Annotated in this window: 51 protein-coding genes (1 of these 51 cut by a window edge); 32 read left to right on the forward strand and 19 right to left on the reverse strand. The window is 68.2% G+C overall.

Going from position 1 to position 55,915, the window contains the following annotated elements; genetic code table 11:
• The 10 genes from kdpB to ACZLZY_RS02985 all read left to right on the forward strand — a co-directional run.
• The coding region (kdpB, locus tag ACZLZY_RS02940) for a potassium-transporting ATPase subunit KdpB (protein WP_472931954.1) at positions 1–1,336 on the forward strand (1,336 nt) is incomplete at its 5' end.
• A gap of 224 nt (positions 1,337–1,560) precedes the next feature.
• Positions 1,561–2,133 (forward strand): potassium-transporting ATPase subunit KdpC, encoded by a 573-nt coding sequence (kdpC, locus tag ACZLZY_RS02945; protein WP_472931955.1) that lies wholly within the window; start codon positions 1,561–1,563, stop codon positions 2,131–2,133.
• A gap of 9 nt (positions 2,134–2,142) precedes the next feature.
• A complete protein-coding gene (locus tag ACZLZY_RS02950) occupies positions 2,143–4,908 on the forward strand; it encodes a DUF4118 domain-containing protein (RefSeq protein WP_472931956.1) in 2,766 nt (921 codons plus the stop codon).
• The gene (locus ACZLZY_RS02955) at positions 4,905–5,591 is read left to right on the forward strand and encodes a response regulator (RefSeq protein WP_472931957.1); all 687 of its coding nucleotides are present in this window, start codon (positions 4,905–4,907) and stop codon (positions 5,589–5,591) included. The genes ACZLZY_RS02950 and ACZLZY_RS02955 overlap by 4 nt, the downstream gene beginning before the upstream one ends.
• 125 nt (positions 5,592–5,716) lie before the next feature.
• Positions 5,717–7,426: an HAD family hydrolase gene (locus tag ACZLZY_RS02960; RefSeq protein WP_472931958.1), complete on the forward strand. Its 1,710-nt coding sequence runs from the start codon at positions 5,717–5,719 to the stop codon at positions 7,424–7,426.
• Positions 7,427–7,472: 46 nt separating this feature from the next.
• Positions 7,473–8,129, forward strand: coding sequence for a CBS domain-containing protein (locus ACZLZY_RS02965; protein WP_472931959.1), 657 nt, complete (start codon positions 7,473–7,475; stop codon positions 8,127–8,129).
• Between the two features lie 152 nt (positions 8,130–8,281).
• Positions 8,282–8,470, forward strand: coding sequence for a hypothetical protein (locus tag ACZLZY_RS02970; protein WP_472931960.1), 189 nt, complete (start codon positions 8,282–8,284; stop codon positions 8,468–8,470).
• Positions 8,471–8,552: 82 nt separating this feature from the next.
• A complete protein-coding gene (locus ACZLZY_RS02975; protein ID WP_472931961.1) occupies positions 8,553–10,958 on the forward strand; it encodes a phosphoketolase family protein in 2,406 nt (801 codons plus the stop codon).
• A gap of 13 nt (positions 10,959–10,971) precedes the next feature.
• Positions 10,972–12,147, forward strand: a complete 1,176-nt coding sequence (locus ACZLZY_RS02980; RefSeq protein WP_472931962.1) for an acetate/propionate family kinase — start codon at positions 10,972–10,974, stop codon at positions 12,145–12,147.
• Positions 12,148–12,406: 259 nt separating this feature from the next.
• The gene (locus ACZLZY_RS02985; RefSeq protein WP_472931963.1) at positions 12,407–12,892 is read left to right on the forward strand and encodes a PRC-barrel domain-containing protein; all 486 of its coding nucleotides are present in this window, start codon (positions 12,407–12,409) and stop codon (positions 12,890–12,892) included.
• A gap of 77 nt (positions 12,893–12,969) precedes the next feature.
• On the opposite strand, the gene ACZLZY_RS02990 is transcribed toward ACZLZY_RS02985, so the two are convergent.
• The gene (locus ACZLZY_RS02990; protein ID WP_472931964.1) at positions 12,970–13,869 is read right to left on the reverse strand and encodes a universal stress protein; all 900 of its coding nucleotides are present in this window, start codon (positions 13,867–13,869) and stop codon (positions 12,970–12,972) included.
• Between the two features lie 436 nt (positions 13,870–14,305).
• On the opposite strand from ACZLZY_RS02990, the gene ACZLZY_RS02995 reads away from it, so the two are divergent.
• Entirely contained in the window at positions 14,306–14,908 is a 603-nt protein-coding gene (locus tag ACZLZY_RS02995; protein WP_472931965.1) for a Crp/Fnr family transcriptional regulator, read from the forward strand.
• Here the strand turns inward: ACZLZY_RS02995 and ACZLZY_RS03000 are convergent.
• Complete coding sequence (locus ACZLZY_RS03000) at positions 14,890–15,468, reverse strand: hemerythrin domain-containing protein (protein ID WP_472931966.1); 579 nt, start codon at positions 15,466–15,468, stop codon at positions 14,890–14,892. The two genes, ACZLZY_RS02995 and ACZLZY_RS03000, sit on opposite strands and share 19 nt — an antisense overlap.
• Positions 15,469–15,672: 204 nt before the next feature.
• A complete protein-coding gene (chrA, locus tag ACZLZY_RS03005) occupies positions 15,673–16,893 on the reverse strand; it encodes a chromate efflux transporter (RefSeq protein ID WP_472931967.1) in 1,221 nt (406 codons plus the stop codon).
• Positions 16,894–17,169: 276 nt separating this feature from the next.
• Between chrA and ACZLZY_RS03010 the strand changes: the two genes are divergently transcribed.
• From ACZLZY_RS03010 to ACZLZY_RS03020, 3 genes are all read left to right on the forward strand, one after another.
• Positions 17,170–17,502: a hypothetical protein gene (locus tag ACZLZY_RS03010; protein WP_472931968.1), complete on the forward strand. Its 333-nt coding sequence runs from the start codon at positions 17,170–17,172 to the stop codon at positions 17,500–17,502.
• 103 nt (positions 17,503–17,605) lie between these two features.
• Entirely contained in the window at positions 17,606–17,788 is a 183-nt protein-coding gene (locus ACZLZY_RS03015) for a hypothetical protein (protein WP_472931969.1), read from the forward strand.
• 152 nt (positions 17,789–17,940) lie between these two features.
• A complete protein-coding gene (locus ACZLZY_RS03020) occupies positions 17,941–18,177 on the forward strand; it encodes a helix-turn-helix domain-containing protein (protein ID WP_472931970.1) in 237 nt (78 codons plus the stop codon).
• Positions 18,178–18,276: 99 nt separating this feature from the next.
• On the opposite strand, the gene ACZLZY_RS03025 is transcribed toward ACZLZY_RS03020, so the two are convergent.
• Positions 18,277–19,503 (reverse strand): YeeE/YedE family protein, encoded by a 1,227-nt coding sequence (locus ACZLZY_RS03025; protein ID WP_472931971.1) that lies wholly within the window; start codon positions 19,501–19,503, stop codon positions 18,277–18,279.
• A gap of 240 nt (positions 19,504–19,743) precedes the next feature.
• Entirely contained in the window at positions 19,744–21,810 is a 2,067-nt protein-coding gene (gene treS, locus ACZLZY_RS03030; protein WP_472931972.1) for a maltose alpha-D-glucosyltransferase, read from the reverse strand.
• A gap of 204 nt (positions 21,811–22,014) precedes the next feature.
• On the opposite strand from treS, the gene ACZLZY_RS03035 reads away from it, so the two are divergent.
• Together ACZLZY_RS03035 and ACZLZY_RS03040 are read left to right on the forward strand one after the other, a co-directional pair.
• Positions 22,015–23,091 carry a DUF2218 domain-containing protein gene (locus ACZLZY_RS03035; RefSeq protein ID WP_472931973.1) on the forward strand — a complete coding sequence of 359 codons (1,077 nt, stop codon included), beginning with the start codon at positions 22,015–22,017 and terminating at the stop codon, positions 23,089–23,091.
• 135 nt (positions 23,092–23,226) lie between these two features.
• Positions 23,227–24,954, forward strand: coding sequence for an ABC transporter ATP-binding protein (locus tag ACZLZY_RS03040; protein ID WP_472931974.1), 1,728 nt, complete (start codon positions 23,227–23,229; stop codon positions 24,952–24,954).
• Positions 24,955–25,076: 122 nt separating this feature from the next.
• Here the strand turns inward: ACZLZY_RS03040 and ACZLZY_RS03045 are convergent, their stop codons facing one another.
• Positions 25,077–27,254: a TonB-dependent siderophore receptor gene (locus ACZLZY_RS03045; protein WP_472931975.1), complete on the reverse strand. Its 2,178-nt coding sequence runs from the start codon at positions 27,252–27,254 to the stop codon at positions 25,077–25,079.
• Between the two features lie 227 nt (positions 27,255–27,481).
• Complete coding sequence (locus ACZLZY_RS03050; RefSeq protein WP_472931976.1) at positions 27,482–27,907, reverse strand: DUF4174 domain-containing protein; 426 nt, start codon at positions 27,905–27,907, stop codon at positions 27,482–27,484.
• Between the two features lie 187 nt (positions 27,908–28,094).
• Here ACZLZY_RS03050 and ACZLZY_RS03055 point away from each other — a divergent pair, with 187 nt between their 5' ends.
• The 3 genes from ACZLZY_RS03055 to ACZLZY_RS03065 are packed head-to-tail and all read left to right on the forward strand — an operon-like array spanning position 28,095 to position 31,824.
• Positions 28,095–28,616 carry a 2Fe-2S iron-sulfur cluster-binding protein gene (locus tag ACZLZY_RS03055; RefSeq protein WP_472931977.1) on the forward strand — a complete coding sequence of 174 codons (522 nt, stop codon included), beginning with the start codon at positions 28,095–28,097 and terminating at the stop codon, positions 28,614–28,616.
• Positions 28,613–29,596: an FAD binding domain-containing protein gene (locus ACZLZY_RS03060; protein WP_472931978.1), complete on the forward strand. Its 984-nt coding sequence runs from the start codon at positions 28,613–28,615 to the stop codon at positions 29,594–29,596. The genes ACZLZY_RS03055 and ACZLZY_RS03060 overlap by 4 nt, the downstream gene beginning before the upstream one ends.
• On the forward strand, positions 29,593–31,824 hold the full coding sequence (locus tag ACZLZY_RS03065) for a xanthine dehydrogenase family protein molybdopterin-binding subunit (protein WP_472931979.1): 2,232 nt from the start codon (positions 29,593–29,595) through the stop codon (positions 31,822–31,824). Before ACZLZY_RS03060 ends, ACZLZY_RS03065 begins: the two co-directional genes overlap by 4 nt.
• A 75-nt stretch (positions 31,825–31,899) precedes the next feature.
• On the opposite strand, the gene ACZLZY_RS03070 is transcribed toward ACZLZY_RS03065, so the two are convergent.
• From ACZLZY_RS03070 to ACZLZY_RS03085, 4 genes are all read right to left on the reverse strand, one after another.
• Positions 31,900–33,183 (reverse strand): NAD(P)/FAD-dependent oxidoreductase, encoded by a 1,284-nt coding sequence (locus ACZLZY_RS03070; protein ID WP_472931980.1) that lies wholly within the window; start codon positions 33,181–33,183, stop codon positions 31,900–31,902.
• A gap of 114 nt (positions 33,184–33,297) precedes the next feature.
• Positions 33,298–33,438, reverse strand: a complete 141-nt coding sequence (locus ACZLZY_RS03075) for a DUF3096 domain-containing protein (RefSeq protein WP_472931981.1) — start codon at positions 33,436–33,438, stop codon at positions 33,298–33,300.
• 31 nt (positions 33,439–33,469) lie between these two features.
• The gene (locus tag ACZLZY_RS03080) at positions 33,470–34,249 is read right to left on the reverse strand and encodes a 3-hydroxybutyrate dehydrogenase (protein WP_472931982.1); all 780 of its coding nucleotides are present in this window, start codon (positions 34,247–34,249) and stop codon (positions 33,470–33,472) included.
• A 128-nt stretch (positions 34,250–34,377) separates the two neighbouring features.
• Entirely contained in the window at positions 34,378–36,264 is a 1,887-nt protein-coding gene (locus ACZLZY_RS03085) for a methyl-accepting chemotaxis protein (protein WP_472931983.1), read from the reverse strand.
• Between the two features lie 369 nt (positions 36,265–36,633).
• On the opposite strand from ACZLZY_RS03085, the gene ACZLZY_RS03090 reads away from it, so the two are divergent.
• Both ACZLZY_RS03090 and folD read left to right on the forward strand, forming a co-directional pair.
• A complete protein-coding gene (locus ACZLZY_RS03090) occupies positions 36,634–37,614 on the forward strand; it encodes a tripartite tricarboxylate transporter substrate binding protein (RefSeq protein ID WP_472931984.1) in 981 nt (326 codons plus the stop codon).
• A gap of 135 nt (positions 37,615–37,749) precedes the next feature.
• On the forward strand, positions 37,750–38,655 hold the full coding sequence (gene folD / locus ACZLZY_RS03095) for a bifunctional methylenetetrahydrofolate dehydrogenase/methenyltetrahydrofolate cyclohydrolase FolD (protein ID WP_472931985.1): 906 nt from the start codon (positions 37,750–37,752) through the stop codon (positions 38,653–38,655).
• A gap of 9 nt (positions 38,656–38,664) precedes the next feature.
• Here folD and vapC read toward each other — a convergent pair whose 3' ends face one another.
• The 4 genes from vapC to hrcA all read right to left on the reverse strand — a co-directional run bounded on the left by vapC (position 38,665) and on the right by hrcA (position 41,193).
• A complete protein-coding gene (vapC, locus tag ACZLZY_RS03100) occupies positions 38,665–39,054 on the reverse strand; it encodes a type II toxin-antitoxin system VapC family toxin (protein WP_472931986.1) in 390 nt (129 codons plus the stop codon).
• A complete protein-coding gene (locus ACZLZY_RS03105) occupies positions 39,051–39,263 on the reverse strand; it encodes a type II toxin-antitoxin system VapB family antitoxin (RefSeq protein WP_472931987.1) in 213 nt (70 codons plus the stop codon). Before ACZLZY_RS03105 ends, vapC begins: the two co-directional genes overlap by 4 nt.
• A gap of 69 nt (positions 39,264–39,332) precedes the next feature.
• Positions 39,333–39,986 carry a nucleotide exchange factor GrpE gene (grpE, locus tag ACZLZY_RS03110; protein WP_472931988.1) on the reverse strand — a complete coding sequence of 218 codons (654 nt, stop codon included), beginning with the start codon at positions 39,984–39,986 and terminating at the stop codon, positions 39,333–39,335.
• Between the two features lie 106 nt (positions 39,987–40,092).
• Entirely contained in the window at positions 40,093–41,193 is a 1,101-nt protein-coding gene (gene hrcA, locus ACZLZY_RS03115; RefSeq protein ID WP_472931989.1) for a heat-inducible transcriptional repressor HrcA, read from the reverse strand.
• A gap of 267 nt (positions 41,194–41,460) precedes the next feature.
• Here hrcA and rph point away from each other — a divergent pair, with 267 nt between their 5' ends.
• The 7 genes from rph (at position 41,461) to ACZLZY_RS03150 (ending at position 48,200) form a co-directional block, all read left to right on the forward strand.
• On the forward strand, positions 41,461–42,177 hold the full coding sequence (rph, locus tag ACZLZY_RS03120) for a ribonuclease PH (protein ID WP_472931990.1): 717 nt from the start codon (positions 41,461–41,463) through the stop codon (positions 42,175–42,177).
• 23 nt (positions 42,178–42,200) lie between these two features.
• Positions 42,201–42,878, forward strand: coding sequence for a non-canonical purine NTP pyrophosphatase (locus ACZLZY_RS03125; protein WP_472932377.1), 678 nt, complete (start codon positions 42,201–42,203; stop codon positions 42,876–42,878).
• Positions 42,875–44,068 (forward strand): radical SAM family heme chaperone HemW, encoded by a 1,194-nt coding sequence (gene hemW / locus ACZLZY_RS03130; RefSeq protein ID WP_472931991.1) that lies wholly within the window; start codon positions 42,875–42,877, stop codon positions 44,066–44,068. The genes ACZLZY_RS03125 and hemW overlap by 4 nt, the downstream gene beginning before the upstream one ends.
• Positions 44,069–44,077: 9 nt before the next feature.
• On the forward strand, positions 44,078–44,986 hold the full coding sequence (gene rsmI / locus ACZLZY_RS03135) for a 16S rRNA (cytidine(1402)-2'-O)-methyltransferase (protein ID WP_472931992.1): 909 nt from the start codon (positions 44,078–44,080) through the stop codon (positions 44,984–44,986).
• Positions 44,983–45,408: a YraN family protein gene (locus ACZLZY_RS03140; protein WP_472931993.1), complete on the forward strand. Its 426-nt coding sequence runs from the start codon at positions 44,983–44,985 to the stop codon at positions 45,406–45,408. The genes rsmI and ACZLZY_RS03140 overlap by 4 nt, the downstream gene beginning before the upstream one ends.
• A gap of 128 nt (positions 45,409–45,536) precedes the next feature.
• A complete protein-coding gene (gshB, locus tag ACZLZY_RS03145; protein ID WP_472931994.1) occupies positions 45,537–46,490 on the forward strand; it encodes a glutathione synthase in 954 nt (317 codons plus the stop codon).
• A gap of 177 nt (positions 46,491–46,667) precedes the next feature.
• Complete coding sequence (locus ACZLZY_RS03150) at positions 46,668–48,200, forward strand: YifB family Mg chelatase-like AAA ATPase (RefSeq protein WP_472931995.1); 1,533 nt, start codon at positions 46,668–46,670, stop codon at positions 48,198–48,200.
• Positions 48,201–48,325: 125 nt separating this feature from the next.
• Here the strand turns inward: ACZLZY_RS03150 and ACZLZY_RS03155 are convergent, their stop codons facing one another.
• The 3 genes from ACZLZY_RS03155 to ACZLZY_RS03165 all read right to left on the reverse strand — a co-directional run bounded on the left by ACZLZY_RS03155 (position 48,326) and on the right by ACZLZY_RS03165 (position 52,168).
• On the reverse strand, positions 48,326–49,702 hold the full coding sequence (locus ACZLZY_RS03155; RefSeq protein WP_472931996.1) for an HD-GYP domain-containing protein: 1,377 nt from the start codon (positions 49,700–49,702) through the stop codon (positions 48,326–48,328).
• Between the two features lie 222 nt (positions 49,703–49,924).
• On the reverse strand, positions 49,925–51,067 hold the full coding sequence (locus ACZLZY_RS03160; RefSeq protein ID WP_472931997.1) for a PQQ-dependent sugar dehydrogenase: 1,143 nt from the start codon (positions 51,065–51,067) through the stop codon (positions 49,925–49,927).
• An 87-nt stretch (positions 51,068–51,154) separates the two neighbouring features.
• On the reverse strand, positions 51,155–52,168 hold the full coding sequence (locus ACZLZY_RS03165; RefSeq protein ID WP_472931998.1) for an adenosine kinase: 1,014 nt from the start codon (positions 52,166–52,168) through the stop codon (positions 51,155–51,157).
• Positions 52,169–52,409: 241 nt separating this feature from the next.
• On the opposite strand from ACZLZY_RS03165, the gene ACZLZY_RS03170 reads away from it, so the two are divergent.
• On the forward strand, positions 52,410–53,165 hold the full coding sequence (locus ACZLZY_RS03170; RefSeq protein ID WP_472931999.1) for a sulfate transporter family protein: 756 nt from the start codon (positions 52,410–52,412) through the stop codon (positions 53,163–53,165).
• A gap of 68 nt (positions 53,166–53,233) precedes the next feature.
• Here ACZLZY_RS03170 and nth read toward each other — a convergent pair whose 3' ends face one another.
• On the reverse strand, positions 53,234–54,055 hold the full coding sequence (gene nth, locus ACZLZY_RS03175; RefSeq protein ID WP_472932378.1) for an endonuclease III: 822 nt from the start codon (positions 54,053–54,055) through the stop codon (positions 53,234–53,236).
• A 25-nt stretch (positions 54,056–54,080) separates the two neighbouring features.
• Here nth and ACZLZY_RS03180 point away from each other — a divergent pair, with 25 nt between their 5' ends.
• From ACZLZY_RS03180 to ACZLZY_RS03190, 3 genes are all read left to right on the forward strand, one after another.
• Positions 54,081–54,596 (forward strand): DUF2244 domain-containing protein, encoded by a 516-nt coding sequence (locus ACZLZY_RS03180; RefSeq protein ID WP_472932000.1) that lies wholly within the window; start codon positions 54,081–54,083, stop codon positions 54,594–54,596.
• A 110-nt stretch (positions 54,597–54,706) separates the two neighbouring features.
• Positions 54,707–55,627 (forward strand): methylated-DNA--[protein]-cysteine S-methyltransferase, encoded by a 921-nt coding sequence (locus tag ACZLZY_RS03185; RefSeq protein WP_472932001.1) that lies wholly within the window; start codon positions 54,707–54,709, stop codon positions 55,625–55,627.
• 77 nt (positions 55,628–55,704) lie between these two features.
• On the forward strand, positions 55,705–55,915 hold the 5' portion of the coding sequence (locus ACZLZY_RS03190) for an endonuclease III domain-containing protein (RefSeq protein ID WP_472932002.1). Its footprint extends 419 nt past the window's final position; 211 of the gene's 630 nt are visible here — the first part of the coding sequence; it begins with the start codon at positions 55,705–55,707; the stop codon falls past the right edge of the window.

Genomic DNA, 55,915 nt, shown 5'->3' on the forward strand with positions numbered 1-55,915 from the left:
GGGCCTCGGCCGCTATGCCGGCGCCATCGTGCCGGTGCCGATCCTCGTGGCGCTCCTCGTCACGCTGATCCCGACGACCATCGGCGGCCTGCTCTCGGCCATCGGCATTGCCGGCATGGACCGGTTGATGCGCCACAACGTGCTTGCCATGTCCGGCCGCGCGGTGGAGGCGGCGGGTGACGTCGACACGCTGCTGCTCGACAAGACCGGCACCATCACTTTCGGCAACCGCATGGCGTCCGAGATCGTCGCGGTGCCGGGCGTCGGCGATGCGGAGGCTGCGGCCGCCGCGGTGCAGGCGAGCCTTGCCGACGAGACCGCGGAGGGCCGCTCCATCCTGACGCTCGCCCGCGAAAAATACGGCGTCGACGTGCCCGCCACCCCGGAGGCGGGCGCCGCGTTCATCGAGTTCTCCGCCGCAACCCGTCTCTCCGGCGTCGACGTCGGCGGGCGGCAGCTTCGCAAGGGATCGATCGACGCGATCCGCAAGTTCGTAGCGGATGCCGGAAACCGGGGCGCCGAGCCTGCCGCCTTCACCCAGGCGGTCGAGCGCATCGCCCGCTCCGGCGGCACGCCGCTCGGCCTTTGCGAGGGCGCGCGCCTGCTCGGCGTCATCCACCTCAAGGACGTCGTCAAGCCTGGCATCAAGGAGCGTTTCGCCGAGCTCCGGCGCATGGGCATCCGCACCGTCATGGTGACGGGCGACAACCCAGTGACCGCCGCGGCGATCGCCTCGGAGGCCGGCGTCGACGACTTCATCGCCGAGGCGACGCCGCAGGACAAGCTGAACTACATCCGCAACGAGCAGCGGCAGGGCCGGCTCGTCGCCATGTGCGGCGACGGCACCAACGACGCCCCGGCGCTCGCGCAGGCCGATGTCGGCGTCGCCATGCAGACCGGAACGCAAGCCGCCCGCGAGGCCGGCAACATGGTCGACCTCGATAGCGACCCGACCAAGCTGATCGAGGTGGTCGGCATCGGCAAGCAATTGCTGATGACCCGCGGCGCGCTGACGACCTTCTCGATCGCCAACGACGTCGCGAAGTACTTCGCGATCATCCCGGCGCTGTTCATCGCGGCGATCCCCGAGCTCGGCCTCCTCAACGTCATGGGCCTCGCCTCGCCGGAAAGCGCGATCCTCTCGGCGGTGATTTTTAACGCGCTGGTCATCGTCGCGCTGATCCCGCTGGCGCTGAAGGGGGTGAAGTACACGCCCGGCGACGCCGGCTCGATCCTGCGCCGCAACCTCCTGATCTACGGCCTCGGCGGCATTCTCGTGCCGTTTGTGGGCATCAAGCTGATCGACATGGTCGTGGCGGGGCTGGGCCTGGTGTAGCGCAGCGGCGGCGCGTTTTCCGTCGAGGCCGCAGCGCGCCTTTTGCCAAGTTTGCGGCGCGCACCCCCCTCTGCCCTGCCGGGCATCTCCCCCTCAGGTGGGGAGATCAGCGGCTGCGGCCTCGGCGACTATCGATCTCCCCACCTGAGGGGGAGATGGGCGGCAGCCCAGAGGGGGGCGAACCGCACCAACCTCGCTTCAGTCCAAATCCCAAAGGAACTTCGATGCTCTCCCAACTTCGCCCCGCCTTGACGCTTCTCGTCCTCCTCGCCGCGCTCACCGGCATTGCCTATCCCGTCGCCATGACCGGGGCCGCCGGAGTCATCTTCCCCGATCAGGCGAACGGCAGCCTCGTCCTGCGCGACGGAAAAGTGGTCGGCTCCCGCCTGATCGGCCAGGCCTTCACCCGCCCGGAATATTTCAAGCCGCGCCCGTCCGCCGCCGGCACCGGCTATGACGCCAGCGCCTCCTCCGGCACCAATCTCGCGCCGACCTCCGCCAAGCTTGCCGAGCGCCTGAAGACCGACGCCGCCGCCCTCCGCGCGTCAGGGATCGCCGGCCCGATCCCGGCCGATGCGATCACCACCTCCGGCAGCGGCCTCGACCCCGACATCTCGCCGGCCTTCGCGATGGCGCAAGTTGCCGGTGTCGCCAGCGCCCGCGGCATGACGCCGGCAGCAGTCGAAACGCTGGTGGCCCAAAACACGACGGGGCGCACCCTCGGCATCCTCGGCGAGCCCCGCGTCAACGTGCTCGCCCTCAACCTCGCGCTCGACCGGGAAGTGCCAAAGCCGTAAGGCAGAGCCATGAGTGCCGACCAACCCTTGCGGGCCTCGCCCGATGCGCTGATTGCCGCCGCCGAGCGCGAGGGACGGGGAAGCTTGCGCATCTTCCTCGGGGCGGCACCGGGGGTCGGCAAGACCTATGCGATGCTGCAGGCGGCGAAGGCGGCGCGGGCCGATGGCGCCGACGTGGTGGTCGGTCTCGTCGAGACGCATGGCCGCGCGGAGACCGAGGCGATGGTCGCCGGGCTCGACGTCATCGCCAAGAAGGGCGTGCCCTATCGCGGCCGCCTGGTTCCCGAGTTCGACGTCGACGCCGCGCTGGCGCGGCGCCCGGCGCTGCTGCTGGTCGACGAATACGCGCATTCGAACGTTCCCGGCAGCCGGCACCCGAAGCGCTGGCAGGACGTGCGCGATCTCTTGGCCGCCGGGATCGACGTCTGGACGACGCTGAACATCCAGCACGTCGAGAGCCTCAACGACGTCGTCCAGCGCATCACCGGCGTCCGGGTGCGCGAGACCGTCCCGGACACCGCGCTGGAGAAGGCGGACGAGATCATCCTCGTCGACTTGCCCTCGGACGAGCTCCTGAAGCGCCTCGCGGACGGCAAGATCTACGTCGAGGACACCGCGCAGCGCGCCATCCAGAGCTTCTTCAAGCCTGGCAACCTGCGGGCGCTGCGCGAGCTGGCGCTGCGCCGCGTCGCCGCGCATGTCGACACCGACCTCCTGGAGCGGATGCAAGGCGGCGCGATCGAGGGTCCCTGGGCGGCCGGCGAGAAGATCCTCGTCTGCGTCGGGCCGAACAAGATGGCCGAGCGCGTGGTGCGCCAAGCCAAGCGCCTCGCCGACCTCCTCGACGCGCCGTTCATGGCGGTGACGATCGAGCGGCCGGGCGTCAGCGTCCCCGCCGAGGCGCGGCGGCTTCTGCAGGCGGGCATGCACCTTGCCGAGAGCCTCGGGGCGGAGACCCGGTCACTGGTCGCCGACGACCTGCCGGCCGAACTCCTGCGCACCGCGCGGTTCGAGAACGTCACCCAGATCGTCATCGGCCAGGCCCGCGGCGCCGGCGCCCTCGGCTGGTTCCGCCGCAACCTTGCCGACGCGCTGACCCACCAGGCGCGGGGCATCGCCATCCACATCGTCACCGCCGAGGCGGTGGACGGCACGCCGGCGGCGCGGTTCACCGTCCCGCCTTTCGGCGAGATCCGCGGCTACGGCGTCGCAGCCGTCGGCGTCGCGCTCGCCACCCTCGTCGGGCAAGGCCTGTCGCGGGTGATCGCGCTGCCGAACATGTCGATGTTCTACCTCATCGCCGTGGTCATCCCGGCCTTCCGCTTCGGCGTCTGGCCTGCGGTGTTCGCCTCGGGGCTCGCCTTTCTCGCCTACAACTTCTTCTTCATCGCCCCGACCTTCTCGTTCACCGTCGCCCGGCCGCACGAGGTGGTGACGCTGCTGATCTTCCTTGGCATCGCCGCCGCCATGTCGGCGATCGCCGGGCAGACGCGCGAGCAGGCGAAGGCGACCGTCCGGCTCACCCGCGCGACGCGGCGGCTCTACGAGTTCACCCGCCGGCTGTCGGCTTTGGCCGGCGAGCAGGCGGTGGCGGATGCGGCGGTGGCCGAGGTCCACGCCGCCACCAACCGGGCGACGGTGATCCTGCTCGTGCCGGCCGAAAGCGAAGGCGGCGCGCGCGGCCGGGTGCAGGTTGCCGGCGAGGCGGATGAAGGCGTCGGCGATCCGGCGGCGGACGCGCTGGCGATCGCCGCGGCTTGGCCGCCGGAGGACCGGCTGGACACCGCCTCGATGACCGCCGCGCACTGGGCGCTGCTGCACGACGAGAACGCCGGCGCCGATACCGGCACCTTGCCGAACGCGCCCTGGCTGTTCGTGCCGCTGCGGGTGCCCGGCCGCCGCGTCGGCGTGCTCGGCGTCGAGCGCGCCCCGGCCGACGCGGCGCTCGACGGCGAGGCGATGGTGCTGGTCGAGACGCTGGCCGAGCAGACCGCCGCCGCGCTCGCCCGCACCGCCCTGTCGACGGAGGTGGCGACGGCGCGCACGGCCGCCGAGACCGAGCGCGTGCGCAACATCCTCCTCGCCTCGATCAGCCATGATTTCCGCACGCCGCTCGCCTCGGTGCTGGGCGCGGCGACGAGCCTCATCGAATATGGTGGCCAGATCTCGCCGGAGGGGCAGAGGGACCTGCTCGTCCAGATGCGCGAGGAGGCCGAGCACCTCGACGGCATGGTCCGCAACCTCCTGTCGATGACCCGGCTGGAGGCCGGCGGCCTCGACATCCGGCGCGACTGGCTGGACGCGGAGGAGGCGGTGCACCGGGCGGTCGCGCTCGCCCGCAAACGCGGGGCGCCGCAGCACTTCACCGTCGCCATCGCCCCCGATTTGCCGCTGATCTTCGCCGACCAGAGCCTCATCGACCAAGTGCTGGCGAACGTCATCGGCAATGCCGTGCGCTATTCCGGGCCGGCGGCGACGATTGCGCTGTCGGTGCGCACGGCGTCGGACGCCCTGGAGATCGAGATCGCCGACGACGGCCCGGGCATTGCCGCCGAGGTCTTGCCGCATGTCTTCGAGAAATTCGTCCGGGCGGCATCGAGCGGCGCCGACGGCGGCGAGGGCTCCGGTCTGGGTCTTGCCATCACCAAGGGCATCGTCGAGGCGCATGGCGGCACGGTCGATGCCGCCAGCCCGCCGGCCGGCCAGCCCCGGGGCGCGTCCTTCCTCATCCGCTTACCCATCCGCCTGTCCCCCTCCGAAGGATCCATGCCGTGATCGGTGCCACCATTCTCGTCGTCGACGACGAACCCGCCATCCACCGCTTCCTGACCCCGGCGCTCGAGGCCAACGGCTTCGTGCCGCTGCGCGCCGATACCGCGGCGCAAGGGCTGGCCATGGTCGCCAGCCGCAAGCCCGCCGTCGTCGTCCTCGACCTCGGCCTGCCCGACATGGACGGGGCGGAGGTGATCCGGCGGCTGCGGGGGTGGACGGATGTGCCGATCATCGTCCTCTCCGCGCGCGACCGGGAGAGCACCAAGGTCGAGGCGCTGGATCTCGGCGCCGACGACTTCGTCAGCAAGCCCTTCGGCGTCGGCGAACTGATGGCACGGATCCGCGCGACGATCCGCAGCCAGATGCAGGCCAAGGGCGAAACCTCGGTCCTGAAGCACGGCGAGATCGAGATCGACCTCCCCCGCCACCGCGTGCTGAGGTCCGGCGCCGAGGTCAAGCTGACGCCGAAGGAGTTCGACCTCCTGTCGCTGCTGGTCCGCCATTCCGGCAAGGTGGTCACCCACCGCCACATCCTGCACGAGGTCTGGGGCGCCCCGCACGAGAACGACACGCCGTATCTCCGCGTCTATATCGGCCAGCTGCGCGCCAAGCTCGAAGCCGACCCGGCCAACCCGGTGCTGATCCTGACCGAGCCGGGCGTCGGCTATCGCGCGGGCGAGGCATAACGCCAAACCCCGGCCGTTCCGCTGGCGAAAAGCCGGACCGCTTGACCTGAATCAACATCCCCAACGCCGCTCTGCGGCAATAAGGAAGGGCGCTTCAGCAGTTCCGTTTCGGGAGCTCGAGACCCTTGTACTTCCTCGCACTGGCGGCAGACTTTGATGGAACCCTCGCCACCGACGGCGTGGTGGCGCCAGCGACGCTCGATGCCCTGCGGCGGCTGAAGGCCAGCGGGCGGCGCCTGATCCTGGTCACCGGCCGCGAGCTGCCACCGCTGCAGGCAGCGTTCGCCGGGATCGACCTCTTCGACCGCGTCGTCGCCGAGAACGGCGCGCTCATCTACGATCCCGCCACGGGACACGAGCGGCTGCTCGCCGAGCCGGCCTCGCCCGCCTTCCTCGACGCGTTGGCCGGGCGCAATGTCGGAAACGTCTCCGTCGGGCGCTGCATCGTCGCTGCCTGGGAGCCGCACCAAGGCGCCATCCTCGAGACCATCCACCGGCTCGGCCTCGAGCTGCAGGTGATCTTCAACAAGGGGGCGGTGATGGTCCTGCCGTCGGGGGTCAACAAGGCGAGCGGCCTTCGCGCCGCGCTGCAGGACCTTGCGCTGTCGTTCCACAATGTGGTGGCGGTCGGTGATGCCGAGAACGATCACGCCTTCCTGCGCGAATGCGGCTGCGCCGCCGTGGTCGCAAACGCCTTGCCGTCGGTGAAGGCGGAGGCCGACATCGTGCTGCAGGGCGATCATGGCGCCGGGGTGGCCGAGCTCATCGACCGGATGATCGACGACGAAGCCAGCCTCGTTACGCCGCAGAGGCAGGCGCTCCGGCTTGGGACGGACCGGGCGGGCGCGGACGTTCCGCTGTTCGCCGCGGGCGGCAGCCTGTTGATCGCGGGCGCCTCGGGCAGCGGCAAGTCGAAGCTGTCGAGCGCCCTCATCGAGCAGATGGTCGAGCGCCGCTTCGAGTTCTGCGTCGTCGATCCCGAGGGCGACTATGGCGGGATGGTGGGCGCCGTCGGCGTCGGCGACGTCACCACCCCGCCGGCGGCCGCAGAGGCAATCGCGATCTTGCACGACGGCAGCCTCAACCTCATCGTCAACACCCAAGCGCTCAGCCTCGCCCGGCGCTCGGCGCTGCTGCGCGATCTCCTGCGGCAGACCTCGGCGCTCCGGGCGCAAACGGGCCGGCCGCATTGGGTGCTGATCGACGAGGCCCATCAAGCCCTCTCTGGACCCGAGGCGAGCGGCGTCTGCGAGCCGCTCGAAACGCTGCCCGCGGCAATCCTCGTGACCCTCTTTCCGGACGCGCTCTGCCCGGCGGCGCTGGCGAGCGTCGCGGCGATTTTTGCGCTGGGACCCGATACCGTCGGCGCGCTCAAAGCCTTCGCCCGGCTGTCCGCAGCTGTGCCGCCCGAGGCCTGGCCCGACCTCGCACCGGGCGAGGGCCTTTACTGGGCACCAAGGTCCGGCGTGGCGCCGAAAGCGGTTCGCGCCGCCGTACCCCGCCACGACCACCGGCGGCATGCGGGCAAATACGCGCTTGGCGACGTGGGCCTCTGCCGAAGCTTCTACTTTCGGGGGCCCGACAAGCGCTACAATTTGCCGGCGCGCAACCTGCAGCAGTTCCTCGACATCGGCGATGCCGTCGACGATCGGACCTGGCTGCATCACTTGGCGTGCGGCGATTACGGGCGCTGGTTTCGCGACGTGATCAAGGACGACGGTCTCGCCGGTGAAGCGGAAGCGTTGCGTGGCGAGGGGCGGGCCGATGCGGCAAGGGCCCGCCGCCAGCTTCGCCGGGCGGTCTGCCGCCGCTACGCTTCGCCGATCACAGGGTAAGCCGACCGCCATGACCAGATCACCGAACCGACAAGGGAGCACAGCGATGAAGGCCAGCGATATCATGAGCCATAATCCGGTGACGGTGTCGCCCGACCATGCCGTCCGGCATGCGACGCAGATCATGCTCGAACACAAGATCAGCGGGCTTCCCGTGGTCGACGATGCCGGCCGGGTCGTCGGGATCCTCACCGAAGGGGACCTCCTCAGCCGCAGCGAACTCGGCATCGCCGCGCTCGCCGACGCCGATCGCAAGAGCGCCGCCGTGGCGCGGCACTATGTGAAGGCGAACGGCTGGCGGGTTGGCGACGTGATGCGCAAGGATCCGATCGTCGTCGACGTGGAGACGCCGGTCAGCCGCATCGCCGAGCTGATGGCGCTGCATGCGATCAAGCGCGTTCCAGTTCTCCTCGATGGGCGCCTCGTCGGCATCGTCAGCCGCGCGGATCTCCTGCCGCTCATCGCGGCGGCGGGGCTCGGCGACATGGCGCCCGGCGAGGCGGCCCTCCGCTGCGGTGTCCTCGCCCGGCTGCGCGAGACCGAATGTCTCGCCGGCGCCGACATCACGGCGACCCTCTCGAACGGCGTGGTGCATCTCTGGGGGGACGCGCCGTCGCGCGAGGCGGTCGAGGCGGCCCGCGTCGTCGTCGAGACCATTCGCGGCGTCGAGGGCGTGGCGAGCCATCTGGCGGTGAAGCCGTAGCGCCGGCTTCCATCATCGGGAACACCGCGTCTTTGCCCGCAGGCAGGCCTGGTGCCGTGGCAGCGGCCAAAAACGCGCGCGGCCTTGCGCTGGATCAAAGCCGCCGCCGGCCTTCTCAGGCCAAGTCGTGGCGAGAAGCGGAGGAGATCGCCATGTCAGCCGATGACAGAGCCAGCGACGCCCAAGACGTCGCCGAAGACATCCTCGATGCCGTCGAGGATGGGGAAGCCCGGTTGAAGTTCGGCATCGAGCGTCTCGGCCGCCGTCTGTGGTCCCGTCTGGCCGGGCTGGCGAGGGCCTTGCGCCGCAGCCCGAAGCGCCGGGCGCGGCGGCCTTTCTGAAAGATGCCCCGCCGGGCTTCGTCCGGCGCGGTCCCAGCGCTGCCGCCCGCGTGCTCCCATCCGATCGAAGGACATCCCCCGCATGATTGCCGAAACCTTTCCGGGCGCCGATGAGCTCGCGCTGCTCGACCGATACTGGCGGGCGGCCAACTACCTGTCCGTCGGCCAGATTTACCTTCTCGACAACCCGTTGCTGCTGGCGCCGCTGCGGCCCGAGCACATCAAGCCGCGGCTGCTTGGCCACTGGGGCACGACGCCCGGGCTGAACTTCGTCTATGCCCATCTCAACCGGGTCATCCGGGAGCGCGACGTCTCGGTGCTCTACGTCTGCGGCCCTGGCCATGGCGGCCCGGGAATGGTGGCGAACACCTATCTCGAGGGCAGCTACAGCGAGGTCTATCCCGACATCAGCCAGGATGCGGCGGGTCTGCAGCGTCTGTTTCGGCAGTTCTCGTTTCCCGGCGGCATTCCGAGCCATGTCGCGCCGGAGACGCCGGGGTCGATCCATGAGGGCGGCGAGCTCGGCTATGCGCTGCTGCATGCCTATGGTGCGGCCTTCGACAATCCCGGCCTCGTCGTCGCTTGCGTCGTCGGCGACGGGGAGGCCGAGACCGGGCCGACGGCCGCCTCCTGGCATTCCAACAAGTTCCTCAACCCGGCGCGGGACGGCGCGGTGCTGCCGATCCTGCACCTCAACGGCTACAAGATCGCCGGGCCGACCGTTCTCGGGCGGATGGCGGACGGGGAACTGACCGACCTCTTCCGCGGCTACGGGCACGAGCCGATCTTCGTCGAGGGGAGCGACCCCATGCCCATGCACGTCGCCATGGCCGCGGCGATGGACCGGTGCTTTGCCGAGATCGCCGCGATCCAGCGCGACTGGCGCGAGGGCGCCGCGCGCACCCGCCCGCGCTGGCCGATGATCATCCTGCGCAGCCCGAAAGGCTGGACCGGCCCGGCCGAGGTCGACGGCAAGCGGGTCGAGGGGTTCTGGCGGGCGCACCAGGTGCCGATCGCCGATCCGAGGACCAATCCGGCCCATCTGGAGCAGCTCGAGGCTTGGATGCGCAGCTATCAGCCAGAGACCTTGTTCGATCGCCAAGGGCGCCTCGATCCGGCGCTGGCAGCGCTCGCGCCGACCGGCGAACGGCGGATGGGGATGGTGCCGCAGGCCAATGGTGGAGTTCTCCGCCGCGCGCTCCTGCTGCCGGACATCGCCGACTTCGCCCTGGAGACCGGTCTGCCCGGCTCGACGACGGCCGGCGGGACGATGGCGCTCGGCCGCTACCTCCAGCGGACCATCGAGCTCAACGCGGAGACTGCCAACTTTCGCCTTTTCGGCCCCGACGAGACCGCCTCCAACCGGCTCGGCGCCGTGTTCGAGGCGACCGACCGGGCCTGGATGGAGGGTGTCGAGCTCTACGACGTCGCGCTGTCGGCGGACGGGCGGGTGATGGAGGTCCTCAGCGAACACCTCTGCCAGGGCTGGCTCGAAGGCTATCTCCTGACCGGACGGCACGGCCTGTTCTCGTGCTACGAGGCCTTCATCCACATCATCGACTCGATGTTCAACCAGCACGCCAAATGGCTGAAGGTTACGCGAAAACTGCCGTGGCGCCGCCCGATCGCGTCGCTCAACTACCTCCTGACCTCGCATGTCTGGCGGCAGGACCATAACGGCTTCAGCCACCAGGATCCGGGCTTCATCGACCTCGTCGCCAACAAGAAGGCGGACACGGTGCGGATCTACCTGCCGCCGGATGCCAACAGCCTGCTCTGGGTCGCCGACCACTGCCTGAAGACCTATGACCGGGTGAACGTCATCGTCGCCGGCAAGCAGCCGGCGCCGCAATACCTGTCGCTGGCCGAGACGCGAACGCATTGCGCGGCCGGCATCGGTCTTTGGCCCTGGGCAGGCACCGACGAGACCGGACTGGAGCCGGATCTCGTGATGGCCTGCGCCGGCGACGTGCCGACGCTCGAGGCGCTGGCCGCGACCGGCCTTCTCCGGCAGGCCTTGCCGAACTTGCGCATCCGCTTCGTCAACGTCGTCGACCTGCTGGCGCTGCAATCGCCCGACCAGCACCCGCACGGTCTTTCCGATGCCGATTTCGACGCGCTGTTCACCCGCGACAAGCCCGTCGTCTTCGCCTTCCACGGCTATCCGCAGCTGATCCACCGCCTGACCTACAAGCGCAGGAACCATGGCAACTTCCATGTCCGGGGCTTCATCGAGGAGGGCACGACGACCACGCCCTTCGACATGGTGGTGCTGAACGAGATTGACCGCTTCCACCTCGCCATCGAGGCGATCGAGCGGGTGCCGGGGCTGAACGAGAGTGCGGCGGCGGTGAAGCAAGGGTTCCGCGACCGGCTGGCCGAGCACAAGCGCTACATCGCCGAACACGGCGAGGACATGCCGGACATCCGCAACTGGGGCTGGTCCGCCCCGGCAGGCGCCGAGACGGGCGCGGCGGGAGGCGCCTGATGGCGGCCGGTCGATGACGGCGGGATGCGTCCTGGCGATCAACAGCGGCTCGTCGAGCATCAAGTTCGCGCTGTTCGAGAGCGGCATGCCGGAGGCGGTCCTCCTCGCCCGCGGGACGCTGCACGACGCTGCCCGCTGCGGCTTCACGGCAGTGGATGCGGCGGGCACGGTCCTCGTCAAGACCGAGAGCCCGGCGGAAACGGCGCCGGCGGCGCTGTTTGCCGGCTTGCTCGACTGGATCGACGCGTTCTGCGGGCCCGGCCGGCTGGTGGCCGTCGGCCACCGCATCGTCCATGGCGGGGCGGCGTTCTGCGACCCGGTGGTGCTGACCCCGGCCTGTCTGGAGCCGCTGGACCGCCTGACCCCGCTGGCGCCGCTGCACCAGCCGCGGTGCCTGCTGCCGGTCCGGCTGATCGCCGCGCTGCGGCCGGACCTCGTCCAGGTCGGCTGCTTCGACACCGCCTTCCACCGCACCATCGGCGCGACCGCCCGGCGCTACGCCTTGCCGTGGCGCTTCGAGGCGGAGGAGGGCATCCGCAAATACGGCTTCCACGGCCTCTCCTACGCGCACATCGCCGAGCGCCTGGCGGCGATGGGCGAGGGGGCATCGCGGACGGTCGTCGCCCATCTCGGCAGCGGGGCCAGCCTCTGCGCGCTCGCGAACGGCGAGAGCCAGGACACCAGCATGGGCTTCAGCGTGCTCGACGGGCTGCCGATGGCGACCCGCTGCGGCTCGGTCGACCCCGGCGCCATCCTCTATCTGCAGCGCCATCTCGGCCTGAGCGCCCAAGCGCTCGAGGATATCTTCTACCACCAGTCGGGGCTGCTCGGGGTTTCCGGCATCTCGGGCGACCTGCGGGACCTCGTGGACAGCGGGGATCCGCGGGCGATCGCCGCAATAGAGCTGTTCGTCCACCATGTGTCGGGGCAAGTGGCGCTGATGGCGAACACGCTCGGCGGCATAGACCAGCTGGTCTTCACCGGCGGGATCGGCGAGCACCAGGCGACGGTGCGCTCCGGCGTCTGCGCGCGGCTCTCCTGGCTCGGGATCGGGCTCGACGCCTCGGCGAACGAGCGCAGCGCGCCGTGCATTTCGGCCGGCGGCAGCCGCGTGAGCGTCCTCGTCATCCCGGCCGACGAGGAGCGGGTGATCGCGCGGCAGGCATTGGCCGTCCAGCAGGGTTCCTAAGGGCCTGCAAGGCTCGACCGCCGCGGCTCAAGGGCGAAAAGCGCCTGCGGCGCATGGCTTTGGGACTATCGATATGTCCCTAGGGAAGTTGCGGAAGGGATAGCTGGCGGCGATCCGGTGGCCATTGAAACAGCGGCCTTGCCATCGCCTTTCCGGCTGAAGAGATCGTCGTTTTCGAGGAACCGATGGCGGGCGAGATGCTTTGAGATGCCATGACAAGGTGTCGCACCCAGCGACGCCTCCTCACGAAAGGCATATCATGAAGACCCTCATCCTCGCCGCCGGTATCGCAACGCTTCTCGGTGGTGCCGCCATCGCGCAGACCGCCACCCCGGCTGCCCCTGCCACGACCAGCACGACCACGGCGACCACCACCACCGGCTCCGACACGCCCGTCACCGGCGCGTTCTACACCCTGCCGGCCCCCGCCGCTGCCGGCGCGATGCCGATGAGCCACCTCGCCAGCGACCTGATGGACCTCGACGTCTACGGCGCGAACAACGAGAAGATCGGCGAGATCGACGATCTCGTGGTCAACTCGGACGGCTCGGTCGCAGCGGCTGTCGTCGAAGTCGGCGGCTTCCTCGGCCTTGGCGAGAAGGACGTCCTCGTGAACTTCTCCGCCCTGCAGATGACCATGGACGGCGACAAGATGCGCGTCGCCGTGCCTGAGTTCACCAAGGAGACGCTGACCTCGGCGCCGGACGTCGATCTCGACACCGTGTTCCCCGACCACGACGACTGATCGCACGTCGGTTTCAGACGAAAGGCGTCGCTCCTCCGGGAGCGGCGCCTTTTTCGTATCAGCCGGAGGTGGCGGCGTCAGTGCGCCATCAGCACCGGCAGCGGGCTGGCGGTCAGGAGATCGCGGGTCATGCCGCCGAGGATGAACTCCCGCAGACGGGAGCGTCCATAGGCGCCGATGACGATCATGTCGGCGTCGACCACGACGGCCTCGTTGAGAAGGCCGGCCGAGGCATCGGGCCATTCCGGCAGATGCCGCACCTCCACCGTGATGCCGTGGCGCGAAAGGTGCCGCGCCATGTCGGCCGCAGGCTCGCGCAGGTTCTCGTCGCGGCTGTCTGACTCCGCCACCGACACCAGGTAGACCCGCTCGGCGCGCTGCAGCAGCGGCAAGGCTGCGGCGATGGCACGGGCGCATTCGCGCATGTCGCGCCAGCCGATCAGGATCGCCTTCATCTCGCCCGGCCGGGTTGCCGTCGGCGGTACCGCAAGGACCGGTGTCCCCGCGCTGAACAGGGCCGCCTCCAGAAGATCCGCCCAGCCCTCGCCCTCGCCATAGGGGCGCCCGACCACCACGAGGTCCACCGAGCGGGCGAGCGTCGTCATGCCGGCGTTCAGTTCGTGCCGCATGCCGTCGGTTCGGATGAAGTCGGTCGTGGCATCGATCCGGTCGAGGCGCTGGCGGGCCTGCTGCTCCGCCGCGTCCGCGGCCTTGCCGTCCGCCTCCCAGAAGTCGTAGGCGATGCCCTCGCCGCCGAGGCCGAGCGCCAGCATCGTGCTTGGGATCTCATGCGTGAAGACGCCGCGGACATGGGCGCCGAACGCCGTCGCCACCGTTTCGGCCAGCACGATGTTTCGCTCATCCTGGGCCGACCCGTCGAGATGCACGAGCAGGTCCATGATGGCGCCACTGGGCGCCGCGATCATCACGGCGTTGCCGGCAGGCTCGGCCGCCTTGGCCATGGCAGGAGCGTTCATGGGAAATCCTCCATCTGGCGGCACTCTGCCGCGATGAAGCCAGCATGCCCTTTTCCCGCCAGCCGGGATTGATCTCCGTCAACGCCGCGGTGGATTGGTCGAGGCGTCGGTCCCGACGGAAGCGGGAATTACTTACGAGGTTAACTACCGATATCGGGCATTCGGCTTTCACCGGTCGGCAAGCCGGACTAAGATGGCGTCTGCACCCACAGGAATTCCCGGCCCCGTCGAGCGGCCCCGTCGAGCGGATCGCCGCGCGTTGACGGAACGGTCCGCTGGAGCTCTTTTCCGCGAGGTTTGCCCAATGCCAACGACCCTATCTCCGGTAGCCCGAGCGGCGGGCGAAGACCTGCCTCTGGGCTGTGTCGGTTGTGAGTCCCGCACGCTCGGCATTTGCGGTGCGCTCGGGGGCAGCGAACTGTCCGAGCTGTCGCAGATGTCGCAGCGCCGCAGCATCCCGGCGGGCAGCCGGATCGGGCGGGGGAGTTCGCGGAGCGACACTTTCGGCGTCGTTCTCAGCGGCGCGGTCAGCCTGTCCAAGAGCTTGCCCGATGGTCGACACCAGATCGTCGCCTTGCAGTTCGCCCCGAGCTTCATCGGAAGGCCGTTCCGGGAAACCGAGGACACCGAGCTGAATGCCTCAGGCCAGGTGAGGATCTGCGCCTTCCCGCGCGGGCGGTTCGAAACCATGCTCTCGCACAACCGGGCGCTCGAGCACCGCGTCCTGACGGAAACCCTGAACCAGCTGGACGACAGCCGCGACTGGCTGATCGCGCTCGGCCGCAAGACCGCGATCGAACGCGTCGCGACCTATCTGGAAATGCTGGCCTCGCATGCCCGCCTGGCCCCGGCAGGCGGCTCGGCCGAGATCGCGATGCCGCTCTCGCGCGGCGAGATCGCCGATTTCCTCGGCCTGACGATCGAGACGGTCTCGCGCAAGATGACCGAGCTGCGCAAGATGGGCGTCATCGCCTTCCAGTCCGCGGCGTCGATCCGCATCCTGTCGGCATCAAGCCTGCGTCAGGTGTCCGGAAACTGAAACTGAAAGGGCGCGCCTGTGTCGGTCCCGGCCGGCCAGCCGGCGCCGGGGCCGCTGGTGAGCGCGGCCAAAAGGACTGCCTGGTCTTCCGCCGTGAACGCCTCCGCCGCCTGCGGGAACAGCACCTCGATCTCGCGGGCCTCGTGCCGGCGGATGGCCATGAAGAAGGCGCGCAACTGGTAGGAGACGAGGTCGATCTCCTGGCGCGAGCAGCCTTCCGCCAACCGCTTCAGGCTGACGACGAGATCGAGCGCTGCGTCCCTGTCCTCGACATGCTCGAAGCAGGAGGTGCCGATGCTGGTCGCGATCGTGGTCGAGGACCCCAGCCGGCGCCGGAGCAACGGGAAGAAGGCGGATTCCTCGAGCGCCTGGAGCGGACCGATGAGGGTGGTGATCGCCCAGGCCGCCTCGAGGCAGGCCTGCGGCCGGATCGCCGGCAAGGCGTCCGCCAGCGCCTCCAGGAGATCGCAGAGCCCCCGTTGTCGCCGGTGCAACAGACGGAGCCTGTCGAGCGGGGACGGCTCTCCGGCGAGACTGACGATGGCAAGGTCCGAATGCATCCGCGTCCCCATGGGTTCGACGCGGGGCTCATTGTCCCGGCAATGCCGGGCGATGGTGCGCACGGGCGTCCAGAGGGCGACGCTAGTCCCCGCGGCCGACGGCCGGGTTGATCGAGATCAAGCCGTGTCCGCAAATCGCAGCGCCGTGGCCGCGCGTGATCCGCCCGGGGTGGCTTCTGGGCAGGGCACGCCACGACGGCCTGCTCACAGCAACAGCCAGCCGGCCGCTCCGGCCCCGATCACCACCGCCCAGGCCGGCGCCTTCCACGCGGCCAGCGCCACGAAGGCGATGGCGGCGATCACCAAGGCTTCGCGCGAGGTGATGCCCTCGGTGAAGACGGGATCGTAGAGGGCGGCGGCGAGGATGCCGACGACGGCGGCATTCACCCCTGCCAGCGCTCGCACCGCCGCGGGCGTCGAGCGCAGGCGCTGCCAGAAGGGCAAGGCGCCGACGAGCAGTAGGACGGCGGGGGCGAAGATGGCGACGAGGGCGACGAGGGCGAGAAGCGGTCCCCCGGCGACGGCGCCGAGATAGGCCGCGAAGGCAAAGAGAGGCCCAGGCATGGCCTGCGTCGCGCCATAGCCGGCAAGGAAGGCGTCGCGGCTGACCAGCGCGGTATCGACGGTCGCCGACTGGAGCAAGGGCAGCACGACATGCCCGCCGCCGAACACCAGCGCCCCGGATCGGTAGAAGCTGTCGGCCAGCGCAAACAGGACGCTGCCCTCTGCAGCAGCCACCAGCGGCATGGCGAAGAGCAGCCCGGCGAAGATCGCCAGCGCCATCACCGCGGTCCTGCGGCCGACGGGCACCGAAAGGGCGGGCTCATTCGCCTCGGCTGCGGCCGTCGTCGGCGCGGGGGTGAGCCAGGTCGATCCCGCGGCAGCGCCGAGCGCGATCGCCGCGATCTGCGACCAGGCGGTGGGAAAGAGGGTGGTGATCGCCAGCCCTGCGACGGCGATGCTCGCGCGCTCCCGGCCGGCGGCGAGCGTCTGCGCCATGCCGAGGACGGCATGGGCGACGATGGCGACCGCCGCCGCCTTCAGCCCGTCGAGCCAGCCGCCGCCGAAAGCCGCGCGCAAGGGCGCCTCGGCATAGGCGAAGGCGACGAGCAGCAAGGCGGTTGGAAGCGTGAAGCCGATCCACGCCGCAGCCATCCCGGCATAGCCGGCGCGGTGCAGCCCGATCGCCATGCCGACCTGGCTGGAGGAGGGGCCGGGCAGGAACTGGCAGAGCGCGACGAGGTCGGCATAGGCCCGGTCGGACATCCAGCGGCGGCGCGTCACGAAGGCATCGCGGAAATAGCCGAGATGGGCGACCGGCCCGCCGAAGGATGTCAGGCCAAGCCCGAGGAAGATCGTGAAAACCTCCCGCGCCGAACCCGGTGCGGCAAGCCCCTCCGGCTGGGCTGATCGGTCTGTCGTCATCTCGGTCGGCTCCAGGGCTGATGCTGGCGGGACGGGCTGGCGCAGGCTCCCTACCTTCTGTCGATGCCTTTAGCATGAACCCCATCGCCGCGCCGGGCGCCGTCGTGCGACAGGGCGCCGGTTGCGGACCGGCCGTATCGTCCGCAGGCTCAAGCGGGCAGGCGACTGTCCAGCGGCGGATCGCACGGAAAAACAAAGGCTTGAACGTGGAATGGGCGACCCGCTCGGAACCGTCTGTTCGCCGCCGCCCTTCTCCCCTGAAACAGGGAGAGAGACATGAGCCGGATCCCCGACGATCGTACCGACGATGCCCCCCGCTTCGAGGGCGACCGCATCCACGACAACCACCAGCAGCCGGGCTCGTTGACCGAAGGAAGCGCTCCGGCGCGGCCTGTAGGGCGCGACGAGGCTGTGGTCGATGCCGAGTTCAGCGGCCTCGATAATGATCTGGTCGACATGGGCCAGTTCGGCGACGAGACCGATGAGGGGCTTGGCGACGCCGGCACCATCCAGCCGGACATGCCCCGGCAGCCCGACGTTCCCGGTGGCCAACAGCGCCCGCCGGGTGTCGGCGAGAAGAGGGACCCGTCGCGGGACGACGGCCTCTAAATTCTTCACCGCTTCCGCCGAGCCGTATCAACGGCGCGAACACTGACATCTTTCTTGCGGCCGCCCGCGATGCGGGCGGCGCAGGGAACCCAGGAGCACTTTCATGTCCGATACACATGCCAAGACCCCGAACAAAGGCGGTGCCGGTTCCGATCATCCGGACGCTGACGGCAAGCCGAAAGACACGGCCGAGGTTGGTGCAGACGCCGCCGTGCAAGAGGAGATCGAGGAAACCGATGGCGCCGAGGACGAGAAGCTCGACCACGCGGTCGAAGCACTCGACTGAGCGCGGTCGACCAGGACCCCGGCGCCGACGGAGGAGCGCATGCGAGCGGTAGCCACGACGCTTTCAAGGAAGGATCCGGCGCTGCAGGCGCAGAGGGATGGGACGGCTCCGAACCCATTCCTGGCGGAAACTTTGTGCAGGGAGGGGCGGAATTGAACGAGAAATTCGAAGTGCCGCTGGAGGCGGCGGCGGCGATAGAGGCAGGCGTATCGCCCCCTCTGGCTTTTCGCGAGGCGGGGGCGATAAGCCCGAGCGATCTCGGCCAATCGACGAATATCTCCGCCGAACGCCTTCTTCAGATCGAGGAAGGCGCCGTCGCGACCGAGAGCGAACTGCGCGACCTCAGCCAGGCGCTGGGGGTTCCGCTTCAGCATTTGGCCGTGCGCTGATACATGCGCCCCCTTTGTGCCGGGCCAGACGCGCGTCTTCTGCGGCAGCCAGGGCTCAACGGGAAGTGGATGGTACCGCGACGGTGCCGCGCTGCTTCTTCAAGCAGGGCCGGCAGCCGCAGCGGATGTCGCTGGCGTCGTGAAGAACAGAGGGCGAAGTTTGACGCCGAGCACATTGCCGGCGAAGGCGGCGACGGCCCAGAGCCAGCCGTGCAGGCTGCCGGAAGCGATGCCGGAGAAATAGGCGCCGATGTTGCAGCCATAGGCGATGCGCGCGCCGTAGCCGAGCATCAGTCCGCCGATCACGGCCGCGACGACGGAGCGAAGCGGGATGCGCAGGCTCGGGGCAAAGCGCCCCGCCAGCGCCGCCGCCAGCATCGCGCCGGCGATGATGCCGAAATCCATCACCGAGGTGACATCGGCAAAGACGGTCTGACTGAGGGCTTTCGCGTTGCCGGGGGTCTGCCAGTAGGCCCAGGCGGCGGGATTAAAGCCCATGAGCTCAGCGCCCTTGGCGCCCCAGAGGGCGAAGGCGGAGGTGATACCCCAAGGGCGTCCGGATAGCGCCAGCGTCGCAAAGTTCAGCAGCGCCAGAACGATCGCGCCTGCCACCATCGGCCAGGGACCGCGGAGATAGCGCGACAGGCCGTGGCGCGGCGAGGGTGGGGCCTCCTCCAGCGTGCCATTGCGGCGTTTTTCGATGACGATGGTCAGTCCTGCGATCGCGGCAAAGAGCGCCAGCGAGACGGCAATGCCGAGGGGCGCTCCAAGTGAGACCAGCGTCACCGGCTGGAAGGACGGTAGCGCGACCCACCAGTCGAAATGGACCGTGGCGAGCACCGAGCCGACGACAAAGAAGAACAGCGTCACCAGCATGCGGGCATTGCCGCCGCCGGCGGTGAAGAGCGTGCCGGACGCGCAGCCGCCGCCGAGCTGCATGCCGAGGCCGAACATGAAAGCGCCGATGACGACGGAGAGGCTGAGCGGCTGGACGAGGCCGGTGACCGGGTTGCCGAACAGCGTGCCGGCGCTGAGGGCCGGGAAGAACAGCACGACGGCGACGGCCAGGAGGACCATCTGCGCTCGCAATCCCCGTCCCCGGCCTTCCAGGATGAAGGCGCGCCATGCCGCGGTGAAGCCGAAGGAGGCGTGATAGAGCGCGATCCCGAGCCCGCCGCCGACCAGGAACAAGGCACCGTGGGACGGTCCGAAGGCGACGCCGAGCGCTAGCGTCCCCACGAGGAGGACAGCGAGCGAGGTGATACCCGCGGAACCAAGGGGAGAGGACACCGCGGTGCGCGGCGTGGCTATTGGCAGCGTAGACATGGCGACTCCTCGGCTGACCCGGAGATAGGCCGATGTCGTGGACCTCGCCAAGCATCAGGTTCCAAAGACTGGTGGGATCGGGGTATTCTGTTCGGGCGGAACCGAAGGCGTACCGGCGGGCAGGCTGGTGCGCACGCCCGCATTCTCAGCAGATGGCCCTTTTTGTGACCTGACAGCGCCCGGCAGGGCCGGGCTCGCTGGGCATTGCGGCGGCTTCCTTGGGAAGCCGCCGCTTATCACTTACAGGGTCGGAAGCGAGCCGACGATGCGCAGCGACAGGCCCTCATAGGGCTCCAGCGAGATGTGCAGCATGCCGTCTTCGCCGAGATCGCCTTCGACCGTCTCGGCGATCATGTCGACCACAGGTCCGGAACCGACATTGGCGAGGACAATGGTCTCTTCGATCGGCTCGGCGCTAAAGTTCAACGCGGTGATCTGCGTCCCGCGGCCGTTCGGCAGTTCGTGCACCATGATGAGGAGGCCCGGCGCGACGACGTCGGGGATCGACACCTGCTTGGCCGCGGCCAGTCCATAGGATTCGCGCACGGACAGGATGTGCTTCAGCTGCGAGGCAAACGAGTCCGGCCGCTGCAACTGGTCGGTCAGCGAACCGTAGAGCGAACGCGCCCTCGGCATGCCGCCGGACGAGACAGTCGCCTCCGGGTCAGCACCGACGAGATCGTAGCCGCCGCGCTCGATCCAGCGCGTATCGCCATCGCCCATCAGATGCTCCACCTCGCTCGCATCGAGCGGCAGCGCGCCGACGAGATCCCAGCCGGAGAGCGCGAAGACGCCCGGCTGGTAGGCGTTGTACATGGCCAGAAGAATATGGATCTTCTGGATCTGCGCCACCTGCTCGTCGGAGATCTCCGAGATATCGTCCATGCCTAGCGCCGCGGTGATGATGCTTGCCGTGGTGCAGGAGATGCCGTTGGTGACGAAGCGCAGATTGTAGGGCGCCGCCGGACCGCTGAGCTTCTGGTACATGGTCTCGCGCAGATGCGTGCGCAGCGTCCGTCCTTGCCAGGTCTGGCCCTGGAAGGTGTAGATGTCGTTGGCGTGCAGCGTCCAGAAGTGGACAAGCTCGGTCGTCAGCTCGTCATGGTTCTGCAGCGCGTGGATCAGCGAGGCGGGATCGATCCCGAACTCGTGCACCATGCGCAGCATCATCCGCAGGAACTCGGTATCCCCCGTCAGAAGCGCATGCTGGTAGGCGGGGCGGGTGATGAAGTCGTAGGAGAGATCCGCGCCGCCCTTCGACATCGAGGCGATGTCGTCGACGGTGAGGTTGAGTTCCTGGAACGAGAAGCCGCCGGCCTTGCGGATCATGCCGGCGAGCAGCTGATTGCCGACCATCGACAGCGGATGGCTCTCTGACCAGGCCGGGCCTTCCGCGCGGCGCTCGACGCCGAGGAAGCCGTTGGCGTCGAGGCGCAGGCCGCGGGCGCCCATCTGGTCGATCGAATGCAGCGCGTCGCCGATGATCATCTGCTGGGCGGCAAAGGACGGATCGAGCCAGTTGAGGCTCGGCTGGCCTTCCTTGAAATAATGCAGGTAGACCCAGCGGCGGACAGTGCCGTCGACGCCGGTAATCTGGCCGGTGGCGCTCCAGTCGGTTTCCTTGACGCCAGGCTCGAAGAAGATCACGCGCTGAAGCTGGCCGACAATGTAGCCCTTGTCGCGCAGGAGATCGACGGTCGCCGGGTCGAGATTGACCGCGTCGCGACCTTCCGGCAGCTCGGGCAGATGCTCCCAGTCGGCCTCTGAAATCTCGACCATGTGGTAGAGGCCGGGATAGGTGGTATGGCCCATTTCGGCGAGGCGGAAGTCGGCGCCTTTGCCGGTGTGGGCGGGAACGACGTCGTCGATGACGACCGAGTTGTGGGCTGCCGCCGTGCGGCCGATCGCCACGAACTCGTCATGCGTGCCATAGGCGGGGTCGAGGTCCCAGCCGATGCGGTCGAAATTGCCGTCGACGGTCGGCGTGTAGCGGCCGTTCTTCCAGCCGCCGGCGCGCTTCATCGGCCCGGTATGGATGCCGCGAACGCCGATCGAGGACAGCGCCGACCAGAGCTTCGCATCGCCCAGCGTCTTCAGAACGGAGTCGCCCTCGCGCGTAATGATCGCGCCGGGATAGGCGGTGAACCAGACCGGCGCGACCGCCGAGGCGATGCGGGGACGGGTCTCGGCATAGGGTCTCTGCCAGAACCGACCCTTGCCGCCATAGGTCTCGGCGCGGCTGCGCGCCTGATGCAGCATCGACATCTCGACGAGGGCGTCGACCGAGTCCGGGGATGGTTTCATCATGAAGAGGTTCCGTTTGCGGGAAATCCGGGGGGTAACGCGTGCGCCGCGGTATGTTTCCGAATTGCATCGCTTTTGCGCCCGCCAGGGCCGATTCCGGCGCCTAAAAGCGCAGCTTTCGCCTTCAAACTTGACAATAATAGTCATGAATTATAGCCGGAAGGGTCGGCGCCTCTGTCGCTCCGCCGGAACGGAAGGCTTTTCCGCATGCTGACTGCCTGCTCGTCGATCCCCCTCTACGACGGTGGCCATGTCCTCGACCTCTTCTGCGATCACATGCGCGGGCATGGCGAGGTCGAGCAGGCGCTGGGGACCGCGACGATCCGGCTCGACTACGGCCGCGCGGACCTTGCCATCTCCGGCGATGGTCTCGACGTCGTCGTCTCGGCGTCGGATGCGACCGGCCTTTCCTATATGAAGATGGGTGTCGTCCATCACGTCCGCGCCTTTGCCGCGCCGCAGACGCCCGACATCGGCTGGCGCGGCGACGGGACGAGCGAGACGGTGCCGGCCTTCTTTCGCGAGATGCGCGTCGTCGACGCCTTCTACGTTTCCCCGCACATGCGCCGCGTGGTGCTGGCAGGAGAGCGGCTCGAGCGGTTTGCCGAGGGCGGCCTGCACGTGCGGCTGATCTTTCCGCCGAAAGGCCGCGCGCTGGTCTGGCCACGCCTTGGGGCCGACGGCTGCCCGGTCTGGCCGGAGGGCGAGAATGCCGTGACCGCGCGGGTCTATACGCTCCGCCACGTCGATCTCGAGGCCGGCGAAGTCTCTATCGACATCTTCCGCCATGACGGCGACGCGACGCCGGGGTCGGACTTCGCGTTGACGGCGCGGGCGGGCGACCGTGTCGGCATGACCGGGCCAGGCGGCGGCAGCGTGCCGGATGCTTCCTCGCTGCTGCTCCTCGGCGACGAGACCGCGCTGCCGGCGATCGCCCGCATCCTCGCGGCGCTGCCGGCCAGCGCCACGGCGCGGGCGGTGATCGAGGTCGGCAGCGCGGAAGATCGGCAGCCGATGCCCTCGGCGGCATCGGTCAGGCTCGAATGGCTGTGCCGCGGGGTGGGCCAGCCGGGCGGCACCGGCCGTCTCGCCGACGTCCTCGACCGTCTTGCGCCGGAGGACCTTTTGCCGGACACCTTCGTCTGGGCCGGCTGCGAGTTCGAGGATTTCCGCCGAATGCGCCGCCGCCTGCGCTCGGACTGGAAACTGCCGCGTGACAGGCACCTCGTCGTCGCCTATTGGCGCAAGGGCGCAGCGGGCGACGCGGCCCGCGCCGACGCCTGAGGCGGGCGGCGCCGCCCACCGCACGCCCACCGCACGCGCGCCGCCCTTCCGCTCCGCCATCGCGAACGGCGCATGACCTGCCGCTTCGCCGAAACGAACCGTCCGTGCCAGCGGCCGGTCAGGACAGGATTTTCGATGCTCTCCCGCTTTTTCGCCTACTACGCCCCCTGGCGCGGCCTGTTCCTGCTCGACTTCGGCTGCGCCGTCGTCGCTGGCCTCCTGGAACTCGGCTTCCCCATCGCGGTGAAGCTGTTCGTCGACGATCTCCTGCCCAGCGGCGATCTGGCACTGATCCTCGTCGCCTCGGCGGGCCTCCTCCTCGTCTACATCCTCAATACCGGGCTGATGGCGGTGGTCGGATATTGGGGCCACATGCTCGGCATCAACATCGAGACGGAGATGCGTCGGCGCGCCTTCGACCATCTGCAGAAGCTTTCTTTCGGCTACTTCGACAACCAGAAGACCGGCCATCTTGTCGGCCGGCTGACCAAGGATCTCGAGGAGATCGGCGAGGTCGCCCATCACGGGCCGGAGGACCTGTTCATCGCGGTGATGACCTTCATCGGCGCCTTCGTCCTGATGGTCACGGTGCATGTGGAACTCGCGCTGATCACCGCCGTCATCGTGCCCTTCGGCACCTGGCTGACGACCCGCTATGGCGGGCGGATGACCAAGACCTGGCATGCGATCTACGGCTCCGTCGCCGACTTCAACGCCCGGATCGAGGAGAATGTCGGCGGCATCCGCGTGGTGAAATCCTTTGCCAACGAGGACCACGAGCGGGCGCTATTCGCCGTCAACAATGCAGGCTACCGCGCCCGCAAGCTCGACGCCTACCGCATCATCACCGCCAGCCAGTCGCTGAACTATTTGTCGATGCGGCTGACGCAGGTGATCGTCATGGTCGCCGGCACCTGGTTCGTCATCTCCGGTGATCTCAGCATCGGCGGCTTCATCGGCTTCCTGCTTCTCGTCAACGTCTTCTTCCGCCCGGTGGAGAAGATCGCCGCGGTGCTGGAGAGCTATCCGAAGGGCATTGCGGGCTTTCGCCGCTACACCGAATTCCTCGATACCGTGCCGGATATCGTCGACCGGCCGGGCGCCGTCGCGCCATCGGCGCTGCGCGGCGACATCGCCTTCCGCGGCGTGCATTTTGCCTATGCCAGGGGCCGTCCGGTGCTCGACGGCATCGACTTCCACGTCGCGCCCGGCGAGACCGTCGCCTTCGTCGGCCCGTCCGGCGCCGGCAAGACGACGATCTGCTCGCTGGTGCCGCGCTTCTACGACGTGACGGCAGGGACCATCCTCGTCGACGGCATCGACATCCGCGACATGCAGCTTGCCGCGTTGCGGCGTCATATCGGCGTCGTCCAGCAGGACGTCTTCCTGTTCGGCGGCACGGTGCGCGAGAACATCGCCTATGGCCGGCTCGACGCCAGCGAGGCGGAGATCGTCGCCGCCGTCGACAAGGCGCACCTCACCGCGACGCTCGCAGCGCTGCCGGACGGTCTCGACACCGTGATCGGCGAGCGCGGCGTAAAACTTTCAGGCGGGCAGAAGCAGCGGTTGTCGATCGCCCGCATGTTCCTGAAGGATCCGGAAGTGCTGATCCTCGACGAGGCGACCTCGGCGCTCGATACCGAGACCGAGCGGGCGATCCAGGCCTCGCTCGCCGAACTCGCGCGCGGCCGCACGACGCTGATCATCGCCCACCGCCTGTCCACCATCCGCCACGCCGACCGCATCGTCGTGATCGCCGACGGGCGGATCGTCGAGGAAGGCCCGCACGCCGCGCTGCTCGCCCGTGGCGGGGCCTATGCCCGGCTGATCGGGGCGCAGGACGGGATTCTCGCGGCGGAGTAGCGCGGCGCCGAGGACACAGAAAAGCAGCGGCTAGGGTTTCGCCCGCCGCTGCCGAAATGGATGGATGCGGGTCGGCACTGCGGGCTGCATCTCTACGGCGCGCAGTGCCGACCCAGTAAGTCCTACCAGGAGTATTTCAGGCTCGCCGTCACCTTGCGCGGCTCATTGTAGAAGCACGAGTTGGCGTCCTGGCACGAGGCGACGGCCTTCTTGTCGAAGAGGTTGGACGCGTTGATCTGGCCCTTCCAGTTGTTCTTCTCGTAGGAAATCGAGGCGTCGACGACGGTATAGTCAGGCACTTCCAGCGCGTTGGCCTTGTCGGCATAGCTCTCGCCGTTCCAGCGCACGCCGCCGCCGAGGCGCAGGCCCGTCAGCGCGTCGGACCGGAAGGCATAGTCGAGCCAGAGCGAGGCGAACTGTTCGGGGATGGCGACGGGTACCTTGCCGAGATCGACGTCGTTGGACTTCGTCACCTCCAGATCGAAGTGTGTGTAGGCCGCGATCAGGCTGAAGCCATTGCCGAGCCCGACATTGCCTTCGAACTCGAAACCCTTCGATGTGGTCTCGCCGGTCTGGACCTGCTGGAACGGGTTGCCGCCGGCGACATCATTGGTCAGCACGTTGCCGCGGGTGAGGTCGAAGATCGATGCGGTGAAGAAGCCGTCGAAGCCGGTCGGCTGGTACTTAACCCCCGCCTCATACTGGTCGCCGTCACCGGACTCGAACGGCGAGCCGTTCGCATCAAGACCCAGCACCGGGGTGAAGAAGCGGGAATAGCTGACATAGGGCGTGATGCCGTTGTCGAAGAGGTAGGCGAGGCCCGCCCGGCCGGAGAAGGCGCCCTCGTCGTCGTCGGCATCACTGCCGATGCGGTTGTCGAGCTCGGTGCTGAGGAAATCGTAGCGGGCGTTCGCCGTAACGACGAGCCTGTCGAGGGTCATCTGGTCCTGGACGTAGAGCCCCGTCTGGTTGAGCGTCTGGGTATTGTCGATATAGGGCGCGCCAAGCGGCGGCTGGCCGGTGCTGTAATCCGGGTTGACGAGGTCGAGCGGCGTGCCGATGCCGCCGGGCCCGTCGAACGCAGAGACCGCCTGCGACTGGTCGAGCCTGTAATAGCGGTAGTCGAGACCCGCGATCGCCTTGTGCTCGATGGCGCCGGTGGCGAACTTCGCCTCGACCTGGTTGTCGATGGTGAAGGTGTCGACCTTCGGATCCGTGCGGAAGTTGATGCGGGCGAGCTCCGAGCCGCCGGGGGTCACGTAGCCGTTGCCGTAGGCCAGCGCATAGGTCGACTCCAGATGCGCGTAGCGGGCGTTCTGGCGCACCGTGAAGGTCTCGTCGAACGAATGCTCGGCCTCGTAGCCGATCATCGTCTGGTCGCGGGTGAACTCGTCGATCGACGTGTCGCTGGTGAAGACGTCGCGGTCGATCTTGCCGAACGCGGCAGGCCGCACCGTGCCGACATAGGGCAGGAAGCCCGGCACGTTGTTGCTGTCGTCGCGCTGGTAGGAGCCGTAGACGGTGACGTTCGTCTGGGCGTCGGGTGCCCAGGTCAAGGTCGGGGCGATCAGGCCGCGGAACTCGTCGCCTTCATCGGCATAGTCGTTGCCACCGAATAGTTTTGCGTTCAGCCGGTAGGTCCAGACGCCCTCGTCGTCGAGCGGGCCGCTTGTGTCGAGCGCGGTGTAGCCTTGACCGTATTCGTTGACGCCGACCTCGACCGAGCCTTGCTTCGTCGTGGTCGGACGCTTCGAGATCAGGTTGATCAGGCCGCCTGGAGAGCTGCCGCCGTAGAGCACCGAGGCCGGGCCCTTCAGGACCTCGACGCGCTCGAGCAGAACGGGATCGACCTGGAAGGTCGCGAAGGCCGAGGAGAACAGCGCGAGGCCATCGAGGTAGAGGCCGTCCTCATTGGCCGGGAAGCCGCGGATGTTGAACCAGTCGAGCCGGTTGTTGTTGCCGAATTTCTGGCCCTGGACTCCCGAGGAGTAGCGGGTCGCCTCGTCGACGCTCTGGACGTTGCGCTCCTCGAGCTGATCCTGTCCGATGACGGAGACCGGCTGGGGGCTGGCCAGCCGGGAGCCGGCGCCCTTGGTGCCGCTGACGCTCTGGCGGGGGACGGTGCGATCGCTGTCGCTAGCAAGGCTGCTGTCGCCGGCCACCGTGCCGTTGCTGGCGCCGCCCTCGAGCGTGACGGCACCGAGCACGATCGCGTCCTGCGCGGCGGCCGCGCCCGCGAGCGCTCCGAGGGCGCAGGAAACGCGCAGCACAGTCTGGCAGGAACGGACGACAGATGGCATCGAGGGGACTCCATAAAGGGACCCATTCCGCCTAGGTGCGTTAAGCTGATAAATCGAGTCATATTTTAGGGCGTGCTGTAAGCCGTGTTCCGGTGTTGCCGTAATGTGACTTTAACGACCAACTGACGGTGTCGGCGAAGGTTCACACCAGCCGTTCCACCCCCCTCAGCCAGATTAGAAACATTTTAAACTGGCAGAGCGGAGTACCCGTTAGTGCCGAATACTAGTCAGCGGGCGCTTCGCCGCATCGGCATTGCATCGATCAGGCCGTTGAGGTCGGCCAGCGCGATGGGCTTGCTCCCGCGCCACTTGACCCCGCCATCCTTGCCGATCAGCAGCGCGGAGAAAGTGGTGTCGGCGGCAATGTCATAGCGGTTCCGCAGCCTGTCGGCGGTTTCCCCTCGGGGTGGTTCGCCGAAGATCGGCAGAATTTCTTCGCCCACCACGGCGAAGGCGACAAGATCACGGTCGGCAAGCGCCGCCTCGTCCGCCAGAAGGCCTTGTTGCTGGTCGGAGAGCAGCTTGCTCCGGTCGGCGGCGAAGACGATCACGATGCGCTTTTCCCAGCGCAGGCTGGCGACGGTCGCAGCGTCGACCGCACCGACGGAGCCGATGGCGGACAGGAGGGCGGCGGCGACGACGGTCTTCAGCATGAAACTTCTCCCTTGGCCCCCAGAACGGGCGCGAGCCGGTCGGTTTGTTCGAGACCCAGCGTTGGCATGATGGCCGCGGTGCTTCGGCTGCGGCCGATCGTCCCGCGCTAATGCGGCTTCTCATTTTTGACTGAACCCATTCGCCGCCGTCTGCGTTGCAGCCTGGAATCGTTATAAGGAGCAGCCCGTGCTGACACTGACCGTGAATGGAACCGAGCATTCGCTCGACATCGACGTGAGGACATCGCTGCTCGATGCTCTGCGCGACCATCTGGCCCTCACCGGCACCAAGAAGGGCTGCGACCACGGCCAGTGCGGCGCCTGTACGATCCTGGTCAACGGCCGGCGCGTCAATTCGTGCCTGACGCTCGCCGTCATGCACGACGGCGACGAGATCACGACCATCGAGGGCCTTGGCCAGCCCGGCAACCTCCACCCTATGCAGGAGAGCTTCCTGCACCATGACGGCTACCAGTGCGGCTATTGCACGCCGGGTCAGATCATGTCGGCGGTCGGGATGCTCGGCGAGGTCGAGGCGAAGTGGCCGAGCCATGTGACGGAAAACGTTGCGGGCGGCGCCGAGCTCTCCAATGCCGAAATCTCCGAGCGCATGTCGGGCAATCTCTGCCGCTGCTCGGCCTATCCGAACATCGTCGATGCCATCCGCGAGGTCGGCACCGCAGATACCCGCCGAAAGGACGCAGCATGAGGACGTTCGACTACGTCCGGGCGAGCGATGCCCGGCAGGCCGCGACCGAGGCAGCCGTCGTCGGCGCCAAGTTCATTGCGGGTGGCACCAATCTCCTCGACCTGATGAAGCTGCAGGTCGAACACCCCGACCGCCTCGTCGACATCAGCCGTCTGCCGCTGAAGGATATCGAGGAGACGGGTGACGGCCTGCGCATCGGTGCGCTCGTTACCAACAGCGACCTTGCCGCCAGCGACATCATCCGCGAGCGCTATCCCCTGCTCAGCCGTGCGCTTCTGGCCGGTGCCAGCGGGCAACTGCGCAACAAGGCAAGCACCGGTGGCAACTTCCTGCAGCGCACGCGCTGCGGCTACTTCTACGAGACCTCCGCCAACTGCAACAAGCGCGAGCCCGGTTCGGGCTGTGACGCGATCGGTGGCTTCAACCGGATCCACGCGATCCTTGGCGCCAGCGAGCACTGCATCGCCACCCACCCATCCGACATGGCGGTGGCCATGCGGGCGCTGGACGCCAAGATCGAGACGCTAAAGGCCGACGGATCGTCCCGCGTCCTCGCGCTTTCGGACTTCTACCGCCTGCCCGGCGACACGCCGGACCTCGACACCAATCTCGAGGCGGGGGAGCTCATCGCCGCGGTGCACCTGCCGAAGGCGCCGGGCGGCAAGCATGTCTACCGGAAGGTCCGCGACCGCGCATCCTACGCCTTCGCGCTGATCTCCGTCGCCGCCGTGGTGACGGTCGAGGACGGCAAGATGCAAGGCGTCAGCCTCGCTTTCGGTGGCGTCGCCCACATGCCGTGGCGGGATGCCGCGGTGGAGGCGGCGCTGAACGGCCAGGCGCCTTCGCAGGCGCTGTTCGAGAAGGCGGCCGACATGCTCCTCGCCGAGGCGAAGGGCCAAGGCGAAAACGATTTCAAGATCGAGCTGATGCGGCGGACTTTGCCCGCGGTTCTCAGCGAGGCGACGGGAGTGACGGCATGAGCAAGTCCTACGACTACCAGATGGACAAGCCGATCGGCGAGACGCGTCTCGACCGCGGCGTACAAGGCGTCATCGGCAAGGGCATCGACCGGTTCGAAGGTCCGTTGAAGGTGTCGGGCAAGGCGACCTACGCCTACGAGAACCTGCATGGGCGGGAGGTTGCTTTCGGCTATCTCGTCACCTCGACCATCGGCTCCGGCAAGATCGTCGAGATCGACACGATGCAGGCGCTGTCGACGGCGGGCGTCCTCACCGTCATCACCGACGAGAATGGCCCCCGCGCGGCGGCCGACCCGGGCGATCCCGCACCGACACCGATCGGCGGCGAGGTCACCCATTACGGCCAGCCGATCTGCCTTGTCATCGCTGAAAGCTTCGAGGTCGCGCGTGCGGCCGCCAAGCTGGTCGACGTGCGCTATGAGGCTTCCGAGGGCCACTACGACCTCGAGGAAGGCAAGGCGGACGCCTATGATCCGGGCGATGGCGTGATGCCGTCGACCGTCGTGAAGGGCGACTTTGACAAGGCTTTTGCCAAGGCCGAGGTGACGTTCGAGGCGACGTACACGACGCCGAGCCAGAGCCATTCCGCCATGGAGCCGCACGCGGCCGTGGCCGTCTGGGACGGCGACGACCTGACGATGTATGGCTGCTACCAGCTTGTCCAGACGAATGTCGGACAGCTTGCCAAGGCGCTCGGCATCAACAAGAAGCATGTCCGCCTCCTGAACCCGTTCATCGGCGGCGGCTTCGGCGGCAAGCTCGGCATTGGCCCGGAATCAGTGTTCGCCGCGATGGGGGCCAAGGAAACCGGCCGTCCGGTGAAGATCGCGCTGACCCGCCAGCAGGTGATGCAGACGACCTCGCGTCGCTCCGACACCATCCAGCGGGTGCGCATTGGCACGACGAAGGACGGCATCATCACCGCCATCGCGCACGACACCATCACCGGCAACACGCCCGGCGATGATTTCTTCGAGCCGGCCGGCATCTCGACGGTGTTCCTGTACGCCGGCGACCACCGGCAGGTGACCCATCGCAAAGTCGACGTGAACATCCTCCTGTCGTCCTCGATGCGGGCGCCTGGCGAGGCGGTTGGCATGCTGGCGCTCGAGAACGCCATGGACGAGATGGCCGAAAAGCTTGGCCTCGATCCGATCGAGTTCCGCAAGCGCAACGAGCCGGAGACCGATCCGCAGGAGGGCCTGCCGTTCTCCTCGCGCATGATGGTCGAGTGCATGGACGAGGGCGCCCGGCATTTTGGCTGGAACGATCGTGCGAAGGTCCCGGGTACCCGGCGCGAAGGCGAGTGGTTCATCGGCACGGGCATGTCGACCGCGTCGCGCAAGAACCTCCTGCAGAAGGCGTCGGCCCGAGTGTCGCTGCTCGCCGATGGGTCGGCGACGGTCGAGACGGATATGACCGACATCGGCACCGGCACCTACACCATCCTCCAGCAGATCGCGGCCGAGATGCTGGGCCTGCCGGTCGAGAAGGTATCGGTGAAGCTCGGTGACTCGTCGCTTCCGCCGGCACCCGGCTCGGGCGGCTCGTGGGGCGCCAGTTCCTCGGGCTCGTCGGTCTACACGGCCTGCGAGGGGATCATCGAGCAGCTCGCCGAGAAGCTCGGCGTCGCCGCCGACGATCTCACCCTCAAGGACGGCACCGCGATCGCCGGCAACAAGCAGACGCCGCTGACCGTCGTCCTCTCGGGCGAGCCGATCGTGATGCTCGGCAATTTTGCGCCGGGCAAGACGTTCAAGGAGACGCACCAGGCGAGCTATGGCGCGCACTTCTGCGAAGTGGCGGTCAACGCGGTGACGGGCGAGACCCGCATCCGCCGTCTGCTGACGGTGGCGGCGGCTGGCCGTATCCTCAACGAGAAGACCGCGACGTCGCAGTGCTATGGCGGCCAGATCTTCGGCATCGGCACGGCCCTGACCGAAGAACTGGTGGTCGATCCGCGCACCGGCCTGATGGTCAACCATGATCTCGCGGAATACCACGTGCCGGTGAATGCCGACGTGCCGCAGCTGGAGGTCGTCATGCTGCCCGAGCGGGACCATGCGGCGAGCCCGCTGGCCTCGAAGGGCATCGGCGAACTCGCAATCTCCGGCGTCGGCGCTGCGATCACCAACGCCATCTATAACGCCACCGGCGTTCGGGTGCGTGACTATCCGATGACGCTGGACAAGGTTCTGGCGGGCTGGACGAAGCCGAAGGCCGCCTGAGGCAACCGGTAACAGCACTAGCATTATCCAAAGGGCGGCGGAGCGAAGGCTTCGCCGCCTTTTTCGCGTCCGGCCTTAGCCGTGCAGCTTGAGGGCAGGGCCCTTGGTCGGTGAAATGACGTCGGCCAGGATCGCCACGGAACCGCGCAAGGTGCCGAGAACCGACCATTGGTGCTGCCTCTGCAGCGCGTGGTAGGCCGCCTTGGCGAATTGTCCGTCGATGAAGAAGTCGTCGCGCCGCGCAAAGCCCATCAAGCCGACGGTGCCGGCATTGCCGAGCGAGATCAGCTTGCCCTTGTCCTTGAAGGCGAATGGCTCGATGGGCTTTCCGGCAATGGCGGCCGGCAGTGCGCCGCAGAGGTAGCGCCCTTGCTGGCTCGCGATCTGCGCGGTCGGCGGCAGCGCCATCTCCGCACCCTCGGGGGTGAGGCTGGCCGCATCGCCCATGGCATAGATGGCGTGGTCGGCGGTCCTCAGATGGGCGTCGACGACGATCCGGCCCTTGCGGTCGGTCTCGAAGTCGCCGAGTTGCTTCAGCACCGGCAAGCCGACGAGGCCCGCGGCCCAGACGGTGATATCGGCCGGCCAGCTGTCGCCGGTCGCCGAGCCCACGGCATCGGCATGGACGGCGTTGATCTTGGCGTTCGTCACGACGGAGACGTCGAGGGCGGCCAGCCGCTTGAGGACGCCGGCGCGCAGGTCCGCGTCGGCGCCGGGCATCAGCACCGGCGCGCCCTCAAGGATGGTGAGGTCGAGGAGTTTTGCCTGCGGCTGTTTGGCCGGGCGCTCGAAGAAGGCCTGTTCAGAAACGCGCAAGTGCGCGGCAAGCTCGGTGCCGGTGGCGCCCGAGCCGACGATGACGACATGCGCCGGCCTGCCGCTTTCGCGCGCATTGATCATCAGGCCGATGAAGCGTTCGCGGAAGGCGTCGGCATCGGCCTTCGCGTCGAGCCGGACGGCATGCTCGAGCACGCCGGGTATGCCGAAATCCGCGGTGATGCCGCCGAGCGCGATGACGCAGGTGTCGTAGCCGACGCTCCGGCCCGGCGCCATCGTCTGCCCGCTCGCGGAGATGACGGGGGCGAGCCGGACGCATTTGGCCGCCCTGTCGATCGACACGACGCTGCCTTGCTCGAAGCGGAAGCCGCGCATGCGCGCCAGCATGTAGAAGCTGATTTCGGTCAGCGTCGAGTTCACCGTGCCGGCGGCGAACTCGTGCAGGCGGGGCTTCCAGATATGCGAGCTGACGCGGTCGACAAGAGCGATGTCGAGCGACCGATCCCGCGACAGGGCCGCGGCGAGCTCGAGCCCACCCGCCCCGCCACCGAGCACGAGGATGCGGTGTCTGGATTGTGCCATGCGATTAGCCTTGCCGGACGCTGCCGCCTTGCTTGCGGCGCACATCCCCTTTCCATCGCGCGCGATTCTGACGGGAGGGGCAGGGCCTCCTTCCCGTGTCGTCGCGCGGTTCGATCAGCCGTAGGTGCCCACCAGGCCTGTTATGCCGATGAAGATAAGGTAGAGCGCGACGATGTAGTTGAGCAAGCGCGGCATCAGGAGGATGAGCACGCCGGCGATCAGCGCGACGATCGGCTGGATCTGGAGAATCTGCATAAGGGCTTTTCCGATGTATTTGTCCGGGGAATCAGGACATGTGCCAGCCATGACTGACGGTGATCGACTGGCCGGTCAACGCATTCGAGCGAAAGCCTGCGAGGAATACGGCGACGTCGGCGACGTCCTCGATGGTCGTGAACTCCTGGTCGACGGTATTGCCGAGCATCACGCGGTTGACGACTTCGTCTTCCGAAATGCCGAGCCGCTCCGCCTGTTCGGGGATCTGACGGGCGACCAGCGGGGTCTTGACGAAACCGGGGCAGATCACGTTGGACCGCACGCCGTGCGGCGCGCCTTCCTTGGCCATCACCCGGCCGAGCCCCAGCAGCCCATGCTTGGCGGCGACATAGGCGCTCTTCAGGGGCGACGCCTCGTGGCTGTGCGCCGAGCCCATGTAGATCAGAGCGCCCGACTTCTGCGGGTACATCACCTTGATGCAGGCCTTGGTCAGGAGGAAGCCGCCGCCGAGGTGGACGTTCACCACCTTCTGGAAGTCGGCATAGGGAAAATCCTCGACCGGGTGGACGATCTGGATGCCGGCATTGGCGATCATGGTGTCGATCCGCCCGAAGCGCGCGGCGGCCGTTGCGACGCCGGCCTCGACCGCGGCCTCGTCCGAGACGTCCATCTCGATCGCCAGCGCTTCGCCGCCCGCGGCCTCGATCTCAGCGACGCTCGCCTCGGCGGCGGGTAAGTCGATGTCGCAGACGGCGATCCTCGCGCCCTCGCGCACGAAGGCCAGCGCGATCTCGCGGCCGATGCCGGAGCCCGCGCCGGTGATGACGGCGACGTTGTTCTGAAGTTTCACGGGCGGTGCTCCCATTGGCCGACGCGGCGGCAATCGGTGCCGACTATTCCGCAGCGGGGCGCTGAAACGCAACAGGCCGGCATTTGAGCCGGCCTGTTGCAGCGTGCTGATGGTTCAAGGAGCGGCGCTCAGAACTCCGACCAGCCGTCGGTCTCCGGCTTCATCGCCGCGCCGCCGCGCCCGGTGCTGCGCATCTGTACCACCGCGCGGCCCGCGGCAGGGCGGCTGGCGGCGTGCGGCGCCGGCTCGTCCGCGGTGCGGAAGCGGCCGACGAGCCCCGCCAGTTCCGCCGTCTCGGTCGACAGGGTCTGCGCTGCCGCCGTGGTTTCCTCCACCATCGCGGCGTTCTGCTGGGTGACCTTGTCCATCTGGTCGGCGGCGGCCGATACGCCCTTGAGGCTCGTCGCCTGTTCGCGGGCGCTGCTGGCGATCTTGCCGACGATGGCGCTCATGTCGGCGACCTGCGTGACGATCTCCTCCAGCGACTTGCCGGACGCCGTGACGAGCTCAACGCCCTCGCCGACCTGTGCCGACGAGGTCGAGATTAGCGCCTTGATCTCCTTGGCGGCCTCGGCCGAGCGCTGGGCGAGCCCGCGCACTTCCTGGGCGACGACGGCAAAGCCGCGACCAGCCTCGCCGGCCCGTGCCGCCTCGACGCCGGCGTTCAACGCCAAGAGGTTGGTCTGGAAGGCGATCTCGTCGATGACGCCGATGATCTTGCCGATCTTGTCCGAGGACTGCTCGATCGCCGCCATGGCCGTCACCGCCCGGCCGACGATCTCGCCGCCGCGCTCGGCATTGGTCTGGGCCGCGACCGCCGCGCGCTGGGCGTTGGCGGCGCCGTCGGCGGTTCTGGCGACAGCGGAGGTCACCTCGCCGAGCGCCGCGACGGTTTCCTCGAGGCTCGCGGCCTGCTGTTCGGTGCGCTGGGCAAGGTCCCCGGACGCGACCGCGATTTCGCTGAGGCCGGTCCGAAGCGCGCTGGTCGAGCGAACGACCTGCGCCATCGCCTCCTCGAGCCGCGCGACGCTCTGATTGAACAGCCCGCGGACGCCCTCGTACTCGGCCGCGAAAGGCTGCTCGAGCCGCACCGTCAGATCGCCATTCGCGAGCCGCTCGAAGCCCGCCTCCACCTCGGTGGCGAAGAAGGCCTGCGCCTCGGCGGTGTTCGCGCTGGTCTCGGCCTGCCGGCGGCGGCCAGCCTCCCTCTCCGCTGCCGCCTCGGCGGACTCGGATTTCAGGCGCTTCTGCTCGATCATCGCATGGCGCAGATGCTCGACCGAGCCGGCCATCCGGCCGATCTCGTCCTGCCGGTCGGTGCCGACCACCGTCCTGTCGGTCTTGCCGTCGGCGACTTCGGCGATGGTTTGCGTGAGCTCCCGCAGCGGGGCGAACATCCGCTTGGAGATCCAGAGGACGATGAGCCCGAGGACCGCAGCCGCCACGATCGACAGGATGCCGAGGCGGACCTGCAGGCTGTTGATCGAGGCGAAGAAGTCGGTCTTGGGCACGCCGACATAGAGGACGCCGATCGTCTTGCCGGCTTCGTCCTTGATCGGATCGTAGGCGGTGAAGAAGGGGGTGCCGAGAATATCGGCCTCGCCGCGGTAGGGCTTGCCGGCAAAGACCTCGGTATAGGCCGGGCCGGCGGCGAGTTTCGTCCCGACCGCACGGCTGCCGTCCGGTTTCTTGACGTTGGTGGCGATGCGCATGTCACCCATGAAGATCGTCGCCGTGCCGCCGACGAGGTCCTTGATGCGGTCGACCGGTTCGAAGAAGCCGTTCAGCTGCTGGCTGCCGGCGTAGAGGGCATCGCCATCGCGCCGCATCGGGCCAAGCCTGTCCAGCACTTCCCAGGCAACGCGCATGTTGCTCTCCTGCCTTTCGGCCGCGCGGAGGATTCCGTCCTCGCGCAGGACGATCTCGTTGGCGATACCGAACGACACCGTCAGCACGGCGAGGCTCGCCATCACCATCATCCAGACCTTGGCGTGCAGGGAAAACGTGCGAAACATGGGGGCACCTGTCTTTGTGCGATCGGTCCGGGGTCCGGCCGAGCGAGGGGAGATCTCCGAGAGAAAGGCTGGGCGGCAAACGACCGTCTCAGAAGATTAGCAACCTATCGTATGCCGTCCGAAGCTTAAGAAGCCCGTACCTTGGAGGGAAATTTTGCTGACTATGCAACCAAATGGGCTTTGGATCTCCGCGGCGCGTCGGTGACGTTCGACGTGCTGCGAGGCGCGGTCGATTTTCCCATGCGAGGGAATGTCGGCGAGGTCGTGCAACTGCCGCGACAGGTTTTCGACAGCCAGCGGGCAGTAGCTTCCCCTTTCGTTTGCCGTCGGGAGAATGGCAGGCGTCATCATGTTCGGGAGGAACACACCATGACCATCAACCGGCGCGACTTTTCCATGGCGCTCGCCGCGCTCGCAGGCGGCGCTGCGCTGCCGCTGCTGCGTCCGTCCGCCGCTCGGGCCGCCGCGCTCGAAGAGCTGACGATCATCGCGGCAGCCAGCACCGGCGGCGGCTACGACACCCTGGCGCGCACGGCACAGATGCTGCTGCAGAACGAGAAGCTGGTCGGCAATGTCGAGGTGATGAACGTTCCCGGGGCCGGCGGCACGATCGGCCTTGCCCAGCTGATCGGCGGCGGCAAGCGCTCGACGCTCCTCACCGCGGGCCTCGGCATGGTCGGCGCTGTCATCATCAACAAGTCGCCGGTCTCGCTGGCGCAGGCAAAGCCCGTCGCCCGCCTGCAAGGCGAATACCAGCCGCTGGTGGTCGCCGCTGAATCGCCGATCAAGTCGCTCGACGATCTGGTGAAGGCCTACAAGGCCGAGCCGGGCGCCGTCTCCTGGGCCGGCTTCGGCCTCGGCAGCCCCGACCATCTTCTCGCCGGGCAAGTGGTCAAGGCGACCGGCGGCGACGTCAAGGAGATGAACTACATCGTCGTCGGCGCCGGCTCGGAAATGCTGCCGATGGTGCTGTCGAACCAAGTGACGGTCGCGACCGGCGGCTACAACGAGTTCGCCGACATGATCACCACCGGCAAGCTCAGGGCGCTCGGCATCTCCTCGCCGGAGCGGCTGAAGGGCATCGACGTGCCGACCTTCCGCGAGCAAGGCGTCGACACCGAGCTGGTCAACTGGCGCGGCCTTGTCGGCACCGCGAAGCTGACCGACGAAGACCTCGCGGCGATGGACGAGGCCCTTGGCGCGATGGCCAAGAGCGACGAGTGGAACAAGATCTGCGAGAACCGCGGCTGGCAGAACCTCTATATGCCGTCAGCCGAGTTCGCGACCTTCCTCGCCGCGGAACAGACGCGCGTCTCCTCGCTCCTCAAGGAACTCGGCCTGGCCGCCTGACGGCTTTCGCCTCTCGCCATCCCCGCCGACAATTTCGTATAAGCGTCGCGCGGCTCGGGCAGATGCCTGACCACCCCTCCGTCCGGTCAACGCGACGGAGGGGCCAGAGGCCAGCTCAGATGTGCGGGAGATGAGATGAGCGACGCGATCAGGATCGACGGCAAGGCGGCGGCGGCCGACATCATCGGCGCGGTGAAGGCGGCGAGCGCGGCCTTGCGGGAGCAAGCGGGCATTGTGCCGGGGCTCGCGGTCGTGATCGTCGGCGAGGACCCGGCGAGCCAGGTTTACGTCGCCTCCAAGGCGCGGATGGCCGAAGAGTGCGGCTTCAAGTCGGTCAAACACGTGCTCGGTGCCGACGCGTCGCAGGCCGCGCTGCTCGACCTCATCCACGATCTCAATGCGGACGTCTCGGTCCACGGCATCCTGGTGCAGCTGCCGCTGCCTCCGCAAATCGACGCCAACCGGGTGATCCACGCGATCTCCGCCGACAAAGACGTCGACGGCTTCAACCTCCTCAATGTCGGCCGGCTCGGCACCGGCGCGGTGGACGAGGCTTTCGTGCCGTGCACCCCGGCCGGCTCGATGCTGCTGATCCGGAAGATTCTCGGCGACGACCTGTCGGGCAAGACCGCGGTGGTCGTCGGCCGCTCCAACATCGTCGGCAAGCCGATGGCGCAGCTGCTGCTCTCCGCCAACGCGACGGTGACCATCGCGCATTCGCGCACGGCAGATCTGTCGGCGGTATGCCGCACCGCCGACATCCTCGTGGCGGCGGTCGGACGGGCGGAAATGATCCGCGGCGACTGGGTGAAGCCCGGTGCCGTGGTCATCGACGTCGGCATCAACCGCATCGACGCACCGGAGAAGGGCGAGGGCAAGACGCGGCTCGTCGGCGACGTGGCCTATGAAGAGGTCGCAGCCGTCGCCGCCGCGGTCACGCCGGTGCCGGGCGGTGTCGGGCCGATGACAATCGCGCTGCTGATGGCGAACACGGCGGTTTCGGCGTATCGGCACGCGGGGCTGAAACCGCCGCGGTTCTAATCGGGCCGGTCAAGCCAGCCTGAGCCCGAAACGCTCGGCGATCGGCGTGAAGTCCCGGTCGCTTTGCAGGAGATGATGGTCGCCCATCAGGCAGAAGGTGGCGATGATGAGGTCGACGGTCTTGCCAATGGTGATGCCGTCGACGCGAAGGGTTCGGTAGATCCGGGCAGCTTCAACGGCGACCTCCCGACTCAACATCTCCACCGAGGTGAACTGCTGCAAAAGGGCTTCGATCCGACGGGCATCCCTATCGCCGCGGGCCCCTCGCAGCACTTCCAGCAGAACCACATCACCAACGACGATGCCTCGTTTTCGAGATACTGCCTTCAGCTGGCGAACTTGAGGACTATCCTCCTGACGGAGATGAGCAATCCAAACGGAGCTGTCGACGACGATCACCGCTTTTCGCTGTGTATTCGCCCCTCGCGCATGGCGTCGAGGTCGCCTTCCCAGCCGATCCCCGCCAGGTCCTCAATGGCCTTTCCCAACTCGTAGTCTTTCAGGAGGCGACGTAGCGCCTCCTCAACCGTGGCGGTAGGCGTTCCGAGACCAGCCGCGGCCATGGTCTCGTCGAGCAGCGCCTTGTCGACCTCAACATGCGTGCCCATGGCATCTCTCCCGCCGGGTAACCCGGCGATGACGATGCCACAGGCAGATTTGCAAATCGAGTTTCCCGATCAGCCCTCGCCGCCCTCAGTTTCCGCCGGTTTCGGCTCGGCCGCCACCTTCGGGCCGCCCTTGGAGACGCCGACCATGGCCGGGCGCAGCACGCGGTCGCCGATGGCGTAGCCATCCTGGACGACCTGGACGACGGTGTTGTTATTGACCTCGGTGTTCGGGACCTCGAACATCGCCTGATGGAAGTTCGGGTCGAAGCGCTGGCCCTCGGGCTCCAGCTTCTTCACGCCGAACTTCTCGAGCGTCGCCAGCATGCCGCGCTCGGTCAACTCGACGCCGTCGATCAGAGCGGCAAGGCCGGCATCGCCGTTCTCGCGGGCATCGGCGGGCACGGCCGCGACGGTGCGGCGCAGATTGTCCATCACCGACAGCATTTCACGGGCGAAGTTGGTCACGGCATAGGTGCGCGCGTCCTTTACCTCGCGCTCGGTCCGCCGGCGCAGGTTCTCCATGTCGGCGGCGAGCCGCATCATGCGGTCCTTGACCTCGGCAGACTCGGCCTCGAGATCGGCAATCCGCTCGGCGGCGGCACTGGCGATGAAGGCCTCAGCGTCGGCGTCGGAATAGTCCCCGCGGGTGAACGGAGAGGCCTCGGCCTCGTTCTCCAGGGCCTCGTCGATCTCGGCGTCGCGCTTGTCGGTGTCGCTCATCATTCCTCTTTCAATCCGCCGGCGCGCCGGTCGAACCGGGCCGAAGCCCGCCGGTCACCGGTGCGTGAATGTCGATGTCGCCCGCATATCGAATGCCGGGCCGTGAAAATCAAGATCGCCGGCCGACGGTGCCTTGCGTCAGAAGGCGCGAAACGAGCCGCGCGGTGTAGTCGACCATCGGCACGATGCGGCGATAGTTGAGCCGCGTCGGGCCGATGACGCCGACCGCGCCGATCACCTTCTGGTCGCCGTCGCTGTAGGGCGCGACCACGAGCGAAGAGCCCGACAGCGAGAACAGCTTGTTCTCCGAGCCGATGAAGATCCGCACGCCATTGCCGGTCTCAGCCAAATCGAGCAGCTCGATGATGCCGCTCTTGCTCTCGAGGTCGTCGAACAGCATGCGCAGCCGCTCGAGATCCTCGGACGCCGTGACGTTTTCGAGAAGGTTGGCGCGGCCGCGCACGATCAGCCGCGCCGGCTGGCCGATCGCCGCGCCCGACCAGACGGCGAGACCTTCCTCGACCAGCCCCTGGCTGAGGAGGTCGAGCGCCGTCGAAGTCTCGTCCTTCAGCGTCTGCACGCGCTCGCGCGCCTCGCTGAGGGTTCGGCCGACGATATGGGCGTTGAGGAAGTTCGAGGCCTCGACGATCTGCGCGGCGGTGACGCCGGAGGGCAGATCCACGACCCGGTTCTCGACGTCGCCATTCTCGCCGACCAGCACGGCCAAGGCCTTCGTCGCCTCCAGGCGAATGAACTCGATGTGCTTCAGCCGGAGGTCGGACTTCGCCGTCAGCACCAGCCCGGCGCCGCGCGACAGGCCGGAGAGCAGCTGGCTCGCCTCCGTCAGCAAGGTTCCCATCGGCCGGAGGTCGCCGGTCGCCTGCACCTTCGCCTCGATCGCCTCGCGCTCGCGCTGCGGCAGGTCGCCGACCTCGAGGAAGGCGTCGACGAAGAAGCGCAGGCCGAGCTCGGTCGGCATCCGGCCGGCCGAGATGTGCGGCGAATAGATCAGCCCGAGCGCTTCCAGGTCGCTCATCACGTTGCGCACCGAGGCTGGCGACAGCGAGGTGGTCAGAAGCTTTGAAAGGACGCGCGAGCCGACCGGCTCGCCGATGTCGAGATAGGATTCGACCAGCAGCTTGAAGATGTCGCGCGAGCGCTCGTCGAGCATGCCGGGAAATTCCGGCGCCGGCTGTCTGAAGTCGTTCATCACGCGTTCTCTCTGCATAGGTGGCAGACTATAAGGCCATGACGCATAAGGGCCAAGCGCCCCGTGCGCCCGAGCTTCGCCGAAAGCCGGCGCTGCCCTGTCGAGGTCGCACGCTGGGGCAAGGGCCATCGTCGGAGCGGCGATGGTCGGGGATCGCGGGGCCGTCCGCCGGAATTATTTTGCGCCCCGACCCCTCGCCGGTTAAAAGCCGGTTAACGCCAGCCGCGCTGCGGCGCTCTGCGACACATTCCATGACAGGATATCACCATGCGGCCTTCCAAACGCGCCAATGACCAGTTGCGCGCCGTCTCGCTCGAACGCGGCGTTTCCCTTCATGCGGAGGGCTCCTGCCTCGTCAAGTTCGGCAACACCCATGTGCTCTGCACCGCCAGCCTCGAGGAGCGAGTGCCACCCTTCCTGAAGAATTCCGGCAAGGGCTGGGTCACCGCCGAATACGGCATGCTGCCGCGCGCCACCGGCGACCGGATGCGGCGCGAGGCGGCCTCGGGCAAGCAGTCGGGCCGCACCCAGGAAATCCAGCGCCTGATCGGCCGCTCGATGCGCGCCATCGTCGACCTCGGCGCGCTCGGCGAGCGGCAGATCACCATCGACTGCGACGTCATCCAGGCCGATGGCGGCACCCGCACCGCCGGCATCACCGGCGCCTTCGTCGCGCTGAACGACTGCCTCGCATGGATGGAGGGCCGCGGCATGGTCGAGCGCTCCAAGGTCCTCAAGGACCACATCGCGGCGATCTCCTGCGGCATCTACAAGGGCGAGCCGGTGCTCGACCTCGACTATCTGGAGGATTCGGCCGCCGACACCGACGCCAACTTCGTCATGACCGGCCGCGGCGGCATCGTCGAGATCCAGGGCACGGCCGAAAAGGAGCCGTTCAGCGAGGCTGAGCTGGCGAGCCTCCTCGGCCTCGCCAAGTCCGGCATCGCGACGCTCGTCGAGCTGCAGCGCCAGGCGATCGCGTAAGGGAGGCGGCGATGAGCACGGGGATGCGCAGGATCGACGGCAGGCGCCTGCTCGTCGCCAGCCACAACAAGGGCAAGATCCGCGAGCTCGACTTCCTGCTCGGCGGCCTTTCGATCGAGCTGGTGACGGCCGGCGAACTCGGCCTGTCCGAGCCGGACGAGACCGGCACGACCTTCGTCGAGAACGCCCGGATCAAGGCAATCGCCTCGGCAACATCAGCCGGCGAGGTGGCGCTGGCCGATGATTCCGGCCTTTGCGTCGAGGCGCTGGACGGCGCGCCGGGCGTCTACACCGCCGACTGGTCCGGCCCGGACCGCGACTGGGACATGGCGATGCGCCTCGTCGAGGAGAAGCTGCAGCAGAACGGCGCGCTGGAGCCGGCGCAACGGCGGGCGAAGTTCGTCTCGCTGCTCTGCCTCGCCTGGCCGGACGGTCACACCCAGGAGTATCTCGGCGAGTGCGAGGGGACCCTCGTCTGGCCCGGCCGCCGCGGCGAGATCGCCTATGGCTATGATCCCGTCTTCATGCCGGACGGCGGCACGAAGACTTTCGGCGAGATGAGTGCCGAGGAGAAGCACGGCTCGATCTGGACGGCACCTGGCCCGCTCTCGCACCGCGCGCGCTCGGTGCAGAAGCTCGTCGCCGAGGCGTTTCCGGAAGGCACGCGGCCTGCCCGCGCCGCGGGAAGTGAGCCCGCATGACCGAATGGCTGGCGACAGGAAACGTCCGGACGTTTCCGCCGGTGGCGCGGGAGCCGGGCTTCGGCGTCTACGTGCACTGGCCGTTCTGCGCCGCCAAATGCCCCTATTGCGACTTCAACAGCCATGTCCGCCACCAGGCGATCGACCAGGAGCGCTATACCGCCGCCTTCGTCCGCGAGATCGCCGAGATGGCGAAGCGCTCGCCCGGTGAGCGCGTCACCTCGATCTTCCTCGGCGGCGGCACCCCCTCGCTGATGCGCCCGCAGACCGTCGGCGCGATCCTCGAGGCCATCGCGAAAGCCTGGCCGGTCGATGCGAACGCCGAGATCACCATCGAGGCCAACCCGTCGAGCGTCGAGGCCGAGCGGTTCCGCGGCTACCGTGCGGCCGGGGTCAACCGCGTCTCGCTCGGCGTCCAGGCGCTGAACGACCGCGACCTGAAGTTTTTGGGCCGGCTGCACAATGTCGACCAGGCCAAGGGGGCGATCGGCCTTGCCCGCGAGATTTTTCCGCGGCTGTCCTTCGATCTCATCTACGCCCGACCCGGCCAGACGGTCGAGGGCTGGGAAGCGGAGCTGACCGAGGCGATCGACCTCGCCGCCGACCATCTGTCGCTCTACCAGCTGACGATCGAGGAAGGCACGCCCTTCCACGCGCTGCGCAAGGCCGGCAAGCTGCCGGTGCCGGACGGCGAGCTGTCGGCCGCGCTCTACGAGGCGACCCAGCAGCTGACCACGGCGCGCGGCCTGCCGGCCTACGAGATTTCCAACCACGCGGTGCCCGGCGCCGAATCGCGGCACAACCTCACCTATTGGCGTTACGGCCTCTACGCCGGCGTCGGCCCGGGCGCGCACGGTCGGCTGATGGGCGAGGGTGGGCGCCATGCGGTGGCAACCGAGCGTCATCCCGAGACCTGGCTGAAGATGGTCGAGGACTGGGATTCGGGCGTTGTCACCGACGACCTCCTGACGCCCAGCGAGGAGGCGGACGAGCTCCTGCTGATGGGCCTGCGCCTTACCGAGGGCATCGACCTGAAACGCTGGCGTCGGCTCACCGGCCGCGACATCGACCCGGTCAGCGAGGCCGACCTGCGCGCCCACGGCATGGTCGAGCGGCTCGGTCCCGACCGGCTGCGCGCGACGCCGGCGGGCATGCTTGTGCTCGACGCCGTCGTCGCCGATCTCTGCTAGGCTGCAGCGATGAGCATTGACCCCGAAGAGACGGCGGAGGCCGGTTTCCGCATCCGCGACCAGGCTTTCGCCGGCCGAAAGCCCGAGCCCGGCCTCTATCTCGTGGCGACGCCGATCGGCAATCTCGGCGACATCACGCTGCGGGCGCTGGAGATCATCGCCGGCGCCGACCGGCTGGCCTGCGAGGACACGCGCGTCACGGCGACGCTCTTGTCCCGCTACGGCATCAAGCGGCGGATGTTCGCCTATCACGAGCACAATGCCGAGGAGTCCGGCGCGGCCTTGCTCGCCGACCTCCAGGCCGGGCTCAGTGTTGCGCTGGTCTCCGATGCCGGCACGCCGCTGGTCTCCGATCCCGGCTTTCGGCTGGTCGGCCAGGCGATTGAGGCCGGCATTCCGGTGATCCCGATCCCCGGCGCCTCCGCCGTGCTGTCGGCGCTGCTCGCCTCGGGCCTGCCGTCGGACGCCTTCTTCTTCGCCGGCTTCCCGCCGCAGAAGCAAGGCGCGCGCCGGTCGCGGCTGGAGGAGCTGACGCGCATTCCCGGCACGATCGTCCTCTTCGAGGCGCCGCACCGCATCGCCGACAGCCTTGCGGACATGGCCGAGGTCTTCGGCGCAGGGCGCCAGGCGGCGGTCTGCCGCGAGCTGACGAAAACCTTCGAGACGATCTACCGCGGGCCGCTGTCGCAGCTCGCCGCCGACTTCGCTGATATGGAGCGGGTGCGCGGCGAGATCGTCGTCTGCATCGCCCCGCCGGCCGAGGAGGCGGCCGCGAGCGAGGCCGACGCCGACACCATCCTCACCGGGCTGATGGCGGAGATGAAGCCGGCGAAAGCGGCACAGGAGGCGGCCCGCCTCACCGGCCTTTCCCGCCGCGACCTCTACGCCCGCGCCTTGCAGCTGAAGACGCCGGGATGAAGCCCGCCCCGCCTGCCGGACCGCGGCCCGCCCGCCCGTCGCCCGCGCCTGCGTCGCCCGGCGAGGGCGAGCGGCGGCAGCGGTTCCGCAAGGGCCATCGCGGCGAATGGCTGGCGGCCTGGGCGCTCCGGCTCAAGGGTTTCCGCATCCTCGCCGTCCGCCACCGCACCCCGCTCGGCGAGATCGACCTGATCGCCCGCCGCGGCGACCTCGTGGCCATCGTCGAGGTGAAGGCGCGCGCGACGCTGAACGCCGCGATGGACTCGGTCGGCCCCGCCGCCCAGCGCCGCATCGAGGCCGCCGCCGACCTCTGGCTCGCCCGCCAGCGCGACCACGCCCGCCTCAGCCTCCGCTTCGACATCGTCGCCGTCCTGCCGCGGCGCTGGCCGGTGCACGTGAAGGATGCCTGGCGGGGACGGTGAGGGTCAGCCCGACACTGCCGGAAGCCGCTCGCAACAGGACTCGATGCGCACCGTTCACCGTCGTCCCGATTGCCAGCGGGCCGCATCCCCGCTACCTCCCCTGCGAACCATGCCCGAAGGAGTGCCCCATGGCCCTTACCGTCGCGGTCCAGATGGACCATGTCTCGTCGATCTCGATCAAGGGCGACAGCACTTTCGCGCTGTCCTTGGAAGCGCAGCGGCGCGGCCATAGCCTCTATCACTACACGCCCGAGCGCCTGTCGATGCGCGACGGGCGGGCGACGGCGCGGGCCGAGCGGATGGAACTGCGCGAGGAAGAGGGCAACCACTTCACCCTCGGGCCGATCGAGCGCATCGACTTGGCCGACACCGACGTGGTGCTGCTGCGCCAGGACCCGCCCTTCGACATGTCCTACATCACCTCGACGCATATCCTCGAGCGGGTGCACCCGAAGACGCTGGTGGTCAACGACCCCGCCTCGGTGCGCAATGCGCCGGAGAAGATCTTCGTCACCGAGTTCCCGGACCTGATGCCGGACACGCTGATCACCAAGGATCCGCTGGAGGTCGCCGCCTTCCGCGCCGAGTTCGGCGAGATCATCATGAAGCCGCTCTACGGCAATGGCGGCGCCGGCGTCTTCCACATCACCAAGGAAGACCGCAACCTCACCTCCTTCCTCGAAACCTTCGGCCTCCTCTTCCGCGAGCCGTTCATCGTCCAGCGCTACCTCCAGGACGTGCGCAAGGGCGACAAGCGCATTATCCTCGTCGACGGCGAGTTCGCCGGCGCGATCAACCGCGTGCCGTCGGAGAGCGATGCCCGCTCCAACATGCATGTCGGCGGAAGAGCGGAGGCGACCGAGCTGACCGAGCGCGAGCGCGAGATCTGCGCGCGGATCGGGCCGGCGCTGAAGGAGCGGGGCCTGCTCTTCGTCGGCATCGACGTGATCGGCGACTACCTCACCGAGATCAACGTCACCTCGCCGACCGGCATCCGGGAGGTGAAGCGTTTCGGCGGGGCGGATATCGCCAGCCTCCTCTGGGATGCGATCGAGACGAAGGTTTCCGCTTCCCGGAGCTGAGTGCAGGATCAAGGAGGGCGACTGGCGTACCACTGAGGAGCCGCGGGATCTCGGTGGCTGCCCACCGTCTTTGTTCCCTGCCTGTTCTTGTCGCGATATGGGATCTCGGCTAGCGTCCGGTTGTGGTGATCGCAGCGGGGTGCAACCCCGCTGCGCGCCTTTCGGGTGGGGCGCGGCATGGTCTCTCGGGTCAGGACGGTGGCATTCCAGGGCGTCGACGCCATCCCGATCGACGTGCAGGTGATGATCGCGCCCGGCAAGGTCGGCATCCAGATCGTCGGGCTCGCGGACAAGGCGGTGGCCGAGAGCCGCGAGCGGGTGCAGGCGGCGCTGCACGCTTCCGGCCTCTCGATGCCGCCGAAGAAGGTCACCGTCAATCTTGCGCCGGCGGACCTTCCCAAGGAGGGCTCGCACTACGATCTGCCGATCGCGCTCGGGCTGATGGCGGCGCTCGGCGCGATCCCCTCCGATGCGCTGGCGGAGTTCATGGTGCTGGGCGAGCTCTCGCTCGACGGCATGATCGCCTCGGTCGCCGGCGTACTGCCGGCGGCGATGGGGGCGAACGCCCTCGGCCTCGGGCTTATCTGCCCGGCGGCCTGCGGCTCGGAGGCGGCCTGGGCCAGCGCCGACATGCCGATCATCGCCCCGCGCAGCCTGATCCAGCTCGCCAACCATTTCCGCGGCACCCAGGTTCTGTCGCGGCCGGCGCCGGCAATCCGCGCCGCGCCCGACAATCTCGCCGACCTCTCTGAGATCAAGGGCCAGATCGTCGCCAAGCGAGCGCTGGAGATCGCCGCCGCCGGTGGCCACAACCTCCTGATGATAGGGCCGCCGGGCTCTGGCAAGTCGATGCTGGCGCAGCGCCTGCCGTCGATCCTGCCGGCGCTGATGCCGCGGGAACTCTTGGAAGTCTCGATGATCGCCTCGATCGCCGGCGAGCTTGCCGGCGGCAAGCTGTCGGACCGTCGGCCGTTCCGCGCGCCGCATCATTCCGCCTCGATGGCCGCGATGGTCGGCGGCGGGCTGCGGGCGCGGCCGGGCGAGGTGTCGCTGGCGCACCGTGGCGTGCTCTTCCTCGACGAGTTGCCGGAGTTCTCGCCGGTGGTGCTCGATTCGCTGCGCCAGCCGCTCGAGGGCGGCGAGAGCGTCATCGCCCGGGCCAACCACCGCGTCACCTATCCCGCCCATTTCCAGCTGGTCGCGGCGATGAACCCGTGCCGCTGCGGCATGGCGGGGGAGCCGGGGCACTCCTGCGCCCGCGGCCCGCGCTGCGCGGCGGATTACCAAGCGCGCCTCTCCGGGCCGCTGCTCGACCGGATCGACCTGCGGGTCGACGTGCCTGCGGTCACCGCCTTCGATCTGATCCGCCCGGTGGCGGCGGAAGCGTCGGCGACCGTGAAGGCGCGCGTCGAGGCCGCCCGCCTGATCCAGAGGGAGCGGTACGAGGGGCTGGGAATGGCCGCCGCCACGGTGAACGCCACCTGTTCGGCCGCGCTTATCGAGACCGTCGCCGCGCCGGACGAGCCGGGTGCCCGCCTGTTGCGCGATGCGGCCGAGCAGATGAAGTTCTCGGCCCGCGCCTATCACCGCATCCTGAAAGTCGCCCGGACGCTTGCCGATCTCGAGGGCGACGATACCGTACGCCGCGTGCATCTGGCCGAGGCGATCTCCTACCGCGTTGCCGGCGAACGGCTGAGGGCGGCAGCGTGAGGGGCGGTGCATCCCGCCTATGCGCCCGGAGCGACGTCGCATGTATCAAGAACGGCCGCGCGGCAGCCCTTACCGCATGGATCGCCAGAAGTGCTTCCACGAGCGCGGCAGCGATTGCCCGCAGTTTAGGCGGCGCGGGCCAGATCGTTCTCGATGCCGGCGAGAGCGCGTTCGAGCGAAGCGAAGCAGGCCGGATCGAAGGCGGTGCCGACGTCGCGCCGCATCAGCGAGAGCGCGGCGTCGATTGTCATCGCCGCGCGGTAGGGGCGATGGGCCGTCAGGGCATCGAAGACGTCGGCGACGCTGACGATCCGGGTCTCGAAATCGATCTCGGCGCCGGCGAGGCCGCGGGGATAACCCTTGCCGTCGAGTCGCTCGTGATGAGCGCCGCCGATCCGCGCCATGGCGGCGAAGGCGGGAACCCGCTGCAGGATGTTCTCGGACATGGCGGCATGGTCGCGCATCGACCGCCACTCGGCTTCGTCGAGCGGGCCCTTCTTGTCGAGGATCGCGTTGGAGACGCCGAGCTTGCCGATGTCGTGCAGAAGCGCCGCACGCTTGAGCCAGCGCCGCTCGCCCGCAGGCTTGCCCATCTCGGTGGCAATCATGTCGGCATAGACGGCGACGCGCTCGGAATGCCCCGACGTGAAGGGGCTTTTGGCGTCGATCACCTGCGCGAAAGCGCGGGCGATGTCGTCGAGATAGTCCTCGTCGACGACGATCACCGCCCGGCGCGGTTCCAGTCGGCGAACCGCTGCATCGACGTCGGGCGCGTCCAGCATGGCCCAGAAGTCCTCCGAAAGGGAGACCCGGGCAAAGGCGGCGGCCACCGCGGGATCGAACCAGGTCCCGGTGCGGCCCGTGACTTCGGCGATGGCCGCCGCGCGGCTGTCGGAGCGGTGGAAGACGTCGACGACCTGCGCGAGGAGGGCGATACGCGCATAGACCGGGATTGCATCGCCGGCCAGATGATCGGGACGGCCCGCGCCGTTCCAGTGTTCGTCGAGCGAGTGGATCGCCCGGCACACGGCGTCGGGAAAGCGCAGCTGCGCCGCGATCTCGGCACCGCGCTGGCAGCGGGTCTCGATCAGGCGGTTGGCGATCTCGCCGCCCCCCTTCATGATCCTCAGGATGGTCCGGAGCCTTTCTGTCAGACCGGCATTCGGGCCCGTATGCGAAAAGACGAAGCCAAGGACCTTTGGCAGGCTGTCGCTGACCGTCTTGAAGTCGCGTTTGAAGCCGATATCGTCGGCGAGATAGAGTTCGCAGATGCGCGCCGCGTTCGACGAGCATCCGAGGTCCTTCAGCATGACGGCGTAGTAGAGCTCCCAGAGCTCGGCCTCCGACAAACCCATCTCGCGCCCGACATTCATGCCGATCCACGTCGCGCGAACGCAGTGGCCTACCGGCTGACCCTCCGTCAGGTCGAGCGCGTGGCTGAGGGCACCGAGGAGGTCGGAGGGGCTGAGATCCGCAACGGCGGCATCGATCGGGGAGGGCATGGGTCCGGAGTCCTGAAGGGCGATCCCGCCCTTTCTGCCCTCCGAGGATTAAGGCAGCGTATCGCGCTGCCGCCGTCTTGCCACAATGGTGAAAGCCTTACGAATACAGAGCTTTTTATCGATCGGCCGGCGAGAACATCGGCGCCGACTATGGCTTGGCGCCGATGTGGAGATGGTGGGTCACCCTCCCGCCGACATCCCAGGCCATGGTCCGCGGCCCGCCTAGCCAGCGGTCTCCGGCGCAATGCGCAGGATTTCGCCGCTGTCCTCGGCCAGTACGTAAAGCGCGCCGTCCGGACCTTGCTTAACATCACGAATGCGCAGGCCGAGTTCCTTCAAAAGGCGCTCTTCGCCCGTTACCTTCGTGCCGTCGAGACCAAGGCGGACGAGGTCGGTGCTCGCGAGACCGCCGAAGAAGGCGCTGCCTTTCCACGCCGGAACCGTGTCGGCGGTGTAGAACTCCATGCCGGACGCGCCGATCACCGGCGTCCACTGGTGGATGGGCGGGGTGAAGCCTTCGCCGGTCGCCTGGCCGGAGCCGACGGGCGTGCCGTTATAGTTGACGCCGTAGGAGACGACCGGCCAGCCGTAGTTCCGGCCCGGCTCCACGACGTTCACCTCGTCGCCGCCCTTGGGGCCGTGCTCGGAAAACCAGATGGCCCCGGTCTCGGGGTGACGGGCGCCGCCCTGGATGTTGCGTTGCCCATAGGACCAGATTTCGGGCAAGGCGCCCTCGGTGCCGACGAACGGGTTGTCTTTCGGCACCGTGCCGTCGCGGTTGATCCGCACGACCTTGCCGAGATGGTTGTCGAGCCTCTGTGCCCCCTCGCGGATCGGCGTGTCGGAACGTTCGCCGAGGCCGAGAAAGAGATGGCCCTCGGGACCGAAGACGATGCGCGAGCCAAAATGCTTGCTGCCCTCGTATTTCGGCAGCTGGGTGAAGATCTTCTGGAAGTTCTCGATCTTGCTGCCATCAGCAGACAGCGTGCCACGGCCGGCCGCCGTCGAGTTGCCGCCATCGCCCGCTTCGGAATAGCTGAGATAGACCAGGCGGTTCTCGGAAAAATCCGGGTCGAGCGCGACATCGAGAAGCCCGCCTTGGCCGCCCGCATCGATCTCCGGCAAGCCGTCGATCGGCTCGCTGACGGTTCCCTCTGTGGAGACAAGACGCAGCGTGCCGCCCTTCTCGGTCACGAGAAGCGTGCCACCGGGCAGAAACTCCATGCCCCAGGGCGACTTCAGGCCCTCAGCCAGCGTGGTCACCCGCAGGGCCCCTGCCTCGCTGTCGACGGAACGGTCGACGGCAACGGCCGGTACAGCGGACAGCGCGGTGGCACCGAAAGCGAGGAGAAGGAACCGGGTCATCGAGGTCTCCTGAAAGGGGCTGGTCCTTCCTACCTCTGTCCGGCCTCGACCGATGCCAAGCGTTCTGGCGCTATCGTGATCCCGGCTTTATGCCGCGGCGATGGTGTCGAGGATCGCGCGGGCCGCCGGCAGGCGCTGCAACTGCTGCTGCGGGCGGGGGCCGATCTGCTCGATGATGTGGCTGGCGGCGATCGTCCCGAGGATCGCGCTCTGCTGGTGCTGCAGTCCGGCGGTGTAGCCGCGCAGGAAGCCAGCGGCGAAGAGGTCGCCGGCACCAGTGGTGTCGAGCAGCCGCGCCAGCGGCGCTGCCGCGACCTCCGTCGTCTTGCCGCCCTCGACGATCACGCAGCCCTTCTCGCTGCGGGTAACCGCGGCCAAGCGCTTGGAATCTTCGCCGATCCGCTGCAAGGCCAGGGCGAAGTCGTCGGTTTCGTAGAGCGCCAGCGCCTCGCCTTCATTGGCAAAGACGATATCGACCGTGCCCGAGCGCATCAGATCGAGAAACTCGGCGCGGTAGCGGTGGACGCAGAAGGCATCCGACAGCGTCATCGCCACCTCGCGGCCATTGGCGTGGGCGATCGTGGCCGCCTTGCGGATCGCGTCCTTGGCCCGCGGCGGATCCCAGAGATAGCCCTCGAAATACGTCACCTTGGCCGCGGCGACGAGCGCCTCATCGATGTCGTCGGGGCCGAGCTCGACGCAGGCGCCGAGGAAGGTCGACATCGAACGCTCGCCATCCGGCGTGACGAGGATCATCGAGCGCGCGGTCGGGGGCTCGCCGGAGAGCGGCGCGGTGTCGTAGCGCACCTTCTGGGCGCGGATGTCGTGGGTGAAGATGGTGCCGAGCGCGTCGCGCGAGACCTTGCCGATGTAGGCGCCGGTGCCGCCGAGGCTGACGACGCCGGCCACCGTGTTGGCCGCCGAGCCGCCGGAGGTTTCCACCGCCGGGCCCATCGCGCCGTAGAGCGCCTCCGCCCGCGTGGCGTCGATCAGCGTCATGCCGCCTTTCTGCACGGCGTGCGCGACGAGAAACGCGTCGTCGCTCTGGGCGATGATGTCGACGATGGCATTGCCGATCGTCAGCACGTCGTATTCGGTCATGGTGCGATCCTCATCTCGTTGCCGCATGCCTTAGCGGGAATGGGACGGCATGGCGAGACGCCGGCACGTGGCGGTGCCGGCTTGGTTGCAAAGCCGTTGCGAGACCGGTCGCTGGATCGTCGCGCAGGTGGGGCCGGTCGCCGGGTGTCGCGGCCGGGCAAGGGACGCGGCATTGCCGCCACACGCGGCTCCGCCTATCTCAAGGCAGACCGGTTCCCGCCGGACCTTCCTGGAGTGTCTGATGATCTTCGCTTCGGCCATGGCAGCGCTCGGCGCCCTTTTCTCCGCGCCGTTCCGCGCCGCGCTCTGGAAGTCGCTCGGCTTGGCCGTCGTGGTGCTGGTCGCCCTCTGGTTCGGCATCGAGGCGCTGTTCCAGTCGGCGATCCTGCCGATGCTCGCGCGGGTGATGCCGGACATGCCGGCCTGGATCGACGAGATGTCGACGGCGGCGGGCTGGGTTGCCGGGCTGATGCTTGCCGTGCTCCTCGCCTTCCTGATCGGGCCGATCTCCGCGCTGATCGCCTCACTCTTCCTCGACGACGTCGCCGAAGTGGTGGAGCGCGACGACTATCCCGCGGTCGCCCCCGGCACGGCGATGGCCTTCCTGCCCGGCCTCGTAATGTCGACGAAGTTCTTCGGCGTGGTAATCCTCGGCAATCTCCTCGCCCTGTTCCTGCTGCTTATTCCGGGCGTGAACCTTGCGGCCTTCTTCGTGGTGAACGGCTATCTTCTCGGGCGGGAATACTTCGAATTCGCGGCCTTGCGCTACCGCGGCGAAGGCGAGGCGAAGGCCTTGCGGGGTCGCCATGCCGGCACGGTGTTCGCGGCGGGCCTGCTGATCGCCGGCTTCATGGCGGTGCCTTTCCTCAATCTCCTGACGCCGCTCTTTGCCGCCGCGATGATGGTCCATCTCCACCAGCGGGTCTCCGCGCGGGAGGGCGGGGTTCCCGCGCGCGTCACCTCGGGCGTCGCCGATGCTGCTCGGCTTGGCCATTGAAGCATCCGGCAGCGGGGAACCCGGCCCGTTCAGAAAGCGCGCTCCAGATTCTGGAAGCGCACGCGCCGTCAGCGCGTAATGTTGGACGCAAGATCCTCCGGCGGCGCGGGAAGGAGTGGCGGGATCGGCACCAGCAGCGCCGGCACCTCCGAGGTCTTCTCCGCCGCCTTGCAGAGATCGGCGATGACGCAGATTGCGCATTCGGGCTTGCGCGCCTTGCAGACGTAGCGCCCGTGCAGGATCAGCCAATGATGGGCGTGGCGCAGGTACTGCGGCGGGATGATGCGGAGAAAATTCTGTTCGACCTCTTCCACCGTCTTGCCCGGCGCGAGGCGCAGCCGGTTGCCCAGCCGGAAGATGTGCGTATCGACCGCCAGCGTGTGCTCGCCGAAGGCGGTGTTGAGGACGACGTTTGCGGTCTTCCGGCCGACGCCGGGGAGCGCCTCCAGCGCGGCGCGGTCGACCGGCACCGCGCCGCCATGCTCCTCGACCAGCCGGCGGCAGAGGCCGATGACGTTCTTCGCCTTGGTCTTGTAGAGGCCGATCGACTGGATGAAGGTGCGCACCCTGTCCTCGCCGAGCGCCAGCATGGCGCCAGGATTGTCGGCGGTATCGAACAAAGCGCGGGTCGCCTTGTTGACCCCGACATCGGTCGCCTGGGCCGAGAGCACGACGGCGACGAGCAAGGTGAAGGCGTTGCGGTATTCGAGTTCGGGCTTTGGCTCAGGCCGCTGGATCTCGAACCGGCGGAACATCTCGGCAATCTCCGCCTTCGCATAGGGCAGTCGGGGCGCCCGCTTCTGTGCGGTCTTCACTGCAGCGGGGCGAGACGAGATGTCGCTGGCGCGGGGCGGCCGGGGCGGTTTGGCGAGAGGCGGTTTTTCTGGCATGGTCCGGATATAGCGAGCATGACCCATGGCTGACAACGCATCCCCGGACGACGCGACCGCAAGCGAGACCAGCGCCGACGCGCCGATCTTCAGCGCATTGCTGGTCCCCTACCGCTCCCTCGGCAAGCGCGGCTTCACGATTTTGATGGCGTTTCTCGGCGTCGTCAGCATCGGCACGAGCCTCGGCTTCCTCATCGAGGGCGCCTGGCCGGTGGTCGGCTTCTTCGGCCTCGACGTCGCGCTCGTCTGGCTGGCCTTCAAGGCCAGCTACCGCTCGGCCAAGGCGCGCGAGGAAGTCCGCGTCTCGCGCACCGATCTTCTGGTGCGCAAGGTCTCGCCGCGCGGGGTGGTGCAGGAGGCCCATTTCAATCCGTTCTGGGCGCGGTTCCAGGTCGCGCGCCACGACGAGATCGGCATCACCCGCATGGCCGTCAGCGGGCAAGGCCGCTCGACGGAGATCGGAGGATTCCTCAACCCCGACGACCGCGAAAGCTTCGCCACCGCTTTCGGGCGCGCGTTGCAGAAGGCGCGCAGCGCTTGATAAGCGCCGAGCGCTTGATAGGCGCCGAGCAACTGACCAGCGCTTCCGAAAATCGGGTGGCGATCCTCGGGTGCAGATGCTGTTGTCGCGGCGACGAGAGGAGCTTTTCCATGTCCCAGCTATTCGCCACGACGCCGCTTCCGGCGCGCCGCCCGCCGCTCGACGATGCCGTCGCCCCGCCGTCGTCGGGCTCCGACTATGACGTCGTCCGCCAGGCGATCGAGTTCATCTCCACCGAATACCGCGCCCAGCCCTCGCTCGCCGAGATCGCGGAGGCCGTCGATTTGCCGCCCGAGGCGCTGCAGGCGCTGTTCCAGCGCTGGGCCGGCCTGTCGCCGAAAGCCTTCCTGCAGGCGGTGACGATCGACCATGCGCGGCGCCTGCTGGGCGAGGGCGCCTCGCTGTTCGATGCCGCCTTCGACGTCGGCTTGTCCGGGCCGTCGCGGCTGCACGATCTCTTCGTCAAGCACGAGGCGATGTCGCCCGGCCTGTACAAGGCGCGGGGCGCGGGCATCGACTTCGTCTACGGCTTTGCGGCCTCGCCTTTCGGCCGCGCCGTGGTGGTCGCGACCGACAAGGGGCTCGCCGGCATCGGCTTTTCCGAGGGCGGCGAGGCGGGCGACGCCTTGGCTTTTCAGGACATGGTGCGGCGCTGGCCGATGGCCGGCTTCACCCGCGACGATGCGAAAATCGCGGGGATCGCCGCCCGCAGTTTCCGGCCGGCGGAATGGCAGGAGGCGACGCCGCTGCGCATCGTCCTCATTGGCACGGATTTCGAGATCCGGGTCTGGCAGGCGCTGCTGACGGTGCCGGTCGGCCGGGCGACGACCTATTCGACGGTCGCCGAAGCCGTCGGCATGCCGAAGGCGGCCCGCGCGGTGGGGGCGGCGGTCGGGCGAAACCCGATCTCCTTCGTGGTGCCGTGCCACCGCGTCGTCGGCAAGTCCGGCGCGCTCACCGGCTATCACTGGGGCATCGCCCGCAAGCGCGCGATGCTCGGCTGGGAGGCCGGCCTGTTGTCGCGGGCATGACGGCCGCGCGTGGGGCGGCACCGGGACGCCTGGATGCGGAGGACGCGGCCGAGGCCTTCCGGCGCCTCAGAGCCCACATGCCCGGACGCACGCCGACGGCGAAGGGGCCGAAGGACCAGCCGGATCCGTTCCGCTCGGTGGTCTCCTGCATTCTCTCGGCCCAGAGCCGCGACGCCAACACCGCACTGGCCGTCGACCAGCTGTTCGCGCTGGCACGGACGCCGGAGGCGATGCTCGAGCTTTCAGAGCGCGAGATCGCTGCGGCGATCAAGCCTTGCGGCCTCTACA

It is taken from the genome of Mesocryomonas lacus (genome assembly GCF_055730135.2).

Bases quoted from the DNA above. Each gene is read 5' to 3' on its own strand.
- kdpC (WP_472931955.1), top strand. From the start codon at position 1,561: ATGCTCTCCCAACTTCGCCCCGCCTTGACGCTTCTCGTCCTCCTCGCC.
- ACZLZY_RS02950 (WP_472931956.1), top strand. From the start codon at position 2,143: ATGAGTGCCGACCAACCCTTGCGGGCCTCGCCCGATGCGCTGATTGCC.
- ACZLZY_RS02965 (WP_472931959.1), top strand. From the start codon at position 7,473: ATGAAGGCCAGCGATATCATGAGCCATAATCCGGTGACGGTGTCGCCC.
- ACZLZY_RS02970 (WP_472931960.1), top strand. From the start codon at position 8,282: ATGTCAGCCGATGACAGAGCCAGCGACGCCCAAGACGTCGCCGAAGAC.
- ACZLZY_RS02975 (WP_472931961.1), top strand. From the start codon at position 8,553: ATGATTGCCGAAACCTTTCCGGGCGCCGATGAGCTCGCGCTGCTCGAC.
- ACZLZY_RS02980 (WP_472931962.1), top strand. From the start codon at position 10,972: ATGACGGCGGGATGCGTCCTGGCGATCAACAGCGGCTCGTCGAGCATC.
- ACZLZY_RS02985 (WP_472931963.1), top strand. From the start codon at position 12,407: ATGAAGACCCTCATCCTCGCCGCCGGTATCGCAACGCTTCTCGGTGGT.
- ACZLZY_RS02990 (WP_472931964.1), bottom strand. From the start codon at position 13,869: ATGAACGCTCCTGCCATGGCCAAGGCGGCCGAGCCTGCCGGCAACGCC.
- ACZLZY_RS02995 (WP_472931965.1), top strand. From the start codon at position 14,306: ATGTCGCAGCGCCGCAGCATCCCGGCGGGCAGCCGGATCGGGCGGGGG.
- ACZLZY_RS03000 (WP_472931966.1), bottom strand. From the start codon at position 15,468: ATGCATTCGGACCTTGCCATCGTCAGTCTCGCCGGAGAGCCGTCCCCG.
- chrA (WP_472931967.1), bottom strand. From the start codon at position 16,893: ATGACGACAGACCGATCAGCCCAGCCGGAGGGGCTTGCCGCACCGGGT.
- ACZLZY_RS03010 (WP_472931968.1), top strand. From the start codon at position 17,170: ATGAGCCGGATCCCCGACGATCGTACCGACGATGCCCCCCGCTTCGAG.
- ACZLZY_RS03015 (WP_472931969.1), top strand. From the start codon at position 17,606: ATGTCCGATACACATGCCAAGACCCCGAACAAAGGCGGTGCCGGTTCC.
- ACZLZY_RS03025 (WP_472931971.1), bottom strand. From the start codon at position 19,503: ATGTCTACGCTGCCAATAGCCACGCCGCGCACCGCGGTGTCCTCTCCC.
- treS (WP_472931972.1), bottom strand. From the start codon at position 21,810: ATGATGAAACCATCCCCGGACTCGGTCGACGCCCTCGTCGAGATGTCG.
- ACZLZY_RS03035 (WP_472931973.1), top strand. From the start codon at position 22,015: ATGCTGACTGCCTGCTCGTCGATCCCCCTCTACGACGGTGGCCATGTC.
- ACZLZY_RS03040 (WP_472931974.1), top strand. From the start codon at position 23,227: ATGCTCTCCCGCTTTTTCGCCTACTACGCCCCCTGGCGCGGCCTGTTC.
- ACZLZY_RS03045 (WP_472931975.1), bottom strand. From the start codon at position 27,254: ATGCCATCTGTCGTCCGTTCCTGCCAGACTGTGCTGCGCGTTTCCTGC.
- ACZLZY_RS03050 (WP_472931976.1), bottom strand. From the start codon at position 27,907: ATGCTGAAGACCGTCGTCGCCGCCGCCCTCCTGTCCGCCATCGGCTCC.
- ACZLZY_RS03060 (WP_472931978.1), top strand. From the start codon at position 28,613: ATGAGGACGTTCGACTACGTCCGGGCGAGCGATGCCCGGCAGGCCGCG.
- ACZLZY_RS03065 (WP_472931979.1), top strand. From the start codon at position 29,593: ATGAGCAAGTCCTACGACTACCAGATGGACAAGCCGATCGGCGAGACG.
- ACZLZY_RS03070 (WP_472931980.1), bottom strand. From the start codon at position 33,183: ATGGCACAATCCAGACACCGCATCCTCGTGCTCGGTGGCGGGGCGGGT.
- ACZLZY_RS03075 (WP_472931981.1), bottom strand. From the start codon at position 33,438: ATGCAGATTCTCCAGATCCAGCCGATCGTCGCGCTGATCGCCGGCGTG.
- ACZLZY_RS03085 (WP_472931983.1), bottom strand. From the start codon at position 36,264: ATGTTTCGCACGTTTTCCCTGCACGCCAAGGTCTGGATGATGGTGATG.
- ACZLZY_RS03090 (WP_472931984.1), top strand. From the start codon at position 36,634: ATGACCATCAACCGGCGCGACTTTTCCATGGCGCTCGCCGCGCTCGCA.
- folD (WP_472931985.1), top strand. From the start codon at position 37,750: ATGAGCGACGCGATCAGGATCGACGGCAAGGCGGCGGCGGCCGACATC.
- ACZLZY_RS03105 (WP_472931987.1), bottom strand. From the start codon at position 39,263: ATGGGCACGCATGTTGAGGTCGACAAGGCGCTGCTCGACGAGACCATG.
- grpE (WP_472931988.1), bottom strand. From the start codon at position 39,986: ATGATGAGCGACACCGACAAGCGCGACGCCGAGATCGACGAGGCCCTG.
- hrcA (WP_472931989.1), bottom strand. From the start codon at position 41,193: ATGAACGACTTCAGACAGCCGGCGCCGGAATTTCCCGGCATGCTCGAC.
- rph (WP_472931990.1), top strand. From the start codon at position 41,461: ATGCGGCCTTCCAAACGCGCCAATGACCAGTTGCGCGCCGTCTCGCTC.
- ACZLZY_RS03125 (WP_472932377.1), top strand. From the start codon at position 42,201: ATGCGCAGGATCGACGGCAGGCGCCTGCTCGTCGCCAGCCACAACAAG.
- hemW (WP_472931991.1), top strand. From the start codon at position 42,875: ATGACCGAATGGCTGGCGACAGGAAACGTCCGGACGTTTCCGCCGGTG.
- rsmI (WP_472931992.1), top strand. From the start codon at position 44,078: ATGAGCATTGACCCCGAAGAGACGGCGGAGGCCGGTTTCCGCATCCGC.
- ACZLZY_RS03140 (WP_472931993.1), top strand. From the start codon at position 44,983: ATGAAGCCCGCCCCGCCTGCCGGACCGCGGCCCGCCCGCCCGTCGCCC.
- gshB (WP_472931994.1), top strand. From the start codon at position 45,537: ATGGCCCTTACCGTCGCGGTCCAGATGGACCATGTCTCGTCGATCTCG.
- ACZLZY_RS03150 (WP_472931995.1), top strand. From the start codon at position 46,668: ATGGTCTCTCGGGTCAGGACGGTGGCATTCCAGGGCGTCGACGCCATC.
- ACZLZY_RS03155 (WP_472931996.1), bottom strand. From the start codon at position 49,702: ATGCCCTCCCCGATCGATGCCGCCGTTGCGGATCTCAGCCCCTCCGAC.
- ACZLZY_RS03160 (WP_472931997.1), bottom strand. From the start codon at position 51,067: ATGACCCGGTTCCTTCTCCTCGCTTTCGGTGCCACCGCGCTGTCCGCT.
- ACZLZY_RS03165 (WP_472931998.1), bottom strand. From the start codon at position 52,168: ATGACCGAATACGACGTGCTGACGATCGGCAATGCCATCGTCGACATC.
- ACZLZY_RS03170 (WP_472931999.1), top strand. From the start codon at position 52,410: ATGATCTTCGCTTCGGCCATGGCAGCGCTCGGCGCCCTTTTCTCCGCG.
- nth (WP_472932378.1), bottom strand. From the start codon at position 54,055: ATGCCAGAAAAACCGCCTCTCGCCAAACCGCCCCGGCCGCCCCGCGCC.
- ACZLZY_RS03180 (WP_472932000.1), top strand. From the start codon at position 54,081: ATGGCTGACAACGCATCCCCGGACGACGCGACCGCAAGCGAGACCAGC.
- ACZLZY_RS03185 (WP_472932001.1), top strand. From the start codon at position 54,707: ATGTCCCAGCTATTCGCCACGACGCCGCTTCCGGCGCGCCGCCCGCCG.